General features: G+C 69.2%; 45 protein-coding genes (1 of these 45 only partly in view). 29 read left to right on the forward strand and 16 right to left on the reverse strand.

The features are described from left to right. Positions 1–306 precede the first annotated feature (306 nt). Entirely contained in the window at positions 307–663 is a 357-nt protein-coding gene (locus tag ABDW59_RS16850; RefSeq protein ID WP_343631134.1) for a DUF4148 domain-containing protein, read from the reverse strand. A gap of 529 nt (positions 664–1,192) precedes the next feature. Between ABDW59_RS16850 and ABDW59_RS16855 the strand changes: the two genes are divergently transcribed. The 4 genes from ABDW59_RS16855 (at position 1,193) to fdhD (ending at position 6,585) form a co-directional block, all read left to right on the forward strand. Then, complete coding sequence (locus ABDW59_RS16855; RefSeq protein WP_343631136.1) at positions 1,193–2,863, forward strand: OFA family MFS transporter; 1,671 nt, start codon at positions 1,193–1,195, stop codon at positions 2,861–2,863. 149 nt (positions 2,864–3,012) lie between these two features. Then, positions 3,013–5,370, forward strand: coding sequence for an FdhF/YdeP family oxidoreductase (locus ABDW59_RS16860; RefSeq protein ID WP_343631138.1), 2,358 nt, complete (start codon positions 3,013–3,015; stop codon positions 5,368–5,370). 46 nt (positions 5,371–5,416) lie between these two features. Then, positions 5,417–5,734: a hypothetical protein gene (locus ABDW59_RS16865; protein ID WP_343631140.1), complete on the forward strand. Its 318-nt coding sequence runs from the start codon at positions 5,417–5,419 to the stop codon at positions 5,732–5,734. Beyond that, complete coding sequence (gene fdhD, locus ABDW59_RS16870) at positions 5,731–6,585, forward strand: formate dehydrogenase accessory sulfurtransferase FdhD (protein ID WP_343631142.1); 855 nt, start codon at positions 5,731–5,733, stop codon at positions 6,583–6,585. Before ABDW59_RS16865 ends, fdhD begins: the two co-directional genes overlap by 4 nt. Before the next feature lie 15 nt (positions 6,586–6,600). Here fdhD and ABDW59_RS16875 read toward each other — a convergent pair whose 3' ends face one another. The 4 genes from ABDW59_RS16875 to ABDW59_RS16890 all read right to left on the reverse strand — a co-directional run bounded on the left by ABDW59_RS16875 (position 6,601) and on the right by ABDW59_RS16890 (position 10,617). Further along, complete coding sequence (locus tag ABDW59_RS16875; RefSeq protein ID WP_343631144.1) at positions 6,601–7,155, reverse strand: hypothetical protein; 555 nt, start codon at positions 7,153–7,155, stop codon at positions 6,601–6,603. Positions 7,156–7,474: 319 nt separating this feature from the next. Beyond that, on the reverse strand, positions 7,475–8,803 hold the full coding sequence (locus tag ABDW59_RS16880; RefSeq protein WP_343631146.1) for a TRAP transporter large permease subunit: 1,329 nt from the start codon (positions 8,801–8,803) through the stop codon (positions 7,475–7,477). After that, positions 8,800–9,459, reverse strand: a complete 660-nt coding sequence (locus ABDW59_RS16885; RefSeq protein WP_343631256.1) for a TRAP transporter small permease — start codon at positions 9,457–9,459, stop codon at positions 8,800–8,802. Before ABDW59_RS16885 ends, ABDW59_RS16880 begins: the two co-directional genes overlap by 4 nt. A 123-nt stretch (positions 9,460–9,582) precedes the next feature. Continuing rightward, on the reverse strand, positions 9,583–10,617 hold the full coding sequence (locus tag ABDW59_RS16890; protein ID WP_343631148.1) for a TRAP transporter substrate-binding protein: 1,035 nt from the start codon (positions 10,615–10,617) through the stop codon (positions 9,583–9,585). Positions 10,618–10,791: 174 nt separating this feature from the next. On the opposite strand from ABDW59_RS16890, the gene ABDW59_RS16895 reads away from it, so the two are divergent. After that, on the forward strand, positions 10,792–12,783 hold the full coding sequence (locus ABDW59_RS16895) for a PAS domain S-box protein (protein WP_343631150.1): 1,992 nt from the start codon (positions 10,792–10,794) through the stop codon (positions 12,781–12,783). Next, on the forward strand, positions 12,780–13,418 hold the full coding sequence (locus tag ABDW59_RS16900) for a response regulator (RefSeq protein WP_343631152.1): 639 nt from the start codon (positions 12,780–12,782) through the stop codon (positions 13,416–13,418). The genes ABDW59_RS16895 and ABDW59_RS16900 overlap by 4 nt, the downstream gene beginning before the upstream one ends. Before the next feature lie 68 nt (positions 13,419–13,486). On the opposite strand, the gene ABDW59_RS16905 is transcribed toward ABDW59_RS16900, so the two are convergent. Genes ABDW59_RS16905 through ABDW59_RS16915 form a run of 3 tightly spaced genes read right to left on the reverse strand, consistent with a single transcriptional unit; the run spans position 13,487 to position 15,924 of the window. Continuing rightward, positions 13,487–14,725: a beta-ketoacyl-[acyl-carrier-protein] synthase family protein gene (locus ABDW59_RS16905; RefSeq protein ID WP_343631154.1), complete on the reverse strand. Its 1,239-nt coding sequence runs from the start codon at positions 14,723–14,725 to the stop codon at positions 13,487–13,489. Between the two features lie 13 nt (positions 14,726–14,738). Next, complete coding sequence (locus ABDW59_RS16910; RefSeq protein WP_343631156.1) at positions 14,739–15,029, reverse strand: acyl carrier protein; 291 nt, start codon at positions 15,027–15,029, stop codon at positions 14,739–14,741. Continuing rightward, a complete protein-coding gene (locus ABDW59_RS16915; protein WP_343631158.1) occupies positions 15,013–15,924 on the reverse strand; it encodes an alpha/beta fold hydrolase in 912 nt (303 codons plus the stop codon). The genes ABDW59_RS16910 and ABDW59_RS16915 overlap by 17 nt, the downstream gene beginning before the upstream one ends. 135 nt (positions 15,925–16,059) lie before the next feature. Between ABDW59_RS16915 and ABDW59_RS16920 the strand changes: the two genes are divergently transcribed. Together ABDW59_RS16920 and ABDW59_RS16925 are read left to right on the forward strand one after the other, a co-directional pair. After that, positions 16,060–16,740, forward strand: coding sequence for a response regulator transcription factor (locus tag ABDW59_RS16920; RefSeq protein WP_343631160.1), 681 nt, complete (start codon positions 16,060–16,062; stop codon positions 16,738–16,740). Positions 16,741–16,761: 21 nt separating this feature from the next. Beyond that, positions 16,762–18,147: a sensor histidine kinase gene (locus tag ABDW59_RS16925; protein ID WP_343631162.1), complete on the forward strand. Its 1,386-nt coding sequence runs from the start codon at positions 16,762–16,764 to the stop codon at positions 18,145–18,147. A 37-nt stretch (positions 18,148–18,184) separates the two neighbouring features. On the opposite strand, the gene ABDW59_RS16930 is transcribed toward ABDW59_RS16925, so the two are convergent. Further along, a complete protein-coding gene (locus ABDW59_RS16930) occupies positions 18,185–19,555 on the reverse strand; it encodes a reverse transcriptase family protein (RefSeq protein ID WP_343631164.1) in 1,371 nt (456 codons plus the stop codon). A gap of 293 nt (positions 19,556–19,848) precedes the next feature. Between ABDW59_RS16930 and ABDW59_RS16935 the strand changes: the two genes are divergently transcribed. Then, positions 19,849–20,904 carry a hypothetical protein gene (locus ABDW59_RS16935; protein ID WP_343631165.1) on the forward strand — a complete coding sequence of 352 codons (1,056 nt, stop codon included), beginning with the start codon at positions 19,849–19,851 and terminating at the stop codon, positions 20,902–20,904. Between the two features lie 37 nt (positions 20,905–20,941). On the opposite strand, the gene ABDW59_RS16940 is transcribed toward ABDW59_RS16935, so the two are convergent. Beyond that, positions 20,942–21,937 carry a LysR family transcriptional regulator gene (locus ABDW59_RS16940; protein ID WP_337958216.1) on the reverse strand — a complete coding sequence of 332 codons (996 nt, stop codon included), beginning with the start codon at positions 21,935–21,937 and terminating at the stop codon, positions 20,942–20,944. Between the two features lie 196 nt (positions 21,938–22,133). On the opposite strand from ABDW59_RS16940, the gene ABDW59_RS16945 reads away from it, so the two are divergent. From ABDW59_RS16945 to ABDW59_RS16970, 6 genes are all read left to right on the forward strand, one after another. Further along, a complete protein-coding gene (locus ABDW59_RS16945; protein ID WP_343631170.1) occupies positions 22,134–23,024 on the forward strand; it encodes an alpha/beta hydrolase fold domain-containing protein in 891 nt (296 codons plus the stop codon). A gap of 139 nt (positions 23,025–23,163) precedes the next feature. Continuing rightward, a complete protein-coding gene (locus ABDW59_RS16950) occupies positions 23,164–24,366 on the forward strand; it encodes an efflux RND transporter periplasmic adaptor subunit (RefSeq protein ID WP_343631172.1) in 1,203 nt (400 codons plus the stop codon). A gap of 125 nt (positions 24,367–24,491) precedes the next feature. After that, entirely contained in the window at positions 24,492–27,767 is a 3,276-nt protein-coding gene (locus ABDW59_RS16955) for an efflux RND transporter permease subunit (RefSeq protein WP_343631174.1), read from the forward strand. A gap of 82 nt (positions 27,768–27,849) precedes the next feature. Next, positions 27,850–29,262 (forward strand): efflux transporter outer membrane subunit, encoded by a 1,413-nt coding sequence (locus tag ABDW59_RS16960; RefSeq protein ID WP_343631176.1) that lies wholly within the window; start codon positions 27,850–27,852, stop codon positions 29,260–29,262. Between the two features lie 297 nt (positions 29,263–29,559). Then, the gene (locus tag ABDW59_RS16965; RefSeq protein ID WP_343631178.1) at positions 29,560–30,297 is read left to right on the forward strand and encodes a type IV toxin-antitoxin system AbiEi family antitoxin domain-containing protein; all 738 of its coding nucleotides are present in this window, start codon (positions 29,560–29,562) and stop codon (positions 30,295–30,297) included. Beyond that, on the forward strand, positions 30,294–31,217 hold the full coding sequence (locus ABDW59_RS16970; protein ID WP_343631180.1) for a nucleotidyl transferase AbiEii/AbiGii toxin family protein: 924 nt from the start codon (positions 30,294–30,296) through the stop codon (positions 31,215–31,217). The genes ABDW59_RS16965 and ABDW59_RS16970 overlap by 4 nt, the downstream gene beginning before the upstream one ends. A 6-nt stretch (positions 31,218–31,223) precedes the next feature. Here the strand turns inward: ABDW59_RS16970 and ABDW59_RS16975 are convergent, their stop codons facing one another. The 3 genes from ABDW59_RS16975 to ABDW59_RS16985 all read right to left on the reverse strand — a co-directional run bounded on the left by ABDW59_RS16975 (position 31,224) and on the right by ABDW59_RS16985 (position 33,742). Then, positions 31,224–31,457, reverse strand: a complete 234-nt coding sequence (locus tag ABDW59_RS16975) for a hypothetical protein (RefSeq protein WP_343631182.1) — start codon at positions 31,455–31,457, stop codon at positions 31,224–31,226. Positions 31,458–31,523: 66 nt separating this feature from the next. Continuing rightward, the gene (locus ABDW59_RS16980) at positions 31,524–32,495 is read right to left on the reverse strand and encodes an alpha/beta hydrolase (RefSeq protein ID WP_343631184.1); all 972 of its coding nucleotides are present in this window, start codon (positions 32,493–32,495) and stop codon (positions 31,524–31,526) included. Next, positions 32,492–33,742, reverse strand: coding sequence for a low temperature requirement protein A (locus ABDW59_RS16985; protein ID WP_343631186.1), 1,251 nt, complete (start codon positions 33,740–33,742; stop codon positions 32,492–32,494). Before ABDW59_RS16985 ends, ABDW59_RS16980 begins: the two co-directional genes overlap by 4 nt. A gap of 158 nt (positions 33,743–33,900) precedes the next feature. Here ABDW59_RS16985 and ABDW59_RS16990 point away from each other — a divergent pair, with 158 nt between their 5' ends. The 5 genes from ABDW59_RS16990 to ABDW59_RS17010 all read left to right on the forward strand — a co-directional run bounded on the left by ABDW59_RS16990 (position 33,901) and on the right by ABDW59_RS17010 (position 39,146). Continuing rightward, the gene (locus tag ABDW59_RS16990) at positions 33,901–35,829 is read left to right on the forward strand and encodes a diguanylate cyclase (protein WP_343631188.1); all 1,929 of its coding nucleotides are present in this window, start codon (positions 33,901–33,903) and stop codon (positions 35,827–35,829) included. Between the two features lie 118 nt (positions 35,830–35,947). After that, complete coding sequence (locus ABDW59_RS16995; protein ID WP_343631190.1) at positions 35,948–36,688, forward strand: c-type cytochrome; 741 nt, start codon at positions 35,948–35,950, stop codon at positions 36,686–36,688. After that, positions 36,685–38,022: a c-type cytochrome gene (locus ABDW59_RS17000; protein WP_343631192.1), complete on the forward strand. Its 1,338-nt coding sequence runs from the start codon at positions 36,685–36,687 to the stop codon at positions 38,020–38,022. Before ABDW59_RS16995 ends, ABDW59_RS17000 begins: the two co-directional genes overlap by 4 nt. A gap of 179 nt (positions 38,023–38,201) precedes the next feature. Further along, complete coding sequence (locus ABDW59_RS17005; RefSeq protein ID WP_343631194.1) at positions 38,202–38,669, forward strand: Hsp20/alpha crystallin family protein; 468 nt, start codon at positions 38,202–38,204, stop codon at positions 38,667–38,669. A gap of 78 nt (positions 38,670–38,747) precedes the next feature. Further along, complete coding sequence (locus tag ABDW59_RS17010; protein WP_343631196.1) at positions 38,748–39,146, forward strand: Hsp20/alpha crystallin family protein; 399 nt, start codon at positions 38,748–38,750, stop codon at positions 39,144–39,146. Between the two features lie 105 nt (positions 39,147–39,251). On the opposite strand, the gene ABDW59_RS17015 is transcribed toward ABDW59_RS17010, so the two are convergent. From ABDW59_RS17015 to cphA (ABDW59_RS17025), 3 genes are all read right to left on the reverse strand, one after another. Next, positions 39,252–41,459: an FUSC family protein gene (locus tag ABDW59_RS17015; protein ID WP_343631198.1), complete on the reverse strand. Its 2,208-nt coding sequence runs from the start codon at positions 41,457–41,459 to the stop codon at positions 39,252–39,254. After that, entirely contained in the window at positions 41,459–44,053 is a 2,595-nt protein-coding gene (cphA, locus tag ABDW59_RS17020; RefSeq protein WP_343631200.1) for a cyanophycin synthetase, read from the reverse strand. Before cphA (ABDW59_RS17020) ends, ABDW59_RS17015 begins: the two co-directional genes overlap by 1 nt. A 77-nt stretch (positions 44,054–44,130) precedes the next feature. Continuing rightward, positions 44,131–46,308 carry a cyanophycin synthetase gene (cphA, locus tag ABDW59_RS17025; protein WP_343631202.1) on the reverse strand — a complete coding sequence of 726 codons (2,178 nt, stop codon included), beginning with the start codon at positions 46,306–46,308 and terminating at the stop codon, positions 44,131–44,133. A 112-nt stretch (positions 46,309–46,420) separates the two neighbouring features. Here cphA (ABDW59_RS17025) and ABDW59_RS17030 point away from each other — a divergent pair, with 112 nt between their 5' ends. The 9 genes from ABDW59_RS17030 to ABDW59_RS17070 form a co-directional block, all read left to right on the forward strand. Then, complete coding sequence (locus ABDW59_RS17030; protein ID WP_343631203.1) at positions 46,421–48,754, forward strand: ABC transporter ATP-binding protein; 2,334 nt, start codon at positions 46,421–46,423, stop codon at positions 48,752–48,754. A gap of 18 nt (positions 48,755–48,772) precedes the next feature. Continuing rightward, the gene (locus ABDW59_RS17035; RefSeq protein ID WP_343631205.1) at positions 48,773–49,240 is read left to right on the forward strand and encodes a DUF1854 domain-containing protein; all 468 of its coding nucleotides are present in this window, start codon (positions 48,773–48,775) and stop codon (positions 49,238–49,240) included. Between the two features lie 261 nt (positions 49,241–49,501). After that, positions 49,502–50,680, forward strand: a complete 1,179-nt coding sequence (locus ABDW59_RS17040) for an isovaleryl-CoA dehydrogenase (RefSeq protein ID WP_343631207.1) — start codon at positions 49,502–49,504, stop codon at positions 50,678–50,680. Positions 50,681–50,747: 67 nt separating this feature from the next. Beyond that, a complete protein-coding gene (can, locus tag ABDW59_RS17045) occupies positions 50,748–51,422 on the forward strand; it encodes a carbonate dehydratase (RefSeq protein ID WP_343631209.1) in 675 nt (224 codons plus the stop codon). A 26-nt stretch (positions 51,423–51,448) separates the two neighbouring features. After that, the gene (gene aceK, locus ABDW59_RS17050; RefSeq protein WP_343631211.1) at positions 51,449–53,293 is read left to right on the forward strand and encodes a bifunctional isocitrate dehydrogenase kinase/phosphatase; all 1,845 of its coding nucleotides are present in this window, start codon (positions 51,449–51,451) and stop codon (positions 53,291–53,293) included. A gap of 79 nt (positions 53,294–53,372) precedes the next feature. Continuing rightward, positions 53,373–54,551 (forward strand): acetyl-CoA C-acyltransferase, encoded by a 1,179-nt coding sequence (locus ABDW59_RS17055; RefSeq protein ID WP_343631212.1) that lies wholly within the window; start codon positions 53,373–53,375, stop codon positions 54,549–54,551. Between the two features lie 13 nt (positions 54,552–54,564). Further along, the gene (locus ABDW59_RS17060) at positions 54,565–55,233 is read left to right on the forward strand and encodes an SDR family oxidoreductase (protein WP_343631213.1); all 669 of its coding nucleotides are present in this window, start codon (positions 54,565–54,567) and stop codon (positions 55,231–55,233) included. 136 nt (positions 55,234–55,369) lie between these two features. Continuing rightward, positions 55,370–56,794: a hypothetical protein gene (locus tag ABDW59_RS17065; protein ID WP_343631214.1), complete on the forward strand. Its 1,425-nt coding sequence runs from the start codon at positions 55,370–55,372 to the stop codon at positions 56,792–56,794. 2 nt (positions 56,795–56,796) lie between these two features. Continuing rightward, on the forward strand, positions 56,797–57,024 hold the 5' portion of the coding sequence (locus tag ABDW59_RS17070; protein ID WP_343631216.1) for an acyl-CoA dehydrogenase family protein. Its footprint extends 903 nt past the window's final position; only the first 228 of its 1,131 coding nucleotides appear in the window; it begins with the start codon at positions 56,797–56,799; its stop codon lies beyond the right edge, outside the window.

Consider the following 57,024-nt stretch of genomic DNA (forward strand, 5'->3'; position numbering starts at 1 on the left):
CGAAGACCCTCTCCCCCGCCCTCTCCCGCAAGCGGGCGAGGGAGTAAAGGCGACCCAGGTCATCGAGCGCATCAAGCGCATCAAGCGCATCGAGCATCGAGCATCGAGCATCGAGGACATCGAGGACGTCGAGGACATCGAGAACATCCCCGGATAACAAAAAGCCGGACGACCCCGAGGGGCGGTCCGGCAAACGAAGACGCTGATGGACGCCTTCGGAGACTTCAGGAGAGACGAGAGATCGAGGGATCGGGAAGATCCAGGAAATCGATGAAGTGGAGATCGGGGCCGGTGCGCCCCGGTGGCTCAGCGGGCCGAGACGGCGGCCGCGTCGGCTTCGCCGGCGGTGGCCTTGGCGGTCTTGGCGGCTTCCTGCGCGGCGAAGCGCTGGATCAGGGCCGCGTACTTGGGCGAGGCCTTCAGCTCCGCGTAGCGGGCTTCGGCCTTGGCGCGCTGGTTGGCGTTCAGCGAGAAGTCCTCGGTGCGGTCCACCGCAGCCAAGCCCGATTCGCGATAGATCTCCAGATCGGCCAGCACTTCGGCGCGGGTCTTCTGGCTGGCGGTGATCGGGTCGAGGTGGCTGTAGCTCTGAGCGAAGGCCGGGGCCGCGACAGCGGTCAGGGCAACCAGGGCGGAGGCGATCAGGGTCTTGGCGGTGTTCATGGCATGTCCTTTCAGCGGTGCGAGCGTTCCGGCTCGGAGGATTCGTGGGGCGGCGTTGCGTTTGCCGATGGCTGAACAATAGGCATTGACCCGAATCACATAAATGGTTCGATCCGGAACGCATCGTTGTCGGCTTCGCAACAATCGCGCCCCTCGCCCTGAACCCCCGCGCGTGCGGGGTCTTAGTCCGTCAATCGCACAAACCCGAGGTGTTGTGCCGCCAGCCGCCCGGCCCGGCATGACGACCGGCTGTCGGTTCCGTGCGAATGACGTCCGTTTTCCCAGCAGGTTTGTCAGGAAACGTCTTTGACATGCGTCAAGATCGCGCCCGCCGAAAGCCTCCCGATCCATTTCTTGCGCCGCGTAACGAGTGAGCAAGCCCTCACGGCTTGTTGACTGGTCGCGCTACCAGAGGGACAGGGCGAGGGGACGGACGGCCGATCGCGAAACGGGAGGAGGGTTCCGTCCCGCGATCGAAGGACACCGGGCCGCCCCATGGCGGCCCGTTCAAATTCTTCTGGAGGACTGAATGTCTACTGTGCTGACCGACCCCAGCGTCGGATCCGCCGGCTCGAGCTGGCTGGACAAGGAGCGCACCATCGCCGCTCCCGGCTTCAACCGCTGGCTCGTGCCGCCGAGCGCGCTCGCCATCCACCTGTGCATCGGCATGGCCTACGGCTTCTCGGTGTTCTGGCTGCCGCTGTCCAAGATGCTGCAAAGCGCCGGCACCGGCGCCGCCTGCGGCAAGGACGTGGGCTTCTTCGAGCAGCTCACCACCACCAGCTGCGACTGGACCGTGCTGACGCTGGGCACGATCTACATGCTGTTCTTCCTGTTCCTGGGCTGCTCCGCCGCCATCTGGGGCGGTTGGCTGGAACGCGCCGGCCCCCGCAAGGCGGGTCTCGTGTCGGCCGTGTGCTGGTGCGGCGGCATGCTGATCTCGGCCTTCGGCATCCATACCCACCAGTTCTGGATGATGGTGCTGGGTTCCGGCGTCATTGGCGGCATCGGTCTGGGCCTGGGCTACATCTCGCCCGTGTCGACCCTGATCAAGTGGTTCCCCGACCGGCGCGGCATGGCCACCGGCATGGCCATCATGGGCTTCGGCGGCGGCGCGATGATCGGCTCGCCCCTGGCGGTGGAGCTGATGAAGCGCTTCGCCACCCCGACCGACCCGGGCGTGATGCAGACCTTCGTCGTGATGGCGCTGATCTACTTCGTGTTCATGGTCGCCGGCGCGTTGGGCTACCGCGTGCCCCCGACCGGCTGGAAGCCGGAAGGCTGGACGCCGCCCGTGGCGCAAGCCGCCAACGCCATGATCACGAAGCGCCACGTGCACGTGAAGAAGGTCTGGGGCATTCCCCAGTTCTGGCTGGTGTGGGTCGTCCTGTGCATGAACGTGACCGCCGGCATCGGTGTGATCGGCATGGCCAGCCCGATGCTGCAGGAGATCTTCGGCGGCACGCTGATCGGCGTGCAGGCCAAGTACGCCGAGCTGGACAAGACCCAACTGGCCGCGATCGCCGCGATCGCTGGCGGCTTCACCGCGCTGCTGAGCCTGTTCAACATCGGCGGCCGCTTCGTGTGGGCCTCGCTGTCGGACAAGCTGGGTCGCAAGCTGACCTACACCGTGTTCTTCGTGCTGGGCGGCCTGCTGTACGCCTCGCTGCCGAGCAGCGCGGCCGCGGGTCACAAGCTGGCCTTCGTCGGCGCGGTCTGCGTGATCCTGTCGATGTACGGCGGCGGCTTCGCCACCGTGCCGGCCTATCTGGGCGACCTCTTCGGCACGCAGTTCGTGGGCGCCATCCACGGCCGTCTGCTGACTGCCTGGGCGACCGCCGGCATCCTGGGCCCGTTCATCGTGAACGGCATGCGCGACTACCAGCTGGGCATGGGCATCCCCCGTGAGCAGGTCTACAACCAGACCATGTACATCCTGGTGGGCATGCTGGCCGTGGGCCTGCTGGCCAACCTGCTGGTGCGTCCGGTGGCCGACAAGCACTTCATGACCGACGCCGAACTGGCGGTCGAGAAGCAGCTGGCCCACGAGAAGGCCGCCGCCTCCGAAGTCGGCAGCGGCCCGGGCGCCGGCAAGGCGACCCCGGCGGCGCTGGTCTTCGTGGCCTGGCTGGCCGTGGGCCTGCCGCTGGCCTGGGGTATCTACAAGACGATGCTGAGCGTGGCCAAGTTCTTCAACTGAGCTTGACCGCAGGCCCCTGGCCGGCGCCCTCGGGCGCGGCCGGGTAGCATTCCCCTCGCCCCGGCGGCCGTCGAGCTTCGGCGACCACGGGGCGACTCCGTTTCCGGGCATGTCGTGCCGGGGCGGAACTCAAGAATTCAGAGGACTCGATGAGCGAGCAGAAGATCCACTTCTACAAGGGCCCGGCGGGCGGTTGGGGCGCGCTGAAGAGCGTCGCCAAGACGCTGCAAGCGCAAGGCATCGCGGTCAAGGGCGCCAAGACGCTGCTGTCGGCCAACCAGCCGGACGGCTTCGACTGCCCCGGCTGCGCCTGGCCGGACCGGGATCACCGCTCGACCTTCGAGTTCTGCGAGAACGGCGCCAAGGCCATCGCCGCGGAAGCGACCTCGCATCGCGCCACGGCCGACGTGCTGGGCGGCCACACCGTGACCGAGCTGGCCGGCTGGTCCGATTTCGACCTCGAGAACCTGGGCCGCATCACCGAGCCGCTGGTCTATGACCCCGCCAGCGACCGCTACGTGCCCATCGCCTGGGACGACGCCTTCGAGCTGATCGCCGCGCGCCTGAACGCGCTGAAGGATCCCAACGAGGCGATGTTCTACACCTCCGGCCGCGCGAGCAACGAAGCCGCCTTCCTCTATCAGCTGTTCGTGCGCGAGTTCGGGACCAACAACTTCCCCGACTGCTCCAACATGTGCCACGAGCCCAGCGGCCAGGGCCTGAAGCCGACCATCGGCATCGGCAAGGGCACGGTGACGCTGCACGACTTCGAGCGGGCGGACGCGATCTTCATCTTCGGCCAGAACCCGGGCACGAATCACCCGCGCATGCTGGGCGAGCTGCGCGAGGCCTCCAAGCGCGGCTGCAAGATCGTCAGCTTCAACCCGCTGCGCGAGCGCGGTCTGGAGCGCTTCGCCGATCCGCAGGACAAGCTGGAGATGGCGACGATGGGCAGCACGCCGATCTCGACCAACTACTTCCAGCTGCGCATCGGCGGCGACATGGCCGTCATGAAGGCGCTGTGCAAGCGCGTCTTCGAGCTGGACGACGCGGCCGTCGCCGTGGGCGGCGAGCGCGTGCTGGACTTGGACTTCATCGCCGAGCACACGAGCGGCTTCGATGACTTCGAGGCCAGCATCCGCGCCGAGTCCTGGGACGCGCTGCAAGCCGAGTCCGGCCTGTCGCGCGAGCAGCTCAACGCGGCCGGCGACCTGTACGCCCAGGCCAAGCGCGTGATCATCTGCTGGGGCATGGGCATCACCCAGCACCAGCATTCGGTGGCGACCATCCAGCACATCGCGGCGCTGCTGATGCTGCGCGGCAACCTGGGCCGCGAAGGCGCCGGCGCCTGCCCGGTGCGCGGCCACTCCAACGTGCAGGGCGACCGCACGATGGGCATCTACGAGAAGCCGCCCAAGGCGCTGCTGGACCGGCTGGGCCAGGTCTTCGGTTTCGAGCCGCCGCGCGAGAACGGCTACGGCACGGTCGAGTCCATCCAGGCGATGCTGGAGGGCAAGGGCAAGGTCTTCTTCGCGCTGGGCGGCAACTTCGCCGCGGCGACGCCCGACACGGTGGCGACCTGGAAGGCGCTGCGCTCGACCGACCTGACGGTCCACGTGACCACCAAGTTCAACCGCAGCCACACCATCCATGGGAAGGAAGCGCTGGTGCTGCCCTGCCTGGGCCGCACCGAGATCGACATGCAGGCCACGGGCCCGCAGGGCGTGACGGTGGAGGACTCGATGAGCATGGTGCACATCTCCAGCGGCATGAATGCGCCGGCCTCGGAGCACCTGCTGTCCGAGCCCATGATCGTGGCGCGCCTGGCGGCGGCGACGCTCAAGGGTCGTTCCAAGACGCCGTGGCTGTGGCTGGTCGAGGACTACGCCCGCATCCGCGACAAGATCGAGGAGGTCTTCGACGACTTCAAGGGCTTCAACGAGAAGATCAAGCAGCCGGGCGGTTTCCGCCTGCGCAACACGGCATCGGAGCGGGTCTGGAACACGCCCACCGGCAAGGCCAACTTCATCACCCACGCGCTGCCCACCGACACCCCCTTCCACCTGGCGCAGGCTCGCGCGCAGGAGCACAAGACGGTGGTGTTCAACTTGGCGACGGTGCGCTCGCACGACCAGTACAACACGACGATCTACGGCATGGACGACCGCTACCGCGGCGTCTGGGGCCATCGCCGCGTGGTCTTCATCCACAAGGACGACCTGCGCCAGATCGGCATGAAGGCCGGCCAGTGGGTGGACATCACCAGCGTCTATCCGGACGGCGACACGCGTCGCGCCGAGAAGTTCGTGCTGATCGAATACGACATCCCGCGCGGATGCATGGCCAGCTACTTCCCGGAGACGAATTCGCTGGTGCCGCTGAGCAGCGTGTCCATCGGCGCCGGCACGCCGACGTCCAAGTCCATCCCGGTGGTGCTGACCCTGCGTCCGCAGGACGCGCCGCTGCCGCAGGAGCAGGCGCGTTCGGTCGCGGGCGCGAACGCCTGAGATCGGACCTGACGCAGAGACCGAGGCCGAGACAGGGACCGACCCCATGAGCCGCGACGACGTGCCCGATTCCGCGATCGACGACGACGTAGCGATGGACGACGGCGACGTCGCGGCGCAGGCGCGCGTCGCGCTGGAGACGCTGGCGGAGCTGGACGCGGGCAACGGCGTCTCGCTGCCGCGTCTGGCCAAGCGAACGGGGACGCGGGTGAGCGTGCTGCTGCGGCTCTACACGCTGATGAGCGACGCCCGCGTCGGCGCGGAGCAGGGACCCGGCTGGGTCCGGCTGCAGCTCGACGAGGACGGGCGCTGGATCGCGCACATCACGCCGGCCGGTCGCGGCGACGAGGAGCCTTCCGCATGACGAGCTGCCCGCTGCCCGGTCCCGAGGACCTGCGTCCCGACGAGGGCGATGCGCCGCTGCCTGCCGCGCTGATCGCGGTACGGCCGCGGCGGCTGGGCGCCGCGCGTGCCGCCGACGAGGAGTTCGTCGCCGAGGAGGTGCCGATCGCGCTGGAGTACAACGGCCTGTCGCATGCGGTGATGCTGGCCACGCCGCTGGACCTGGAGGACTTCGCGCTGGGCTTCTCGCTCACGGAAGGGCTGCTGGCCACGCCGGCTGATCTGCTGGATGTGGAGCTGCGCACGCGGGCCAACGGCATCGCCTTGCAGCTCACCGTCACCGCGCGTTGCGAGGCGCTGCTCAAGGAGCGTCGTCGCAGCATGGCGGGCCGCACGGGGTGCGGGCTCTGCGGCACGGACAACCTGGACCAGGTGTTCCGTGTGCCGGAGCGCGCGGTGCCGCCCTTGCCGTCGGCGCTCGCCGCGCCCGAGGCGCTGGTGCCGGCGCTGTCGCGCGCGATGCGCGAGCTGGCCGAGGCTCAGCCGCTGCAGCAGCGTACCGGAGGCATCCACGCCGCCGCCTGGTGCGAGCCGGATGGCGGCGTCACCCTGGTGCGCGAGGACGTGGGGCGCCACAACGCCCTGGACAAACTGATCGGCGCCATGGCGCGTGCCGGTATCGATCCGTCGACGGGCTTCGCCGCCGTCACCAGCCGTGCCAGCTTCGAGATGGTGCAAAAGGCCGCGATCGCGGGCATGCCGATGCTCGCGGCGGTTTCCGCGCCGACCCACCTGGCGATCCGCACGGCGCAGTCCTGCGGACTGCGTCTGGCCGGCTTCGTCCGAGAAGGCCGAGCGACCCTCTACGCCTGACGCCGCGCCGAGGGCTCAGAACTTGCAGGCCATCCCGAGCTGGGCCGAGATGTCGACCGAGGTCGACCCGTCGCCCTTGCGGTTGAGCTTGGAGGGCATGCGGAAACGGCCGGCACACTCGGTGGCGTCCAGTCCCAGGCCGCGGAGCATCTGCTTGGGGCCGTCCATGCCGATGCTGAGCGCGTGATGGGCGCGCTTGGGGGGCGGGCCGAGGGGCGCGCCTTCGCGGGGGAGCTCGATCACGCGGATGTCGAGGCCGGAGCGCAGCGCGGGGCTGTCGCGGTCGCTGCTGTTGGGGCCGTTGCGCCAGGGTTGCAGGCGGGCGCATAGCTCGGCGAGGGTGGGCGGCTTGATGGCGGTGACGGTGGGGCGCGGCGGGGGAGGGGGCGATTCGGGGTCGGGCGCCGAGGCGGCGGCGACCGCGGCCACGAGAGACGCATCGACCGCGGCGAGGTCGGGCGCGGGCGGGCCGTCGCGCGCGACGGCGGTCGCGGCGCTCATGCTCATCAGCAAGAGCGCGGCGCCGTGGCGCCAGATCCGTGGAATCAGGTCCCGGTGATCGCCTTGCATGCTGTCCTCCAACTCCTGCGCTCGGAGACCCAAGATGCGCGTCGGGGCTGAAGGGTGGCTGAAGTCGGGGTCAGGGCTTTCCCCCGTAGTCCTGGGGGATTCCGGGCGGCTGGGGGCGCTGGCGTGCCACGGCCCCGGAAGACCCTCTCCCCCGCCCTCTCCCGCAAGCGGGAGAGGGGGTTGGCAGCGCGCCCGCTTGCGAGAGAGCGAACCTTCTTTCTCCCTCGCCCGCTTGCGGGAGAGCGAACCTTCTTTCTCCCTCGCCCGCTTGCGGGAGAGGGCAGGGGAGAGGGTCTTTCCCGGCCGCGGCCCGCCGCCGTCAGACCACCAATCCCAGCAACCTCGGCAGCGCCAGCGACAGCGCCGGCCAGTAGGTCACCACCAGCAGGAAGCCCAGCATGGTCAGCAGCCACGGCCACACCGCGACGGTGAGCTCGGTGATCCCCATCTTCGTGATCCCGGAGGCCACGTACAGGTTCAGCCCCACCGGCGGATGGCACAGGCCGACCTCCATGTTCACCGCCATCAGAATGCCCAGGTGCACCGGATCCACGCCCAGCTTGGCGGCGACCGGGAACAGGATGGGCGCCATGATCAGCACGATCGCGGCCGGGTCCATGAAGTTGCCCGCGCCCAGCAGGATCAGGTTGACCAGCAGCAGGAAGACGATCAGTCCGAAGCCCTGCGCCGACATCCAGGCCGCCATCGTCTGCGGGATCTGCTCCGAGGCCATCAGGAAGCTGAACAGCACCGCGTTGGTGATGATGTACAGCAGCATCGAGCTCATCGCCGCCGCCTTCAGCAGCACCTTGGGCACGTCCTTCAGGCGCATGTCCTTGTAGACGAAGACCGAGATGATGAAGGCGTAGACCGCGGCCACGGCGGCCGCTTCCGTCGGCGTGAACTTGCCGCTGTAGATGCCGCCGATCACGACGACGATCAGCATCAGGCCCCAGAAACTGTCGCGGAAGGCCTTGAAGCGCTCCCCCCAGGTGGCCTTGACCATGCGCGGGTAGTCGTACTTCTTGGCGCGGTACCAGGTCGTCAGACCCAGCAGCAGCGACAGGCATACGCCCGGCACCACGCCGGCCATGAACAGCTGACCCACCGAGGCCGTACCCACGACTTCGCCGTGCGGACCGGTGGCCGACATGCCGGCCGTGGCGATCGAGAACATCACCAGGTTGATCGACGGCGGGAACAGGATGCCCAGCGCGCCCGAGGTCGTGATCACGCCAGCCCCGAACTGCTTCGGATAGCCCTGCTTGGTCATCGCCGGCAGGATGATGGAGCCGACCGCCACCACCGTCGCCACCGACGATCCCGAGATCGCCGCGAACATCGCGCAGGCCAGCACGCCGGCCAGACCGAGACCGCCGTACCAGTGGCCGATCATGGTCGTGGCGAAGTGGATGATCCGTCTGGCTACTCCGCCATGCGTTAGGAAGTTCCCCGCCAGGATGAAGAACGGGACGGCCATGATCTCGAACTTCTCGATGCCGGTGAACAGCTTGAGCGCGACCGATTCGATCGGCACGTTCGTCATCGTGAAGAGATAGGTCAGGACCGTCAGGCCCAGCGAGATCGAGATCGGCATGCCGGTGAGCATGAGCACCACCAGCAGCGAGAAGATGATCAGGGTGTTCATGCGCGATCTCCCTTCGAGCCCGCCGCGGTCTTCGCGGCTTCCTCGGCGGTCTTGGCCGAGCCGATCGCCGCGGCGTCGTCCTCGATGCCTTCCACGTGGCCGTGGTCCGCGTGCGGCGCTTCACCGGTGCGGATGAAGTGCCAGCACACCTGCAGGAAGCGCAAGCACATCAGGTAGGAGCCCAGCGGCACGCAGGAGTAGGCGATCCAGGTCGGGATCTCCAGGTCGGGCGAGGTGGGGCCTTCGAAGAGGTCGGGGTTGTCGATGCCGAAGGCGTGCGTGAACGCATAGTGGGCGCCGTTCTCCCAGACGAAGGTCGCGCCCAGCGTGCCGATGGTGGCGGTGAAGACCGCGCCCGCGAGCAGGCTGAAGATCACCAGGTATTTCGCATGCTGCGGCTTGAGCTTGCGCACCAGCACGTCCACGCCGACGTGGGTGCCGGCGCGCACGCCGTAGGCGGCGCCGAACTTGGCCATCCACACGAACATGTAGATGCACAGCTCCTGCGCCCAGCTCACGTCGATGCGGATGATCAGGTCCTGCAGGTGCGGGACGCCTGCCAGAAAGCGGTGCAGCACGGCGATCGCGATCACCAGCGTCGCGGCGCCCATGAGGAAAGCGATCAGGCTCTCCTCCAATCGATCGAGCCATCTCAGGGACATGGCGATCTCCTTCGGACAAAGAAAAGCCGCGCCGCCGGAGGACAGCGCGGCTTGGAAGGTCGCCGGGAACGGCGACGGTTCAGAAAGGCGGGCCGGCGACGCCGGCGGCCGACGGGCTTACTTGGTCGGCGGGACGAAGCCGGCGGCCTTGTAGGCGGCCTCGACCGTGCTCTTGCCCACGCGGCCTTCCATCTCCTTGTGGACCGGCATCAGCGCCAGCTTCCACTCGTTCACTTCCGCCGGGGTCAGCGTGTAGATGGTGGTCTTGCCGCTGGCCTTGATCTTCTCCAGCGCCTGCTGGTTCTCGGTCTGCGCGATCGCGTTGGCGTAGGTGGTGGCGTCCTTGACGCTGCTGTCCACCACGGCCTTCAGGTCGGCGGGCAGGCCGTCATAGAACTTCTTGTTGATGATCAGCGCGTAGGCCAGGTGGCCGTGGTTGCTGATGGTGGTGTGCTTCTGCACCTCATAGGTCTTCTGGGTGTAGAAGTTGGAGGGCACGCCCTCGGTCCCGTCCACCACGCCCGACTGCAGCGCCTGGTACAGCTCCGAGAAGGCCATCACCTGCGGGATCGCGCCCAGCGCGCGCATCTGTGCGTCCAGCACCTTGGAGGACTGGATGCGCATCTTCAGGCCCTTGAAGTCCGCCACGTGGTGCAGCGGCTTGTTGGCGCTCATGATGTGGAAGCCGTTGTCCCAGAAGGCCAGGCCCTTGATGCCCTTGGGCTCGAGCTTCTTGAACAGCTCCATGCCCAGGGTGTTGGTCGTGTTGCGGAAGGAGGCGTCGTCCTTGAACAGGAAGGGCAGGTCGAAGACCTCGAACTCCTTCACGCCCAGCGGGCCGAACTTGGCCAGCGACGGCGCCAGCATCTGCACCGAGCCCAGCTGCAGCGCCTCCAACTCTTCCTTGTCCTTGTAGAGCTGGCTGTTGGGATAGACCTCGACCTTCAGCCGGCCCTTGCTGCGCTCCTCGGCCAGTTCCTTGAAGCGCTGCGCGCCCTTGCCCTTGGGCGTGTCGGGGGCGACCACGTGGCTGAGCTTGATGACGATGGGCGCTTGGGCGAACGAGGCGCCGGCGGCGCTCAGGCCGGCGACGGCCAGCGCGGCGGACAGCAGCAGGCGGCGGGGGACGCTGCGGGAGAAGAGAACGGACATGGGGGAGGTCTCCTGGTGTTCTTGGCTGCGCCGGGACTCGGGGCATCCTGGGATGGGGCGGATTGTGGAAATCGGCCCCGCGCACGGCCAGTTGTGGACTTCCACATTGGGGAAATGCGAAACGCCCGCCTCCGCGCCGCGCGTGCGAGAGGCGCAGCGCCTAGACTGCCGGCCATGGCCGCCGCGCGACGACTCCCCCACCTGCTCAAGCGCGCCAGCTGGGCTTTGCCGCTGCTGCTGGCGCTGGCCTTCGCCGCGTCGGTGGGCGTGTGGCTGCGGTTGACCGATCAGGCCGATCTGGAGGAGGAGCGGCTGACGCTGATCGCGGACTCGCTCTCGCTGGAGGCGCGCATCAGCGACTGGCTCAATGCGGAGCATGCGGCGGTGGACCGCCTCGCGCAGCAGCTGCCGGCCAAGGTCGACGACAGCACGCTGCTGCGGCAGCAGGCGGTGACCGAGGGGTTGCGGCGACTGTGGGTCAGCGTGACCGTGCTGGACGCCAACAACCGCGTGCTGGCCCATGTGCCGCAGCAGACGCCGCACACGCTGGCGCCGGTGCGCGAGCGCAGCGGCGTGAGCCTGGACGAGGGCGGCGTGACCGCGCACTGGAGCGCGCCGCGGCCGCAGGGCGGGCGGCTGGTGGTGCGCTTCGCGCCGAGCGCGCTGCTGCGCCAGACCTTGCCCTGGTGGCTGGCGCAGAAGTACGACGTGCGCCTGGTCGATGCGCTCGGCCAGCGGCTGGCGCAGAACGGCGAGCCGCTGCAGCAGCCGGGCACGCAGAGCTATCGGGTCAGCGTCGATCCGGCGATGCGCGAGACCTGGCTGGAGCTCAACACCCGCAATCGGCACACGCCGTGGTGGCACACGCTGGCGGCGGCGCTGATGGGCGTGTTCATCCTGCTGTCGGCGCTGGCCAGCGGCATGCTGCGCCGGCAGATGCGCGAGGTGCGCCGCGCCGAGAACGAGGCCCGCACCGAGGCCGCCTGGCGCCGCGCGGTGGAGGACTCGCTGACGGTGGGCCTGCGGGGGCGCGATCTGGACGGGCGGCTCACCCATGTGAATCGCGCCTTCTGCGATCTGGTGGGCTACAGCGCGGAGGAGCTGCTCGGCCGCCTGCCGCCCATGCCCTACTGGCTCCCCGACGAGATGGAGGACAGCCTGCGCCGGCACCGCCGCAACATGGCCGGGGGCGCGCCGCGCGACGGCTATGAGGCGCGCTGGATGCACCGCGACGGGCATGCCATCGACGTGATGATCCTGGAGGCGCCGCTGGTGGATGCGTCGGGCCATCAGATCGGATGGATGGGGTCCATCGTGGACATCAGCGCGCGCAAGCAGGCCGAGGAACGCGAACGCCGCCGCACCGAGGCGCTCGCCCATCAGGCGCGGCTGAGCACGCTGGGCGAGGTGGCCTCGGCGCTGGCGCATCAGTTGAATCAGCCGCTGGCGGCGATCGCCGGCTATAACGCGGGCGCGATCCGCTCGCTGGAGCGCAGCGGGCAGACCGACGAGATCGTGATGGGGGCGCTCAAGCGCCTGGGCGAGCAAGCGATGGAGGCGGGCCGCATCGTGCAGCGCATCCGCGCCTTCCTGACGCGGCGCGCGCCGCAGCCCGAGCGCTGCGCGGTGCCGGAGTTGGTGTCGCGGGTGCTGGCGCTGCTCAAGCGGGATCTGAGCGGCGTGCCGGTGGAGGTGCTGATGCCGCCGGACCTGCCGGCGGTGCAGGCCGATGCGGTGCTGATCGAGCAGGTGCTGATCAACCTGATCCGCAACGCGCTGGACGAGCTACACGGGCGTTCGGATGCGCGGCTGCGGATCGCGGCGCTGCGCGTGGGCGAGCGCTTCGTGCGCGTGGACGTCGACGACAACGGACCGGGCCTGCAGGGGCGCGGCATCGATCAGCTGACGACGGCCTTCTATTCGACCAAGGCCGAGGGCATGGGGATGGGACTGGCGATCTGCCGGTCGGTGGTGGAGGCGCACCACGGCGGCATGGAGGCCGGCGTCGGCGCGCTGGGCGGCGCGAGGGTGAGCTTCACGCTGCCGCTGTGCGCGACGCAGGCGCCGTGTCCCGATGAGCCGGCGACGTCGATGGCGCCGATGGTGTCGACGATGTCGACCACGTCGGCGCCGCGGATGACGGGGAACAAGGAGAGCGAACGATGAGCGACCCTCAGGCGACGGTCCACCTGGTGGACGACGAGGCGGCGGTGCTGGATGCGCTGGCCTTCCTGATGCGCTCGCACGGGCTGCGGGTGGAGACGCACGCGAGCGGGCCGGCCTTGCTGGAGGCGATCGAGCAGGCTTTCGAGCCGCATGGCTGCATCGTGCTGGACGTGCGGATGGAGCCGCTGTCGGGCTTGCAAGTGCATGACGAGCTGATCGCGCGCGGCATCCCGATGCCGGTGATCTTCCTGAGCGGGCACGGCGACATCCCGATGGCGGTGGACGCGATGCAGAAGGGCGCGATCGACTTCGTGGAGAAGCCGTTCAACGATCAGGCGCTGGTGAACAAGGTGCAGCGCGCGCTGGCGCTGGACGTGCATCGTCAGCGCGAGGCGCGCGCGCATGCGGATGCCTCGGGCAAGCTGGCGACCTTGACGGACCGGGAGCGCGAGGTCGCGCTGCTGGTCGCTGCGGGCAAGCTGAACAAGCAGGTCGCGGACGAGCTCGGCATCGCGATCCGCACGGTGGAAGTCCACCGCGCACGGGCGTTCACGAAGCTGGGTCTGCGCTCCGCGGCGGAACTGGCGACCCTGCTGGAACGCTTCGAGCTGAAAAGGGAGAAGGGCGCTCAGTGAGCGCCCCTCCAAGTTTCCCCAGCCGCCATCGTCGATGACGGCGCCTACTGTGAATCGCGAACGAGGCCTCAGGCCGCGTTGATCACCAGCGACACATTGCTCCCGCCGAAGGCGAAAGAGTTGCTGACGATCGCCTTCGATCGGTCGAAGTCGCGCGTCTCGCGGATCACATCGGCGATCTCCTCGAGCACGCTGCTGCGGACATTGGCGCTCGCCGGCAGCTTGCCGCGGCGCAGCGCCTGCACGCAGGCGACCAGCTCCAGCGCGCCGCCCGCGCCGATCAGGTGACCGTGCAGCGCCTTGGTCGCGCTCACCGGCACGCCGCGCTGGCCGAAGACCCGCATCAGCGATTCGCACTCGACCGTGTCGCCGACATCCGTCGCCGTGCCGTGCGCGTTCACGTAGCCCACTTGCCCCGGCTCGATGCCCGCGTCCTTGAGCGCCGCCCGCAGCGCGCGCTCCTGACCGTCGGCGTCGGGACGCGACAGATGCACCGCGTCGACGCTATGTCCGTAACCGGCCAGCACGGCAAGCGCCGAAGCGCCGCGTGCGCGGGCGTGGGAGGCCGTCTCCAGCACCAGTGCCGCCGAGCCCTCGCCCAGCACCAGGCCCTTGCGCGCGTCGTCGAAGGGCCGGCAGCTGCGCGACGGGTCTTCCGCGTCCGCCGCGGCCATCACGCCCATGGCCTGCCACGCCGCCACCGAGCCCGGATTCAGCATCGCCTCCGAGCCGCCCACCAGGGCCACGTCCGCCCGGCCCTGACGCATCAGCATCAGCGCCTCGCCGATCGCCTGCGCCGAGGAGGCGCACGCGTTCGAGATCGTCAGCATCGCCGCCTTGAGCCCGTACTTCATCGCCAGATGCGACGCCGCCGAGTTGGCCATCACCCGCACCACCGTGTACGGATGGATGCGCGGCACCTCCTTCACCAGGTGCTCCGTGTAGGACTGCTGCAGCGCGTTCGAGCCGCCCAGCCCGGTGCCCCAGGCCACGGCCGAGCGCTCCGGCGCGGCCGCCGTCGCCGGCAGGCCCGCATGGGCCCAGGCCTCGCGCGCGGCATGCAGCGCCATCAGGCTGTGCCGGTCGTGCAGGTTGCGCTGCGCCGGCGGCATGTCCTGCCCCAGCGCCAGCGTCACCGCCGCCGCCGCGAAGGGCGGCACGCCGCGGGCCGGTTCGCCCGGCTGCAGCGCCACGCCCGAGCGGCCCTGCTCCAGCGCGTCCGCCAGCGCGTCCGCGTCCGGGCCGAGCGCGCTGCACGCGCCGATGCCGGTGATCCATATGGCTTCCGATCGTGCGTCCGCGCTCATCGGCCGCTCGTCCTCAGGCGGCGGCCGCCGCCGTGTCGGCGGCTGGCGCCTTGGCCTGACCGCCGCTGGACTCGGCCAGCAGGCCGTCCACGATCGAGGACAGACCGGCGATCGTCGGCTGCTTCATCGCGATGTCGTGGTCGATCTGGACATGGAAGTGATCCTCGACCGCGAACATGAAGTCGACCAGCATCAGCGAGTCCAGACCCAGTTCGGAGAAGGCGACGTCGTTCTTCAGTTCATCGTCGGACATGCCCAGCTCGTGGCAGGCAAGGCGACGCAGTTGTTCAAGCGTGTTGCTCATGGCGGAGATCCTCGGTCGCGGTCAAAGGTTGGAGACGCTCGGCCAGGTCCGCGACGGGCACCTGACGCAGCAGGAATTGGCGGGCGGTCTGCGTGACCGCGCCGCGCTCGTTGTCCAGGGTCAGCATGTGATAGCTGTGGTGGAACCAGTGCACCTCGGGCGTCGTGCCCAGCCGGCGCTGCAGCTCCAGCACCGAGCGCGGGCCGCTGACGTCGTCCTCGCTGGCGTGCAGCACCACGGTGGGCGCATCGATCTCGTGCAAACGCGCGCGCACATGGCGGATCAGGCGCGAGGCCTGATGCAGCGAGGCGGCCGGCAGGCGGTCGGCACCGGCCGCCGAGACGTGGCTGGAGTTCATGGCCTGGGCGACCCACTCGCGCAGGCGTTCGTTCTTGATGCCGTAGGGCGGGGCTTCACGGAAGGCCAGCCACTGTCGCAGCGGCGGCACGTAGGCCAGCGGCAGCAGACGGCGCCAGGGCGAGACGTTCCAGCCGTCGAAATGCAGGCTGGTGGACAGCAGCATCAGCGCCGCGGCCGGGCGCTTGAGCGCCAGGGCCAGGGTCAGCACCGAGCCCATCGACAGGCCGCCGATGGCGACCCGCGCGTGTTTCGCGGCCAGCGCGTCGTAATGCGCGGCGGCCATGTCGACCCATTCCTCGAAGCGCGGCACCGGGCGGCGGCGGGCGCCGTCGGTGGCCGACACGCCGTAGCCGTCCAGCGCGGGGGCTTCCACGACGTAGCCGGCGTCGCGCAGCGAGCGCGCCAGCGGCATCATCTCCAGCGGATTGGCGCACAGCCCGTGCAGCAGCAACACCGCGGGCCGCGGGTCGAGCGCCGGTTGCGCCAGGCCGGTGGCCGACGGCGACGTGGTGAAAGAGTGGATTTGGTTCGGCATGTCCGGCATGTTGGCGGCGGTCGCTGTTGCGGACTTGACGCAAAGCTGTCAGAAAGCTGTCGACGCCGTTGCGCTCAGGTTTCTGCAAGGAGCCCGATGGGCCGGCGCAAGGCACACCGCTTAGGATCCTTCACCATGCGAATCCTTCTGGTCGAAGACGATGATTTCCTGGCGGAATCCACCGCCCGGGCGCTGCGCTCGCAGTCCTGGGTCGTGGACGTCAGCGCCCGTGGCGAGCCCGTTCCGCTGTCGCTGCGGGAGGATCGTTACGACCTGCTGATCCTGGACATCGGTCTGGCCGGCATCGACGGCTTCGAGACCCTGCGCCGCGTCCGCGCCCAGGGCAGCCAGGTCCCCGTGTTGCTGCTGACAGCTCGTGACGCGGTCGAGGACCGTGTGCGGGGACTGGAGGGCGGCGCCGACGACTATCTGGTCAAGCCCTTCGCGCTGAGCGAGCTGATCGCCCGGGCCCGCGCGCTGGTGCGCCGCAGCCAGGCGCGCAGCGGCAACGAGCTGCAGTTGGCCGCGCTGCGCATGGACCTGGAAGCGCGTCGCGCCTTCGTCGGCGAGGAGCCGCTGGCGCTGTCGGCGCGCGAATGGGACGTGCTGGGCTTCCTGCTGGCGCGCGCCGGCAAGGTGGTGGCCAAGGAGCAGATCGCCTCGGCCAGCAACGGCTGGGAGCAGGGCGTCAGCGACAACGCGATCGAGGTCTGCGTGTCGCGGCTGCGGGCCAAGATCGAGCCCGCCGGCCTGCAGCTGCGCACCGTGCGCGGCCTGGGCTATCTGCTGGAAGAGGCGCCGCCGGCCAAGGCCTGAGGGTGGGGTAGGCTCGCCCGCATGACCGACTCCCAGCTCCGCCGCGCCACCTACAGCCTCAAGCAACGCCTGCTGATCTGGCTGATGCTTCCCGTGCTGGTGGCGGTGCCGGTGGCCGGGCTGGTGCTCTACCAGGTCATGCACGACACGGCCATCAGCTGGCTGGACCAGGCGCTGGGCGACACCGCGCTGGCCGTGGCCAGCCTGCTGCGGGAGCGCGACGGCCAGGTCTTCGTCGACGTGTCCGGCCCGACCGACCGGGCGCTGCGCTTCGACCGCACCGACCGCATCTACTACCTGGTCCTCGATCCGGCCGGCAATGTGCTGCACGGGGACCAGCAGCTCGCGCGCATCCAGCTGCCCTGGCGCAAGCCCAACGAGTGGATCTTCACCGTCGCCAACCTGAACGGCGAGACGCTGCGCGCCGCCGCGCTGGGCGCGACCTGCGGCAACGGCCGCGTCTGCCAGATCCTGGTGGCGGAGACCCTGAACAAGCGCGACGCGCTGCAACAGCAGCTGGTGCTGGTGGTGGGGCTGATCATCGGCGGCATGGCGGTGTTGCTGGCGGCGGCGGGCTGGTGGGCGACCTATCGAGGCCTGCGCCCGCTGGCGCGGCTCAGCGCCGAGCTGGAACAGCGCGACCTCACCCGCCTGGAGCCGCTGCAGGCCAACGTGCCCGGCGAGCTGCGACCGCTGATCGCCGCCTTCAACCGCCTGTTCGAGCGCCTGCGGCGCGCGTCCTCGGCGCAGCAGGACTTCCTGGCCAACGCCGCGCATCAGCTGCGCACGCCGCTGACCTCGCTGCGGACCGAGATCGACCTGGCCTTGCTGGAGCCGCACGATCCGCAGGTGGAGCCGCTGCTCAAGCGCTTGCAGCACCAGGTGGATCGCAGCGCGCGGTTGGCGACGCAGATGCTGTCCATCGCGCGCGCCGAGGCGGACACCGCCATCAACGACCAGCCGCTGGACCTGCGCGACATCGCCGCCCAGGTGGCCGAGGACTGGGTGCCGCGCGCGCTGGAGTCGGGCGTGGACCTGGGCTTCGAGCTGGAGGGCGCTCCCACGCTGGGGCAGGGCTTCCTGCTGCGGGAGCTGCTTGAGAACCTGCTGCACAACAGCGTGAATTACGCCGGCTCGAACGCCAGCATCACGGTGAGCACCGGCTGCTCGGGCGAGTGGGCCTGGCTGGAGGTCGCGGACAACGGCCCCGGCATCCCGCCCGAGGACCGCGCGCGCGCGCTGCGCCGCTTCGAGCGCGGCGGCGAATCCAAGGTCACCGGCAGCGGGCTGGGGCTGGCGATCGCGTTGGACATCGCGCAGCGGCATCGCGGCCGGCTGGAGCTGCTGGACGCCGTGTCCGGTCCCGGACTGCGCGTGCGCTTGAGCGTGCCCAAGCGGGCCGGCTGAGCCGGCTGCCGATTCGCGCCGCGTGACCTCGCTCCGCTCAGGCGGAGGCGAACACGATCGCGCGGAACATCCGATCCAGCTTCTCCACCCGCGACGGCGCCAGGAACTGCCGCGCCCAGGCGAGCCGCCCCATCAGCGGCTCCCTCAAGGCGGCATCGGCCTGCGGCATCGAGGCCAGCCGGTGGAGCTCGGCCCTGAGCCGGTCATAGTCCTCGCGCGTCAGATTGGGCTGCGCGTTCACGACGACGCCGGTCACCTGCTGACGGCCGCCAGCGGGCATCGCGCGGGTCTTGTCGGGGCGCAGCCGGAAGCCCTCGTCTTCGACGATCGCCCGAACCCAGGCGCGCAGCCGTCCCTGGTCGCGGCGCAGCGTCGCCGGACCGGAGATCACCAGATCGTCCGCATAGCGCGAGTACGTCCCGCCGAAGCGCTCGGCCAGACCCGCCAGCCGCAGGTCCATCCCAAACAGGCTGAGGTTGGCCAGCGCCGGCGAGGTCGGCGCGCCCTGCGGCAGATGCGGCGAGGCGAGCCGCTTCGCGCCGTCGAAGTCGACGGCGCCGTCCTCCCGCAAACGCTCACGCACCATGGCCGGCGTGCGCGCGGTGCAGAGCGTGGTGAGCCGATTCACCACGCCGTCCGAGTAGCCCAGCGTGCGGAAGATCGCCGCTACACGCGCACGGCCCACGCTCGGGAAGAAGTCCCGCAGGTCGAAACGGATGACCATGCTCCGACCCGCATGACAGGCCGCGTGGCTGGCCACGTTGCGGCCGGCGACGAAGCCATGCGCCGCCTCGTGGCAGGGCAGCGCCTGCAACAGGCCGTCGAGCACGTGACGCTGCAGCGCGCGCAGCCGTGGCATCGGGGCTTCGATCAGGCGCATACCGCCGCGGCGCTTGGGGATCAACAGGCAGCGGTAATGGCGGGTGGCCTCGGCATACGGATGTGCGGGCGCGGCGATCGCGTCCCGATAACGCTGCGACGGGCCGGCGAAGTGGTCGAGCTCCTCCGGCGTCAGCCCCAGCCACCGGGCCAGATCGGCTTCGGTCTGCCAGTCGGGCAAGGCCACATGCGCGAGCGCGAAAGGGACCGGCCGCATGCGCGCGGGTCGCAGCAAGATGCGGTGGACGCGCGGCCGAGGGAAGCGCTCCGGATCGAAACCGTCGAGAAAGGCCTCGGCCGTTTGCAGCTCGTCGGCGAGTGACCGCACCGAATGCGCTCGCCAGACCGGATCGGGCCAGCGCGCGAGCGCGGCGCACAGCGGTCGCAGCCAGACGCGCGCCTCCGCGCCCAGGCACTGCTCCGCACGGGCCTGCAAGGCATTGGCGTCACGACCGCGAGGCGGCTCGTCGTCCGTCTGCAACGCGCGAGCCAGGGCCAACGCGATCCAGCGCGGATAGGTCAGGGGCACGGGATGGGTCATGGTGCAACAGGTGACCCCGTCGGTCGCCAACTCACCGGTCTCGCGGCTTCAGCTCCGCGCGGCAGCGCGGCGGCGAATCCGCGCCGGATGTCTGTCCATGGAGAGCGCCGCGGGGATGCCCCGCAGCCGGAGGCGCAGGCGCTTCCGAAAGCTTGGCGGCGTCAGGGGTCGCGGCGATTATGGGCGCGGCCTTGGCCGGCGCGCTATTTTTACTGGAGTAGGTCAGTGACGACGGAGGCCGCGATCCCTAGCCTGAGCGATTTTTTCCAAGGGGATCCCGAATGTCCGTTCTGCACCTGCCTCGATGGGTCTTCCCATCGCTGCTCGCCTCGCTGCTCCTCTCGCTGATGCTCTCGCTCGCCGCCTGCGGAGGCGGGGGGAGCGATTCGCCGTCCTCCGCCGTGAAGGTCACGTCAAGCGAGCCGCCGCCCGATGACGGGCCCGTCACCGCGATGCCGGCCGAGGTGACCGCGCTGTATCGCAGCGGCGGCAACACCGCCTCGACCGACGTCGTGCTGTTCCTGCAAGGCGGACCGATCGACACGCTGTTGTCCGAGGACCAGCTCGACGGCTTGGGCCTTGCGCTGGCGGACACGCATCTGGTCTTCGTCCATCAGGCCAGCACGCTCAACCCCGCGATCGTCGCGAATGCGGACCTCTCGCCGGCGCGCGCGCAGCGCGAGAACGCGCTGTCCGTCGCCGTGATCGACCGGTTGATCCGCCACTTCCACGCGCAGGGCAAGCGGGTCCATGCGCTCACGCATTCCTTCGGCTCCTTCCTGCTGATGCGTGCCTGGGTGGAGCACCCGGACCTGGCCGCGCTCGTCACGCGCGCCGTGGTCATGAACGGACGTCTGGACATCCCGGACGAGGTCTGGCGCGGCATGCGGACCGGCAGCCAATGGACCTTCCCTGGCGGCGGATCGCCTCAACTGGCCAAGCGCCAGCCGACGCGCGACACCTTGGAGGGCGATGACGACCGCGCGCCGGGCGAGCCGCCGTTGACCCGCACCGTGGTGTTGTCGCAGCTCCAGCTGCTGGCGGCGATCGGCGAGCCGCGGATGACGCAGCGGCTCGCGGGCCGGCGTCTGGATCAGATGGTCTACGTCACAGCGGACAGCGATGAGGCCGTCGGCCGTCTCAGCGCGGCGGAAACGCGCTTCCTGCGGCAAGCCGGGGCGACGCTCTACTGCATCGCGGGCGGCTCGCACGATGCGGGCTTCGAGGCGCCGCATGCCGAGGCGCTGGCGCAGCTGCTGCTCGGTCGTCCGGCCGAGACATCGCATTGCGAGCGGCCCACCCCGAACTGGCGACCCGGACCTCAGCTCGAGCTCTGAACCCGAGCCCGGGCCTGAGCGCGCTACCGGGCGCGGCTCAGGCCGCGCTCAGCACCGCCTGCTTGGCCGCGTTGGGCTCCAGCGGGATGTAGGCCTCGTCGGTCTCGGAGCGCTTGGCCTCGCAGCTGGCGACCAGCTGCTTCTGCCATTGGCCGTGGCGGTCGAAGAGCTCCGCCACCCAGTCCACGAAGACGCGCAGCTTGGTGCTCAGGTGCCGGTTGGGCGGGTACACCACGTACAGCGGCAGCGGGTCCGACTCCCAGTCGCAGAGGAAGGGCACCAACTCGCCCGCGTCGATGTGCGGCTTGATCATGAAGTAGGGCGCCTGGATCACGCCCAGCCCCGTCAGGCCCGCCGTCATGTAGGCGTTGCCGTCGTTCACCGACACCTTGTAGCTGCCGTAGATCTCGTAGCGCTGGCCGTTCTTGCTGTAGTCGAAGGGGAAGCGCTTGCCCGTGCGGGTCGAGAAATAGCTGACCACGTGATGCTGGTCCGACTCCAGGTCCAGCGGATGCTGCGGCATTCCGTGACGTTGGATGTACTCGGGCGAGGCGCAGCAGCCGTAGCCCCAGTCGCCGATGCGGCGCGCCACCAGCGATTGATCGGTGATCTCGCCGCCGCGCACGACGCAGTCGACGTTGTCGCCGATCAGGTCCACCGGCCGGTCCGACACGCCCAGGTCGATCTGAATGTCCGGATGCCTTGCATAGAACTCCGGAAGTGCCGGAATCAGCAGCAAGCGCGCCACGCTCGACGCGACGTCCACGCGGATGCGGCCCTTCGGCGCGGCGCGCGCGTGCGAGACCGATCCTTCGAGTTCCTCGATGTCCGAGAGCAGCCGCGTGACCCGCTCGTAATAGGCGGCGCCGTCGGGCGTGACGCTGACGCGCCGCGTCGTGCGGTTCAGCAGCTTGACCTTGAGGTGGTCCTCCAGCGATTGAATCAATCGCGTGACCGCCGTCTTGGGCAGGTCCAGCGATTCCGCCGCCCGTGTGAACGTCCCCGCTTCCACGACGCGCGCGAAAGCTTGCATGGCATTGAGCTTGTCCATCCGAACACCCCTGACCTGAACTTGAGCTGAGAGAAGAGCGCCGCGCTTGACCGGAAGCTCCGCGTGCGCGTGAGGTCGCCATCCTGCCCGATCGATTGTTTCTTCCGCGAAACGGTGATTCGCGTTGCGCGCTGTTTATCGGACGACGTCCGGCGTCTAAATTTCGCTGCATTGCAACATGAACGCCTGCCCCTTCGCCGAGCAGGCCTTTGGTGCCGCCATGGACGCGCTGCTGCTGACCTCCTGCCAAGACGATCTCCTGCCCGCCGGCGACGGCGTGCTGCCGGTGCGCGTCTACAAGGGAGCCGCTCGCCGCAAGGATGCGCCGGTGGTCATGCATTTGCATGGCGGCGCGTTCACCGAGGGCAATCTGGACAGCGGTGAGCTGGTTTCGCGCCTGCTGGCCGACGCGGGCGCCGTGGTCGTCGACGTCGATTACCCGACGGGCCTGAACCATGTCTTCCCGACCGCGCTCAAGGCGCTGGACGCGTTGCTGCAGGGCCTGCACAAGGTGCGCGCCAAGCTGTCGGGCAAGCATGCGCCGGTGATCGTCGCGGGCGAGGAGGCCGGCGGCAACCTGGCCGCCGCGCTGGCGCTGATGGCACGCGACCAGGGTCACCGCAAGCTCGACGGGCAAATCCTCATCGGACCGATGCTCAACCCCTGCCTGGCCACGGCCTCGCTGCGCCAGGCCGAGGCCGGCTACGGCGAATGCCGCTGGATGCACGGCTGGCGTGCCTATCTCGGCCAGTGCGAGACCGGCGACCACCCGTACGCCGCGCCGGCCAACACCAGCCGGCTCGCCGGACTGGTGCCCGCGCTGGTGCTGAGCAGCGACGACGACCCGATGCGCGACGAGGCCCTGGCCTACGCCCGCGCGATGAAGCGGGCCGGCGTCCAGGTGCACCAGTCCCTGATCCCCGGCCCCAGCGGATGGCCGCTGAGCCTGATGAAGCTGCCGGCCCTGGCCGTGCTGCAAGCCCCCTGGGCCCGCGCGCTGCGCGAGCGTCTGGCGGAGTTCCTCGCCCTGTTCCCGCCCGCCGGCGGGCCCCGTCCACAACCAGCCTGAGCCCCGGCGGTCTCAGCCCCGCGTCTTGCGTCTGCCTTCTTGGCCCGCCGGCATCGAACCGGGGGCCGGTCGCGGCGTCCCCGTCGTCCTCGTTTTTCCCGTCACTCCCCACGTCTATCACCGTCCCCGGAGCACCACCATGAACAAGAAAGTCTTCGCCACCTCGCTGACCGCCGTCGCCGCGGTCGTCGCGGCCGCGGTCGTCGGCCTGCACAGCCAACAGGCCGAGGCCAACCAGCCCGCCGGCGCGCCCCAGGCCATCCCGGTCTCCGTCGCCACCGTGGCGAGCCAGGACGTTGCCGCCTGGGAGGAGTTCTCCGGCCGCCTCGAAGCGGTCGAGCGGGTCGACGTGCGCGCCCGCGTGTCCGGCGCCGTGCTGTCGGCGCATTTCCGTGAAGGCGCGCTGGTCAAGGCCGGCGATCTGTTGATCACCATCGACCCGGCCCCGTATCAGGCCGAGGTCGATCGCGCCGAGGCGCAGGTGCTGGCCGCGCAGGCCCGCGTGACCTACACGAAGAGCGAGCTGGACCGCTCCACCCGCCTGTGGAGCGAGCACGCCATCGCGCAGCGCGAACTCGACGAGCGCAGCAACGCGTCCAACGAGGCCGCCGCGAACCTGCGCGCCGCGCAGGCCGCGCTGCAGTCGGCCAAGCTGAACCTGGGCTACACGCAGGTGCGCGCGCCGGTGTCGGGCCGCGTCGGCAAGCTGGAAGTCACGCAGGGCAACCTGGTGGCCGCCGGTCCCGGCGCGCCGGTGCTGACGACGCTGGTCTCGGTCAGCCCGATCTACGCCAGCTTCGACGCCGACGAGCGCACCGTCGCCCGCGCGCTGTCCGAGCTGCCCGACGGCGCCCGCAACCAGCTCGACAAGATCCCGGTGCAGATCGGCACGGCCGCCACGACCGACACGCCGTTCAACGGCCGCTTGCAGCTGATCGACAACCAGGTCGACGCCAAGAGCGGCACGGTGCGGGTGCGCGCGGTGCTGGACAACAAGGACGGCGCGCTGATCCCGGGCCAGTTCGCCCGCATCCGCCTGGGTCAGGCCAAGTCGCGCCCGGCGGTGCTCGTCAATGAGCGTGCGGTGGGGACCGACCAGAGCAAGCGCTTCGTGATGGTGGTCGGCGCGGACAACACGCTGAGCTATCGCGAGGTCCAGCTCGGCGCCAACGTCGACGGCCTGCGCGTCGTCACCGCGGGCCTGAAGGCCAATGAGCGCGTGGTCGTCAACGGCCTGCAGCGCGTGCGACCGGGCGCGCTGGTCGCGCCCACCATCGTGCCGATGAACGCCAAGGCGGAAATCCAGGCCAAGGAAGGCGCGGCGAAGGCGGACAAGTCCTGATCCGACACGTCCGCTGACCGGGTCATACCCGGTCGGCGGCCACGCTGGACAGCCCTTGGGGCGGCGATTCGGGCCGCCTCGCGGGGGACCTTTGCCTGTATCTCCAGTCGAATCGAAAGACTGACATGAATCTCTCCAAATTCTTCATCGACCGCCCGATCTTCGCGGGCGTGCTGTCGGTGCTGATCTTCGTCGCGGGCCTGCTCGCGGTGCGCGTGCTGCCGATCTCGGAATACCCCGAGGTCGTGCCGCCGCAGGTGGTGGTCCGCGCGCAGTACCCCGGCGCCAACCCCAAGGTCATCGCCGAAGCCGTCGCCACGCCGCTCGAGGAATCGATCAACGGCGTCGAAGGCATGCTCTACATGGGCAGCCAGGCGACCACCGACGGCCTCATGACGCTGACGGTCACCTTCAAGCTGGGCACCGACCCGGACAAGGCCCAGCAGCTGGTGCAGAACCGCGTCTCGCAAGCCGAGCCGCGCCTGCCCGAGGAGGTGCGCCGACTCGGTCTGACCACGGTCAAGAGCAGCCCCGACCTGACCATGGTCGTGCACTTGCTGTCGCCCAACGACCGCTACGACATGACCTACCTGCGCAATTACGCGGTGCTCAACGTCAAGGACCGCCTGGCGCGGATCGGCGGCGTGGGCCAGGTGCAGTTGTTCGGCTCGGGCGACTACTCGATGCGCGTGTGGCTGGACCCGCAGAAGGTGGCCGAGCACGGTCTGTCCGCCGCGGACGTGGTGCAAGCCATCCGTGAGCAGAACGTGCAGGCCGCGGCCGGCGTGGTCGGCGCGTCCCCCGGCCTGCAGGGCATCGACCTGCAGCTGCCGATCAACGCGCAGGGCCGCCTGAACAACGAGCAGGAATTCGGCGACATCATCGTCAAGACCGGCGCGAACGGTCAGGTCACGCGTCTGCGCGATCTGGGCCGCATCGAGCTGGGCGCCGCCGAGTACGCGCTGCGCTCGCTGCTGGACAACAAGTCCGCGGTGGCGATCCCGATCTTCCAGGCTCCGGGCTCCAATGCGATCGAGATCTCCAACAACGTGCGCGCCACGATGGCGGAGCTCAAGAAGTCCATGCCCGAGGGCGTCGACTACTCGATCGTCTATGACCCGACGCAGTTCGTGCGCGCCTCCATCGAGTCGGTGATCCACACCCTGCTCGAGGCCGTGGCGCTGGTCGTGCTGGTCGTGATCCTGTTCCTGCAGACCTGGCGCGCGTCCATCATTCCGCTGCTGGCCGTCCCGGTCTCCATCATCGGCACCTTCGCGGTGATGCATCTCTTCGGCTTTTCGATCAACGCGCTGTCGCTGTTCGGCCTGGTGCTGGCCATCGGCATCGTGGTCGACGACGCGATCGTGGTGGTCGAGAACGTGGAGCGCAACATCGAGGCGGGGCTGAGCCCGCGCGACGCGACCTACCGCGCGATGCGCGAGGTGTCCGGTCCCATCATCGCGATCGCGCTGGTGCTGGTGGCGGTGTTCGTGCCGCTGGCCTTCATCACCGGTCTGACGGGGCAGTTCTACAAGCAGTTCGCGCTGACGATCGCGATGTCGACGGTGATCTCGGCGGTCAACTCGCTGACGCTGTCGCCCGCGCTGGCCGCGATGCTGCTCAAGGGCCACGACGCACCCAAGGACTGGCTGACCCGCGCGATGGACAAGGTGCTCGGCCGCTTCTTCGGCGGCTTCAACAAGCTGTTCAACCGCGGCGCCAAGGCCTACAGCGGCGGCGTGACCAAGGCGATCTCGCGCAAGATCATCATGCTGGTGGTCTACGCCGGTCTGCTGGGTCTGACGGTGGGTCTGTTCAAGGCGGTCCCGAGCGGCTTCGTGCCGGCGCAGGACAAGCAATACCTGATCGGCTTCGCGCAGCTGCCCGACGGCGCCACGCTGGACCGGACGGAGGACGTGATCCGCCGCATGAGCGAGATCGCGATGAAGACGCCGGGCGTGGAGCACGCCATCTCCTTCCCGGGCCTGTCGATCAACGGGTTCACCAACAGCTCGAACTCGGGCATCGTCTTCGCGTCGCTGAAGTCCTTCGACGAACGCACCGGCAAGGGGCTGTCCGCGGGAGAGATCGCCGCCAAGATGAATGCGGACTTCGGTCAGCTGCAGGACGCCTTCGTCGTGATGTTCCCGCCCCCGCCGGTGCAGGGCCTGGGCACGACGGGCGGCTTCAAGTTCCAGCTGGAGGACCGCGGCGGCCTGGGCTACGAGGCGCTGGACCAGGCGGTCAAGGCCTTCATGGCCAAGGCCCAGAAGGCGCCGGAGCTGGCGGGACTGTTCAGCAGCTATCAGGTCAACGTGCCGCAGCTGTACGCGAACCTGGACCGCACCAAGGCGCGCCAATTGGGCGTGGCGGTGACGGACGTGTTCGACACCATGCAGATCTATCTGGGCTCGCTCTACGTCAACGACTTCAACAAGTTCGGCCGCACCTACACGGTCCGGGTGCAGGCGGACGCCGCCTACCGCGCTCGCGCCGAGGACGTCGGTCTGCTGAAGGTGCGCTCGGCCTCGGGCGAGATGGTGCCGCTGTCGGCGCTGATGAAGATCGAGCCGAGCTTCGGTCCGGAACGCGCGATGCGCTACAACGGCTTCCTGTCCGCCGACATCAACGGCGGTGCGGCCCCCGGTTACTCGACCGGCCAGGCGCAGGACGCGGTCGCCCGCATCGCCGCCGAGACGCTGCCCCCGGGCATCAGCTACGAGTGGACGGAGCTGACCTACCAGGAGATCCTGGCCGGCAATTCGGGCGTGTGGGTCTTCCCGCTGGCCATCCTGCTGGTGTTCCTGGTGCTGGCCGCGCAGTACGAGAGCCTGGCGCTGCCGGTGGCGATCATCCTGATCGTGCCCATGGGTCTGCTGGCGGCGATCACCGGCGTGTGGCTGAGCCATGGGGACAACAACGTCTTCACGCAGATCGGATTGATCGTGCTGGTGGGCTTGTCGGCGAAGAACGCGATCCTGATCGTGGAGTTCGCCCGGGAGCTGGAGTTCTCCGGCAGAAGCCCGCTGCAAGCGGCGATCGAGGCCTCGCGTCTGCGCCTGCGTCCGATCCTGATGACCTCGATGGCCTTCGTGATGGGCGTGCTGCCCCTGGTGCTGGCGCACGGCGCCGGCGCCGAGATGCGCAACGCGATGGGCGTGGCGGTGTTCGCCGGGATGATCGGCGTGACGGCTTTCGGCCTGTTCCTGACGCCGGTGTTCTACGTCGTCGTGCGTCGCCTGTCGGGCAACAAGCCGCTCAAGCAGCACGGCGAGGTGCCGCATGACGTCGAGGCCTTCGTGCAGCCGGAGCAGGGCGCCGGTCACGACTTCGGCGACCACGCGGGTCCCGGTGGCAACGCCCGTCCGCATCCGGCCGCGCCGCGTCACGAGCACGAGTGAATCTGATCTCAGGCCCCCGGTGCTCGCTGTGAAGCGGGTGCCGGGGCCGGCGGAGCCGACGAGGCTCCAAGGAGTCCAAGCCATGAAAACGAAACTGATGATGACGACGCTGCTGGCCGCCCTGGTGCTGGCCGGCTGCGCGACGCCGCCTCCGATCGACGAGTCGCGCCTGCCGCCGACGCCGACGGCCTACAAGTCGACCGCCACGGTCGGCGAGGCCCGCTGGGCGGTGGTGCCGCCGGCCGATGCCGAGCCGCGCGGCGATTGGTGGACCGCGTTCGGCGACGCGACGCTGAACGATCTGGTCAAGCGCTCGCTGGTCGGCAACACCGATCTGCAAGGCGCGGCGGCGCGACTGGCGCAAGCCCGCGCCCTGCTGCGCAGCGCCAACGCGGACCGCATGCCGCAGGTTGGCGTGAACGCCGGCGCCGCGCGCGGCACGGTGGCGGGCCAAGGCCCGGCAGCGACGACGCTTTACAACGCGGGTGTCGCGGCGAGCTGGGAAGTGGACGTGTCGGGTCGCCTGTCGCAGGCCAGCCGCGCGGCCTCGCTGGACGCGCAATCGCGCGAGTCGCTGCTGCAGAGCACGCGCCTGATCGTTCAAGCCGATGTCGCGCAGACCTATCTGGCGCTGCGCTTCACCGACCTTGAACGCCGCCTGGTGCGCGACACGGTGAGCGCCTATCGCGAGACCCTCGCCCTCACGCAGCGCCGCTATCAAGCGGGCGACGTGGCGGAGCTGGACCTGGCGCGCGTGCAGACGGAGGTCGCTTCGACCGAAGCCGACGCGATCAGCCTGGACCGCCGCCGCGCGGAGCTGGTGAACGCGCTGGCCGTGCTGCTGGGCGAGCCGGCGTCGGGCTTCTCGGTGCCCGAGGATGCGGCGCTCTCTTCGCTGCCTGCGATCCCCGCGGGTCTGCCGAGCGCGATGCTGGCGCGCCGCCCCGACGTGGCTGCGGCGCAGCGAAGTCTGCTGGCCGCGCAGGCGCGGGTGGGCGTGGCGCAGGCCGCGTGGTTCCCGAGCCTGTCGCTGACGGCGAACGGCGGCTATGCCTCGCCGGAGCTGAGCGACGTCTTCAAGTGGTCGGCGCGCGCGTGGTCCGTGGATGCGCTGCTGTCGCTGCCGATCTTCGACGGCGGCCGCCGCAAGGCGGGCGTGGAATCGGCGACGGCGGGCCTGGACCTGGCGATGTCCTCGTATCGCCAGCAGCTGTTGCAGGCGCTGCGCGAGGTCGAGGACTCGCTGAGCGGTCTGCGGACCTTGGCGCAGCAATCGGAGGTGCAGGCGTTGGCGGTGCAATCGGCTTCGCGGGCGACGGCGCTGTCGGACTCGCGCTACCGCAACGGTCTGGTGAGCCAGCTGGATCTGCTGGACGCCCGCCGCAGCGAGCTGCGCAACCGCCGCGCGGCGCTGCAGGTGCAGGCCGCGCAGTACCAAGCGACGGTGGGTCTGATCCGCGCCCTGGGCGGCGGCTGGGACGCGCCGCAAGCCTGAGCGTCACTCGACCTCAAGACCGGGATCTTTACCGGTGCCCCTTTGGCGTGCAGAGATGCACGCTTCTTTTTTTGGCCGGCGGATTCCAGTCGGTCCCCTGACGTTCATCAGTCTGCGAATCGCCGATGCGCACGAATGTGGGTCATGGTCCCGAGCGCCTCGTTTCCCTAAGGTTCATGGCTGTCAACCAGACCAGGGGAACGACATGGACATGAGGTCATCCGAGCGCTCTTGGCGGGCGAGGCCGTTGGACGCTGTGGCATTGAAATTGAATGAAACGGTGTCTACAGTTCACGAATGCCGACAACTATCGACAGCAGATCATTCAAAGACGTGCTTCGCGGGCATCCGCGCGGCGAACCCTTGGACATGCAGATCCTGCATCGCAAGGGCGTCCCCGCGCAGCGCGCGTCCGCCTGGGCGCGCAGCGGGTGGCTGGACCACCTGGGGCGCGGCGTGTATGCCATCGGAGGCGACGAGCCGACCCGCGATGGGACGCTCGCCTACTTGGCACGCAACGTGGCCGGCTTTCATGTGGGAGGCAAGACGGCGCTTGCATGGCATGGACTGGAGCACGACATCGCATTCGATGAGGTGCTCAGCCTTTGGGGCGATCGGGCGAGGGCGATCCCGTCATGGGTCGCCGAGCGGTTTCCCCTCCGGTATCAGACGGCCAGGATCCTGGATTCGGTAGCCCATGCCTCGATGGGTCTGAAGCCCTTGCTCGCAGGCGATCCGCGCATTCCCGTTTCCGTGCCGGAGCGGGCCATGCTCGAGATGCTGAGCGATCTGGGGAAGACGCAGAGCCTCGCCGATGCCCGTCGCCTCATGGAGGGGCTTGGCGGCCTGCGGGTGAAGGTGCTGGATCAACTGCTCGCACGAACACAGCGCATCAAGGTGGTTCGTGCGGCCGCACACCTGGCTGCGGACCTGGACCTCCCCTGGGCGTCCACCGCGCGCAAGCACAGCGACCGTCTCGGCGGCTCACGCTGGATCGCCGTCTCCAAGGCCGGGGAGAGATTGGATTTCCGATGAGCTTCAATGTGAGGTATGTCGACACCGTCCGGCTGTTGCTCGACATCCTGCCGAAGGTGTTTGCCTCGGGCCGATTCGCGATGAAGGGAGGAACGGCCATCAACCTGTTCGTGCAGGACATGCCCAGACTCTCGGTCGACATCGATCTAGTCTGGTTGGATCCGACGGCGAGCCGCGAGGCCGACCTCGCTGCGATTGCGGCCGAACTGGCGCGCCTGTCGCAGGACCTGCAAGCGCGGGGCTTGCAGGTCCAGTGGTCGACACGGCTCGATGGCGAGGAGGTGAGACTGTTGGCTGCTCGACATTCGACGCGCGTGAAGGTCGAGGTGAACGCCGTCTTTCGTGGGACGCTGCTCCCCGTCCGGCCCCAGCCCCTGACCGTCATGGCGCAGGAGGCATTCGATCGGGAGGTCTCGATCCCATGCCTGGCCGAAGAAGAGCTCTACGGCAGCAAGCTCGTCGCGGCCATGGACCGGCAACATCCCCGCGATCTCTTTGACGTCATGGGCATGTGGGAGCGCATGGGCTGGAACCCGATCGTGATCGATTGCTTCGTGGGGTATCTCGCCGGCCACAACCGCCCGGTGCACGAAGTGCTGTTCCCGACGGCGCGATCGCTTCAGCTCACCTATGGCAACGAGTTCCAGGGCATGACGCGGAGACCTGTTCCGCAAGCGGACCTTGTGGCGGTCCAATGCCGATTGCTGGAGGAGCTGCCCCGTCAGCTCACGGCACACCATCGCTCGTTCTTGACGTCGCTCGCGATGGCCGAGCCGGACTGGACCCTGATGCCGTTCTCGCATCTGCGCGAGCTTCCCGCCATTCGTTGGAAGCTGGAAAACTTGAGCGTCCTGCGTCGCCGGCATCCTGCGAAGTTCAATGAGCAGCATCGCCGACTGGCGAGCAGGTTGGAACGGTGAGCGAGCTCAGCAATGCCCCCTCGCCCTCACCCGCAACCTCCGCCATCCCGCCCGCATCAACCACGTCCCGACGCCGGCCAGCAGCGCCACGACGACGAACGCGCCGCCCGCGCCCGCCGGGGCGCCCGCGCCATCCTCCGCGCCGATCAGCGGCTTGAGCGCCGAGTAGCCAGCGACCACCGCCGCGATCCACAGCACCGCTCCCCCCACCAGCTGTCCGAGGGCGACCAACTTGTCCATCAACGCGCTCCGAGTCCTGATTACGCAGAAGCGGCCTAGCCTAACCGCGCCGACTCGCGGCGTCGCTCAATGGCCCTCGGTCAGGAACGGCATCACTGCGGCGAGCAGCTCATCCGGCGCTTCCTCCGGGATGTAATGCCCGCTGGGCAGCGGCCCCCCGTCGACGTCGGACGCCACCCGCCGCCATTCGGCCAGCGGGTCGAAACACTTGGCCACCACGCCGTCCGCGCCCCAGTACACGCGCAGCGGCATGGGCAACCAGCGGCCCGCCTCGCGATCCGCGCGGTCGTGGTCCAGGTCGATGCCGGCTGCGGCGCGGTAGTCCTCGCACATGCCGTGCGCCGCGCCGGGCAGGCACAGCGCGCGTTGGTACTCGATGAAGGCGCGCGGGTCGAAGGCTGACAGGCCCGCATGACGACGCCCCATCACGTCCAGCGCGTAAGCCGGTGGATCCGCTTCGATCAGTCGCTCCGGCAGCGGCGAGGGCTGGATCAGGAAGAACCAGTGCCAGTAGGCGCGGGCGAAGGCCTCGGAGGTCTGCTCGTACATCGCCAGCGTCGGCGCGATGTCCAGCAGCGCCAGCCGCTCGACGCGATCCGGATGATCCGCCGCCATGCGATGCGCCACCCGCGCGCCGCGGTCATGCGCCAGCACGCGGAAGCGCTCATGACCCAGCGAGCGCATCACCGCGACCAGGTCCAGCGCCATGCGGCGCTTGCTGTAGTTGCCGTGGTCCGCGTCGCCGCGCGGCTTCGAGGAGTCGCCGTAGCCGCGCAGATCCGGCATCACCACGCTGAAGCGCGCCGCCAGCGCCGGCAGCACGCGGTGCCAGATCGCGAGCGTCTGCGGATGACCGTGGATCAGCAGCAGCGGCGGGCCCTCGCCGCAGACACGGGCGTGGATGCGAACGCCCGGCTCGACGTCGACGAAAAGCCGCCGCGAGCTCGCGGGGAACAAGGCATCGGCGGGATGCGGTTCGGTCGTGAATCGAGCGACAGGCGCGACGGCAGATGCGGACGAGGCGACGGAGGAGTTCATGGGCCGATGCTAGGTTCGTCGTTCTGCTCCGCGCTGTCGGGCGGGAGACACATCGCGCGGGAGCGACGCTCCCACCAGGCCAGCGCCACGATGACGCCGCAGGCGAAGGCGCTCGTGGCCACCGGCGGCCAGGACGACACGACCAAGCCCGCCAGCCCCAGCACCACCGCGGCCACCAGGTGCGACCACGGCCAGCGGCCGATCACCGCGCGCTTGAACAGCCCCACGCCCACCGCGTACAGCCCGACGCCGCCGAGCAGGCACACCGCCGTCTTCAGATCGGTGTGGCCCTCGGGATGCGCGAGCACGAACTCGTCCGCGGCCGCGTTGACGATGATGCCGGCCACGATGGGCAGATGCATGTAGGTGTAGGCCAGCCGCGCCAGCCGGCCCGGGTCCTGGCTGTGAGCGATGCGGCCCGAGGCGAATTCATTCGTGGTGTCGAAGTACAGCCACCACATCGCCAGGCTGCCGCCGAAGGAGACGAGGAAGGCCAGCAGCCCGATGGCCGACAGCGGCTCGGCGGCGAAGGTCGCCCCGGTGACCAGCAGCGACTCGCCCAGCGCGATGATCACGAACAGTGCGCAGCGCTCGGCCAAGTGGCCGCCCGACACGTTCCAGTCCGTCGTCGCCGAGCGGCCCAGCCCTGGCACATGGAAGCCGGCCGACGGGCCGACGTACTCGATGGCCAGCGCGGCGATCCACAGCGGCACGCGCAGCGTCGGATCCATCGCGCCGGCGATCCACAGCACGGCCGAGACGCTCAGCCACACGCCGATGCGCTGGAAGTTGCGGGTCAGCGTGTCGTCGGCGCCGCGCACGGCCCAGAGCACGAACAGCGTGCGTCCGACCTGGATCGCGGCGAAGGAGCCGGCGAACATCAATGCCCGCTCGCCGAAAGCTTGCGGCAGCGAGGCCGACATCAGCAGCCCCAGCAACATGATCGCGAACAGCCCCACGCGCACCGGCATCCGTTCTGGGTCCAGCCAGTTGGTGACCCAGGAGGTGAAGATCCAGACCCACCACACGGCCAGCATCAGGAAGCCGGTCTGCAGCACGCCGTGCAGCGAGAAATGGCCAATCAGCGTGTGCGACAGCTGCGTGACGGCGAAAACGAAGACCAGGTCAAAGAAGAGCTCGGCGAAGCTGACCTTGGCGTGACCGTCGGGATCGGGCGCGCGCAGCAACGGATGGCGGTGGCGGCCGGCCGGCGGCGGCGCCGGACGGGCATGGGCGGGGACATTCATCCCCGAACTGTCGCATGCTCCGGTGACCTGTCCGCCGGTAGGGATGCCGGGTTGACGGACGGTGACGGGCGGCGCCCATAATCCGCCGACCGGCCCGTGCGGCGTACGCCCCGAGGCCCTCATCCACCGATCGACGACCGCCCCGCCCGAGACGACGCATGCGTCCGCCGCCCGTGCCGTTCCATCGCAGCAGCCTGGGTCGCGGCGTGGGCCTGCTGATGCTGGCGTTGGCGGCGATGGCGGTGCTGGTCACGCTGCTGGCGCTGCGCGCACGCGACACGCTGGCCGACCTGCGCCGCTTCGACCAGATCAATCAGGTCCTGCCGTCGATGACGCTGCTGATGGAAGGCCTGCTCAACGCCGAGACCGGCCAGCGCGGCTATCTGCTGACGCAGAAGAACAGCTATCTGCAGCCCTACCGCGACGCGGCGCGCGACCTGGATCGGCGTGTCGACGAGCTCGTCGAACGTGATCAGGATTCGGCCCACGTGGCCAAGCTGGCGCGCGTGCGCGAGCTGGTGCAGCTCAAGACCGGCGAGCTGGCGCAGACGGTGCGGCTGCACGAGTCGGGTCAGCATGACGAGGCGCTGGAGCTGGTGCTCAGCGATCAGGGCCAGCACCACATGAACGAGCTGCGCGATCTGCTGGGCGAGTTGACCTCGTCGCTGCGGGCGGAGCGCGCCGTGATCAGCGAACGCCTGGCGAGCAACACCAGCCGCACCGAACTGCTGTTGCTGGCGGCGCTGGCGATGCTGGGCCTCTTCACCGTGTTGGCGACGATGCAGGTGCTGGTGCGCACGCGGGCGTTGACGCGCGCGCAGAAGCGCCTGCGCGGGATCGCCGACAACGTGCCGGCCTTGATCACCCATCACGACCGCACCGGCGCGCTGCGCTTTGCCAACGCCGAGGTGGGCCGGGTGCATCACGCCGATCCGGCGACGCTGCTGGGCAAGCGCATCGAGCAGCTCAGCGGCGCCCATCACGCCGCCTTGGTGGAGCCCTTCATCGCACGCGTACTCGCGGGCGAGGCCGTGGAGTTCGATGCGCCGCAGACCGTGGACGGCGAGACGCTGCACTTCCATCAGCGCTTCGTGCCGGACATGCATGGGGACCAGGTGGAGGGGTTCTACGCGGTGTCGCTGGACATCACCGAGCGCAAGCGCGCAGAGGCACGCATGGCCGCCAGCGAGCGCCGCATGAAGGCCATCACCGACAACCTGCCCATTTTCCTGACCTACATCGACCGCGAGATGCGGCTGCGCTTCGCCAACGAGACGCTGCGGGGCTGGTTCGGGCTGGACCCGGATCTGGTGATGGGCCTGCACCTGCGCGACGGCTTCGGCGACGCGTTCTTCGAGCAGCGCCGTGTGCAGCTGGAGCTGGCGATGCAGGGCGAGCGGGTGGAGTTCCAGCTGAGCTCGGTGCTGCAGGGCAAGTTGCGGCATCTGCGCACGATCTACGTGCCGGACCGCGGCCCCGACGGCGAGGTGCAGGGCGTGTTCACCTTGGCGACGGACGTCACCGCGATGAAGCAGGCGGAGGCGCAGCTCGCGCGGCTGGCCAGCTCCGACGCGCTCACCGGTCTGCCCAATCGGCGCGAGCTGGATCCGGCGCTCACGCGCGCGCTGGCGCGGCAGCGGCGGCATGCGCATGAGGGCGGCGCGATGGCGCTGCTCTTCCTGGACGTCGACCGCTTCAAGTCCATCAACGACACGCATGGACACGGCGTCGGCGACACGGTGTTGCGCGAGTTTGCGCAATGTCTGCGGCGCACGGTGCGAGCCAGCGACATGGTGGCGCGCATCGCCGGCGACGAGTTCGTCGCGGTGCTGGAGGGGCTGAATCATCCCGACGAGGCGGCGCAGGTGGCGGCCAAGGTCGTCGAGGCGGTGGCGGCCGCCAAGCCGGGTGGGCTGGAAATCACCGCCAGCGTCGGCGTCGCGACCGTGACTGGCGGCGAGGTACCGGCGGCCGAGCTGGTGGCGCTCGCGGATCGGGCGCTGTATCAGGCCAAGCGCGAGGGGCGCGACGGCTTCGCGGTGATCGCCTGGCCGGGGCCGGGCACTGCCGTCGAGCAACGACGTTGAGCCGTCGCGTCGAGCCGCTGCTCGGCGTCATCCGCCCGCGGCGGGGATCGCACAGCCGGCGGGGGAGGGCAGGGTGAGTCCGAGCCGACACGCGCGCGGCTTCGGCGATGATGGTCCGATGAAGATCCTGTGTCCGATTCCGGGCGTCCTCATCGCCGCAGTGCTGGGCCTGGGACTGTCCACCGCCATCGCGCAAAGCGCCGCCGCGCCGCTCGAGCCGGCCGCGCGACCGCTGCGCGCGCTGACCAACGACACCGGCGAGCGCATCCAGGCCTGCACCTTGTGCCACGGTCCGCAGGGCCGCGCGACGCCGCAGGGCTACTTCCCGCGCCTGGCGGGCAAGCCGGCGGGCTATCTCTTCAACCAGCTGCAGAGCTTCCGCGACGGGCGGCGCCATCACGCGCTGATGGCCGGGCTGCTGCGCAACATGAGCGACGACTATCTGCGCGAGATCGCCGGCTACTTCGCCGCGCTGGACGTGCCGTATCCGTCGCCTGCGCCGCAGCCGCTGAGCGAGCCGCAACGCCAGCGCGCCGAGCAGCTCGTCACCCGCGGCGACGCGGCCTTGCGCGTGCCGGCCTGCACCGCCTGCCACGGCCCGGCCATGGCGGGCCGTCAGCCGGCGATTCCCGGGCTGCTGGGGCTGCCGCGGGATTACCTGGTCGGGCAGCTCGGCGCGTGGCGGACCGGCCATCGCCGCGCTCACGCTCCCGACTGCATGGCCGATGTGGCCCAGGCGCTCTCGCCCGACGACATCGCCGCCGTCGCCACCTGGCTGGCCTTGCGGCCGGCCGGCGCGCATCCGGAGCCGGCGTCGCCGGAGCCGCTGCCCGTGGTGTGCGGAGGGCTCGCGCCATGACGGACCAGCGGGACTCGGGCGCGTCGATGCGGACGCTCAAGCGCGTGCTGATCGGGCTGATCGTCGTGGTGCCGGTGATGGCGACGCTCGTCGTCGCCGGGGCCTGGGGCCGCGAGGCGTGGCTTGCCGCCAGACCGATCGCGGCGGGCTCTCAGGAAACGCAGCCCGCGCTCATCGCGCGCGGTGCCTATCTCGCCCGCGTCGGCAACTGCGCGGGATGCCACAGCGCGCGCGGAGGGGCGCCGCTGGCCGGCGGGATGCCCTTGCCGACGCCGTTCGGTACGCTGTTCAGCAGCAACCTCACGCCCGATGCGCAGACCGGTCTGGGCGCCTGGTCCAACGACGATTTCTGGCGCGCGATGCATCACGGACGCAGCCGCGACGGGCGTCTGCTCTATCCGGCCTTCCCGTACACGAGCTACACCGCGATGACGCGCGAGGACGCCGATGCGATCTTCGCGTGGCTGCGGCAGCAGCCGGCGGTGAAGCAGGCCGCGCCGGCGCATCAGCTGGGATGGCCGTATCGATGGCAGTCGGCCTTGGCGGTGTGGCGGCTGATGTATTTCTCGCCCGGGGACGAGCCGGTGCGCGGTGAGTCGCTGGAGGCGCGCGACGACCGGCAGGCGCCGCTGGCGCGCGGTCGCTACTTGGTGCAGGCGCTCGGGCACTGCGCCGAATGTCATGCGCCGCGCAATCGGCTCGGCGCGCTGGAGAACGCGGCCGGGCTGCGGGGCGGATGGGTTGGCGTGCAGGGATGGATCGCGCCCTCGCTCGCGGATCCAAAGGCGGCGGGGGTGCAGGACTGGAGCGAGCAGGAGGTCGCCGGCTGGCTGCGGGCGGGATGGTCGCCGCGGGCCTCGGCGGTGGGGCCGATGGCCGACGTGATCGCCGACAGCCTGCAGCATCTGAGCGAGGCCGACGCCCGGGCCATGGCGGTCTACCTGCGCGGGTTGCCGCGCGAGGGTTCGCTGGCGGAGGCCTTCGAGCCTGCATCGCCGGCGCAGATGGATCTTGGTCGGCAGGTCTATGCGCGTTACTGCGTCGATTGCCACGGGGATCGCGGGCAGGGGCGCCGCATCGACGGGCAGGCGGCGTATCCGCCGCTGGCGGGCAATCGCGCCGTGACGCTGGCGGCGCCGGAGAACGTCGTGCAGATGCTGGCCAACGGCGGTTACGCGCCGTCGACGGCCGCGCATCCTCGGCCCTTCGGCATGCCGCCGCTGCGGCAGGTGCTGACCGCGGCCGAGATGGCTGCCGTGGCGACGATGATCCGGCAGAGCTGGGGAAATCAGGCGCCGGCGGTGACGGAGCAGGAGGTGTTGCGGCTCAAGTAGAAGGGGGCGCCTGCTGGATAGCGGGAAGGCCCTATCCATGCGGGCAGCAGCGGCATATGGGGACGCGGCACACGCGATTTCAAGACCTTGAAGCGCGGCAAGGCGATCCCAGTTTGGGAGTCATGGCGGACACGCAGCCGCCGGATTCACTCTTACAGCAGGATGCCAAGGAGCCCCGCATGTACCAACGTCTGTTTGCCCGTGAACTGTTCAACGAGTTCGACCGCGTCCAGCGGGAAATGAGCGGCCGGCTCGATGCCCAGCGCGGGACCACCACGCGCGGCGGCTTCCCGGCCCTGAACGTCGGCCTGTCCGACGAGGCCGTCGAGGTCTACGCCTTCGCGCCCGGACTCGATCCGGCGAGCATCGCGGTCGATCTGGATCGCGGCGTGTTGACCCTCTCCGGCGAACGCGTGTCGGCGCTGACGCCCAAGGTCGACGCTGCTGTCGAAGGCGAGGTCGCCAAGCCCGCCGAGAAGCGCATCGTTCATCAGCGCGAACGCTTCGCCGGCAAGTTCCGCCGCGCGGTCAACCTGCCCGACGACATCGATCCGGACCAGGTCTCGGCGTCCTATCGCGACGGCGTGCTGCGCGTCACCGTGAAGCGCCAGCCGACGCCGCAGCCGCGCCGCATCGACATCCATTGAGTCGGTCCCGGTTCGGCCCATTCGGCACGAGCCGGCACGACACGAATCGACAAGCCCCATTCGCGACGAGATCACATCATGAGCAACTCCGCCGTTCATTCTTCTTCCTCGGACACCGCCGCCCAGACCGCCCGTCGGCGCGATGACTTCGCCATCCAGCCCGCCGTCGACATCGTCGAGGACGCGCAGGGTATTTCCTTGTTCGCCGACCTGCCCGGCGTGCCGCGCGAGCAGCTCCATCTGCGCGTCGATGGCGACCGGCTGATCGTCGAGGCGGACATGCAGCTGGATCTGCCAGAGGGGCTGAAGGCCGGGCATGTCGAGGTCTCGCGGCAGCATTACCGCCGGGTGTTCACATTGAGCAAGGCGCTCGATGCGAATGCCGTTTCGGCTGAACTGGCGCAGGGTGTGCTGCAGGTGCGGATCGCCAAGGCGGCTCATGCGCAGCCGCGGAAGATCGAAGTGAAACTGTCCTGAGCGCCTTCGCCACGCCGAACCTGACACAGGCGCCTGAGCGCTGGCGGCTCCCTGGCCCGCTTGCGGGAGAGGGCGGGGGAGAGGGTCTTCTTGGCGCCCTACGGATCAGCTCAGGCGGGACGCGGCCGCATCCGCGTCAGGCGGCGCGGACATCGCTTCGAGCGCGGCCTCGGCCGCTTGCCCGGCGCGGGCCGCGTCATCCAGACTGACCTGCAGGCGTCGCCGCATCCACGGCCGCAGATCCTCCAAGGGGCCGACCTCGGGCAACAGGCTCCAGTCCTGCAGCGCCTGCACCGCATGCGGCACCGGCTCCTTGCCCGCCAGCGCGCGCTGAAGTCGCTTCGCCGCCTCCGGCATTTCCTCGATGGTGTCGCCGACCAGGTCCTGCGCTCGGCGCAGCAGGCTCTGCCGCATCATCGACAGGTGGGCCATCAGCCGATAGCCGTGATCGAGCATCGCCAGCAACTCCTGCAGCGGCGGCCGCACGCGACGAGGCTCCGCCGCGCTGCGCTGAATCGCAGCGGACAACGCCGCCAACGCGTCGTACGCCTGCCGTCGCGCCATGCGCTGCGCGAGCGCGCCTGCCGGCGTCATCTCCGCCGTCATCGCCTGCATCGCATACTGCTGCAGCGCGCCGCGCGCTCGCTTCACCGCACGCGGCAGGTTCCGCCGCTCCCAGGCCGGCAGCACATAGCTGAAAGCCCAGGCCAGCACCGCGCCGAGCACCGTATCCGCCAGCCGCTCCGAGATCGCCATCGCATGCGTCGGATCCGCCAGGTGGGATTGCAGCAGCGCCAGCACCGTCGCCGCGATCGCGGTGATCAGATAGCGCCGGGTCACGAAGGCATGCGCGATGCCGACCGCCAGTTGCAGGGCGATGATGGTCACCACCAGGCTCTGGAACTGCGTCAGCAGCACCAGCAAGCCGCAGCCGATCACCGTCCCCAGCACCCGCATGTTGCGGCGCTCGAGCGTCTGATCGAGGCTCCCCCGCAGCACCACCGCGACGGACAGCACCAGCCAGTGCGGATGCGAGGCCCACGGCAGCGCCAGCGCGATGTAATAGGCCGCCGACAGCGCCAGGGCGCTGCGCAGCGCGTGCCGCAGCACCGGCGAGTCCAGATGCAGCTGCGCCTTGAGCAGCCCCATGGGCCAGCCCTCCGGCGTCACGAAATGCTGGAGCTGCTTGGGATCGAGCGCCATCGCCGGCAAGGGATGCGAGTCGTCGAGCGCGCGACCGATGGCCAGCACCTCGCCATCCAGATGCGACAGCCGATCCTGCAGCACCAGCTGCAAGCGTCGGCGCGGATCCTGCGCCGAGAGATCCTCCCACTCGATCGACGGCACGCCGTGCGACGCCGGCGCACGCTCGTCGAGCACCGCGTTCCGGTACTCCTCCAGCAGCCCGGCCAGCGACTTCAGCCGTTCGACCAAGGCCGCGCGCATGCGCTGCCCCACCGGGTCCTCGCCCAGCAGCTCCAGATCCAGCCGGCTCGCGAGCATCAGATCCCGCAGTTCGACCACATGCAGCAGCACCGCGGCGCTGCGCGGGTCCTGCTCCGCGTGCGGGAACAGCTGATCCCGCGCCGTCTGCAGCATCTCCGCGAGCTGGGCTTCGTTGCCCAGCCAGTCCTTCATCGCGTGCGCCGCGCCGCCGCTGCCGAGCAGCTCGGCCCGCGCGCTCAGCAGCTGTGCCAGCCCACGCAAGGCCTCGGCCAGCGACAGCCGACGGAAGCGCTGCTGCAGCAGGGCGCTGCTCAGCAGGCTCCACAGAAGATAGAGCACGATGCCGGAGGCGCCGCTCGCCAGCACGACCAGCAGCGGCTGCTGCGGCCAAGCCAGCGCGAACACCATCGCCAGGATGGGCGCGAAGGACACCGGTCCCGCCCGCAGGCCCCAGCTCAGCAGCATCGCGCCGCCGAAGGCGAGGACGGCCACCAGCAGCCCGATCGCCGGCCGATAGGGATGCAGCACCGCCACCGCCGCGACGGCGAGCAGCGACATCGCACCGCCTGTGGCGACGCGCTTGCGATTGCGGCTGATGACGCCGGGCAGATCCGCCAAGCTGGCGCAGATGGCGCAGGCCATCGCCAGCTGCGAGGCGATGTGCTCGTAGCCCGCCGGCGCGAGGCAGGAGACGATCACCTGCACCAGCATCACCCCGATGGCGACGGTCAGCCCGTTCCACCAGTGCGCCGGCCAATGCCGCCACTGGCGGAAGAAGCCGAGCACCGTACGGGGTTCGCGTCGGGGCAGCGGGCCGGCGTCGCCGCCGGTGCGCGCGGGCGGTCCGCCGTTCTGGCCCGCCGACATCAGGCTTCTTGGATGCGCTGGTTCAGATGCGCCAGCGCTTCCTCGACCTGGTCGACCAGCACCAGGCACAGGTCGCCCGGCTGCAGGCGCTCCAGCGCGCGATCGATGGCGACGAACTCGCCGCGGATCTCCTCGATGTGCTTGGTCCGCGTCGCGCCCTTCAGGCCCTGTTGCAGCAGCGCCAGGACCTCGCCGTCCTCACGCCCGCGTTGACAGGCGTCCTGGAACAGGATGGCCTCGTCGAAAGCCTCGCCCAGGATCTGCGTCTGCACGCGGATGTCCTCGTCACGGCGGTCGCCGGCGCCCGAGATGACCACCGAGCGCTTGTTGGCCGGCAGCGCCTGCACCGCCTGCACCAGCGCGCGCATCGCGTCGCCGTTGTGGCCGTAGTCGGCGATGACCGTCGCGCCGCGATAGTCCATCACGTTGAAGCGGCCCGGCACGCTGTCCGCGTCGCTCATGAAGCTGGCCAGACCGCGACGGATCGTGTCCCAGTCCAGGCCGACGCCCCAGGCCGCGGCCACCGCCGCCATCGCGTTCTCGTTCTGGAACGGGATCGCGCCGCCGCGGGTGAAGGGAATGTCGCGCAGCGGAATCGACTCGCGCCACGCGCCCTGGGCCGCGACCAGCGCGTCGCCGTCCACGTAGACGCAGCGCTTGCCCTGCGCGCGATGCGTCGCCATCAGCGGGTGATGACGGTCGCTGGCGAAGAAGATCACCTGGCCCGGGCAGACCTCGGCCATCCTGGCCACCACCGGATCGGCGGCGTTCAGCACCGCGTAGCCGTTGGGCGCCACGTTCTGCACGATCACGCGCTTGACCAGGGCCAGCTCGTCCACCGTGTTCAGGAAGTTCATGCCCAGGTGGTCGCCTTCGCCCAGGTTGGTCACCACCGCCACCTGGCAGCGGTCGAAGCCCAGGCCCTCGCGCAGCACGCCGCCGCGCGCGGTCTCGAAGACCGCTGCTTCCACGTCCGGATGCATCAGCACGTTGCGGGCGCTCTTGGGGCCCGAGCAGTCGCCGCTGTCGGTCTGACGGCCGTCGACGTAGACGCCGTCGGTGTTGGTCATGCCCACGCGCAAGCCCTGCGTCGCGAACATGTGCGCCACCAGGCGCGACGTGGTCGTCTTGCCGTTGGTGCCGGTGACCGCCACGATGGGGATGCGGCCGTCGTCGCCGCCGCGGCCGCTCTGGCCGTGCGCATGGCCGTAGAGACTGGAGATGATGGCCTCGCCCACGTCGCGGCCCTTGCCGTAGGACGGGCTCAGATGCATGCGCAGGCCGGGGGCGGCGTTCACCTCGACGATGCCGCCGCTCTGCTCCTCGAGCGGGCGCAGCACGCTTTCGGCCACCACGTCCACGCCGCAGACGTGCAGCCCCACGACCGTGGCCGCCGCGATCGCGCGGGCGGCGACTTCCGGATGCACGTCGTCCGTGACGTCGGTGGCGGTGCCGCCGGTCGACAGATTGGCGTTGTTGCGCAGGATCACGCGGCGGCCCTTCTCGGGCACCGACTCGGGGGTCAGGCCTTGCAGGTCCAGGCGCGCGATGGCGATGTCGTCCAGACGGATCTTGGTCAGCGAGGTCGCATGACCGTCGCCGCGGCGCGGGTCCTCATTGACCTTTTCCACCAGCTGGCGCACCGTGTGCGCGCCGTCGCCGATGACGTTGGGCGGATCACGGCGCGCGGCGGCGACCAGCTTGTCGCCGACCACCAGCAGGCGGTAATCGCTGCCGGGCAGGAACTTCTCGACCATCACGGTGCCGATGTCCTCGGCGGCCTTGTAGGCCATCTCCATGTGCTCGCGGCTGGCGACGTTGACCGTCACGCCCTTGCCCTGGTTGCCGTCGAGCGGCTTGACCACCACCGGCAGGCCGATCTCCTGCGCCAGCGCCCAGGCTTCCTCGACGGATTCCACCGGGGCGCCGATGGGCACCGGCACGCCGGCCGACTGCAGCAGGCGCTTGGACAGGTCCTTGTCCTGCGCGATCGATTCCGAGACCGCGCTGGTGGCGTCCACCTCGGCGGCCCAGATGCGGCGCTGCTTCACGCCCCAGCCCAGCTGCACCAGCGAGCCCTGCGTCAAGCGGCGGAAGGGGATGCCGCGCTTGCAGGCGGCGTCGACGATGGAGCCGGTCGAGGGGCCGAGGCGGATGTCCTCGTCGGTCTCGCGCAGCGCCTTGACGGCGGCGTCGGCGTCGAACGAAGCGCCGCTCTGCGCGGCGGCGATCAGCTCGACCGCCTTGTCGAAGGCGGCCCGGCCGACGTCCTCTTCGCTGTACTCCACGATGACCTGGAACGTGCCTTCCTCGGACGTCGCATGCGTGTGGCTGAAGGTCACCGGGCAGCCGGCCTGCGCCTGCAGCGCCAGCGCGGCCTGCTCCAGCACATGCGCCAGCGAGATCGGCGTCTTCTGGCTGCTGGCCGGCCTCAGCGGGCCGATGCCGGGGAAGCGCTCGCGCAGGCGGGCCTCGAAGCCGGCCATGTCGGCGAGCGCGCGTTCAGTCTCGCCGCAGTGCACGACCGCCTCGATGGCGGTGTGGCGGCTCCACATGTTGGGGCCGCGCAGGGCCCGGGTACGAGAGACTTCCATCTGACGTCTTCCGATTCGAGTGTTCTTGTGATGACGGGGAGGATGAGGGGCGTCGCGGTCGGTGGCTCAGCGCGAGCTCACTGCGGCAGCTCCGGCACGAAGGTGTCCAGGCCGGCCGAGATCAGCTCGGGAGAGATGCCGATCGCCCAGGCCGTGGCCACGGCGGCCAGCACGGACTGGCTGGAGATCTCCTGGCCGGCAGTCTCGAAGCGCTTGCGCAGCGACTCGACGTTGGCGGCCGAGGTCTCGGCGCTGCCGTGCGCCAGCACCGCCGCGCCGCCGCGCAGGAACACGCCGCGGCCTTCCTTGCCGCGGTGCTCGCTCAGCGCGGCGTTCGAGGACTCGAGCGCGTAGAAGATGACCTCGCCGTCGGACAGCGGCGCCATCTCGGCGATCTTGGCGTCGTCGGCGTTGAGCACCGCCACGCCGTCGGACAGCACCACGTCGACTTGCGTGCGCAGCACCTTGAACAGCTGGTCCTCGGTCTGGATGTCGTGCTTGTCCAGATCGCTCACGCGGCCGGAGTCGGTCACCAGACCGACCTGGCAGCGGTCGTAGGCCAGACCGTCGCCCAGGATCACGCCGGCGCCGTTCTCGACCACGATCGCGTCGACCGCGCGATTCATCAGCAGGCGGTGGCCGGCGGCCCAGGTCGCGCTGGGCTTGCGCTCCACGCGGCGGGTGCCCAGGAAGAGGCCGTCGCCGCAGGCCAGGCCGACATGGCGGCCGTTCAGGTGCAGCAGCCAGCCCACCAGACGCGCGATCTGCGCGGTGCCCTGCGAGCCCGACACGCCCACGATGGGGATGCGGCCGTTCTCGTCCTCGGCGAAGAGGTGGTCGATGATGGCCTGACCGACCGGCTGGGGCATGCCCTCGGCTGGCTTCAGATGCATCAGCAGGCCGGGACCGGCGTTGACCTCGACGATGGCGCCGCCGGTCTCGGACAGCGGCCGGGAGATGTCGCTGCAGACCAGGTCGACGCCGGCGATGTCCAGGCCGACGGTGCGCACCGCCAGCGAGACCGCATGCGCCACTTCCGGATGGATCTGCGCGGTGCAGTCGATCGCGACGTTGCCGTTGCGCTGGATCAGCACGCGGCGGCCGGCCTCGGGGACGCCGTCGCCCGACAGGCCCTGGCGCTGCAGGTCCAGCAGCACGACCGGGTCGTCGCGAATGTCGATGCGGTTGAGCGGGAAGTCCTCGGTCGTGCCGCGGCGCGGATCGGTGTTGATCTGCAGGTCGATCAACTGGATCACGCTGTGGACCCCGTCGCCGGTGATCCAGGCCTCCTCGCCGCGCGCGGCCGCCACGACCTGGCCGCCGACCACCAGCAGGCGGTGCTCCATGCCGGGGATGTAGCGCTCGACCAGGACTTCCGAGCCTTCCTTGTCGGCCAGGTGGAAGGCGGCCTCGATGTCGGCCTGCTGGCGCAGGTCCAGCGTGACGCCGCGACCGTGGTTGCCGTCGGAGGGCTTGACCACGACCGGCAGGCCCAGGTCCTGGGCGACCTCCCAGGCCTCGGCGGCGGTCTTCACGGCCTGACCGGCGGGGACCGGGACGCCCACGGCCTTCAGCAGGTCCTTGGTCAGGTCCTTGTCGCGCGCGATGCCCTCGGCGATCGCGCTGGTCATGTCGGTCTCCGCCGTCCAGATGCGGCGCTGGCGCGCGCCGTAGCCCAGCTGCACCAGGTTGCCGTCGTTCAGGCGGATGTGGGGGATGCGGCGGTCGGTGGCCGCGGCGACGATCGCGGCGGTCGACGGGCCGAGGTAGCAGTCGTCCAGCTTGTCGCGGATCGCCTCGACCGCGGCGTCCACGTTGAAGTCGTCGCCGTTGATCGTCGCCATGAGCAACGCGTGACCCTGCTCCAGCGCGCAGCGGGCGACCTGCTCGTCACGGGCCCGGAAGACCATCCGGTACACGCCATGCTGCGAGGTCGAGCGCGTCTGGCCGAAGCCGGTGGGCATGCCCGCCAGATTCAGCAGCTCGATGACGATGTGCTCCAGCACATGGCCCATCCAGGTGCCTTCGGTCAGGCGCTGCAGGAAGCCGCCGCGCTCGCCGACGCCGCAATGGTGCTCCACCAGCGCGGGCAGACGCGCGCACAGCCGGTCGGTGAAACCGGGCAGCAGGTTGGACGGGTGTTCCTCCAGACCTCCGAGGTCGAGCCAGGTTTCCAGCACCGGCCGGTAGGTCCACATGTTGGGGCCACGCAAGTAGTTGATGCGCAGGAGCTTGATGTCGTCGTGTCGGCTCATGGGAGGAGGGGGCGAGGTCTATCGGCCCGGGGGGCGGCTACTGGATTGGGAAGCGAAGCACAATTGTGCGCTTAAGAGAAAATCCGGCGAAACATCGCCAGAAGAATCACGCATGCAGCATCAACATCCTGTTTCGCCAGTTCCGGCCGGGTCGGCCGCCGAGGCCTTCGAATCACGCCATCGGCGTGGCGAGAACGTCCGGGCGACGCTGGAGGTTGACCTCGACACCCAACTCCGCTTCCGCGCGGGCGCTCTGCAACTCACCGACCAGCGCCTGCTGGCCTGGAGCCCGGCCGGCAACGCCGGTGCCCACGGCCGGGATGACGGGGCCGCCGGCGCCGCCGAGACGGATTTCCAGGAATGGCCGCTCTCTCCGGATCTGCGGCTGGAGCTCTCCGACCACGCCGGCCTGGGCCTGCTGGAGCTGGTGAATGCCTCGGGCCGGCTGGCCCGGTGGCGCTTCACGATGAAGGCCAATCTGCAGGCGCAGCGCTTCCAGGACGCCTTCAACACCCGCAACGAGGCGGCCCGCGACCAGGAGGCCGAGCCCGAGCTCTGCCCCAGCTGCCAGGCCGTGCTGCCCGAGGACAGCGAGGAGTGCCCCAGCTGCGCCCGCGAGCTGCACACCCCGCCGTCGACCTGGGTGCTGCTGCGCCTGTGGCGCTTCGCCGGTCCCTACAAGGGTCAGTTGTTGCTCGGCTTCCTGTTGATGCTGGGGGCGACCGGCGCCACGCTGGTCTCGCCCTACCTGACCATGCCGCTGATGGACAAGGTCCTGATCCCCTTCCAGCAGGGGCAGCAGATCGACACCGGCCTGGTGCTGCTCTACCTGAGCGGGCTGCTGGGCGCGGCGCTGGTGTCCTGGGTCCTGGGCTGGGCCAAGACCTACATCCTGGCACTGGTGTCGGAGCGCATCGCCGCGGACCTGCGGACCGCGACCTTCGATCACCTGCTGGGCCTGTCGCTGGAGTACTTCGGCTCCAAGCGCACCGGCGACCTGATGAGCCGCATCGGCTCGGAGACCGACCGCATCAGCGTTTTCCTGTCGCTGCACGCGCTGGACTTCATCACCGATTGCCTGATGCTGCTGATGATCACGGTGATCCTGTTCTCCAACAACGCCTGGCTGGCCCTGGCGACGCTGGTGCCGCTGCCCTTCATCGCCTGGCTGATCCATCTGGTGCGCGACAAGCTGCGCACCGGTTTCGAGAAGATCGACCGCGTCTGGGGTGAGGTCACGTCGGTGCTGGCCGACACCATCCCCGGTATCCGCGTGGTCAAGGCCTTCGCCCAGGAGCGCCGCGAGGCCGAGCGCTTCCGCAGCGCCAACAAGCACAACCTGGTCGTCAACGACCGGCTCAACAAGACCTGGAGCTTGTTCACGCCCAGCGTCTCGCTGCTGACCGAGATCGGGCTGCTGGTCGTGTGGGCCTTCGGCATCTGGCTGATCGCGCATTCGGAGATCACCGTCGGGACGCTGACCGCCTTCCTGGCCTACATCGGCCGCTTCTACGGCCGGCTGGATTCGATGAGCCGCATCGTGTCGGTGACGCAGAAGGCCGCCTCCGGCGCCAAGCGCATCTTCGACATCCTGGACCATCACTCCAACGTGCCCGAGCCGGCGCAGCCGGTGACGCTGGACAAGGTCCAGGGCGGGCTGTCGCTGCAGGACATCGGCTTCCGCTATGGCAACCGGACGGTGATCCGCGACCTGAATCTGGAGATCAAGCCGGGCGAGATGATCGGCCTGGTCGGCCACAGCGGCTCGGGCAAGAGCACCATGGTCAACCTGATCTGCCGCTTCTACGACGTGACCGAGGGCGCGATCAAGCTGGACGGCGTGGACCTGCGCCGCTTCAAGCTGGCCGACTACCGCCGCCACATCGGGCTGGTGCTGCAGGAGCCCTTCCTCTTCTTCGGCACGATCGCGGAGAACATCGCCTACGGCAAGCCCGAGGCGACCCGTGAGGAGATCGTCGCCGCGGCCCGCGCCGCGCACGCGCATGAATTCATCCTGCGGCTGCCGCAGGGCTATGACTCGCTGGTGGGCGAGCGCGGCCAGGGCCTGTCCGGCGGCGAGCGCCAGCGGATCTCCATCGCCCGCGCGCTGCTGATCGACCCGCGCATCCTGATCATGGACGAGGCCACTTCGGCCGTGGACACCGAGACCGAAAAGGAAATCCAGAAGGCGCTGGACAACCTGGTCCGCGGCCGCACGACGATCGCGATCGCCCACCGCCTGTCGACGCTGCGCAAGGCGGATCGGCTGGTCGTGATGGATCGCGGCGAGGTGGTCGAGGTCGGCCCGCACGATGAGCTGATCGCCAAGCAGGGTGCCTACTGGCGCTTGTGGGAGGCGCAGGCCCGCCGCGTCGATGCCGAGGAGCAGGACAACGTGGTCGTGGTCGCCCCCAACGTCAACGTCCACACGGCCACGCAGGCCTGATCGCGCCGAGGTTTCGACATGAGCAACATCCATTCCCTCGCGCGCAACGCCTTCGGCCGGCTGATGCTGGTCGACGCGCAAGGCCACACCCATGAGAACGTCAGCGCCGTGCGCGCGCATCCGCTGACGGCGCCGGACGAGGGGATCTCCATCATCGGTACCGACGGGCATGAGATCGCCTGGATCGATCGGCTGAGCGATCTGCCTGAGGAGCAGCGCGCGCTTCTGGGCGAGGAGCTCGCCCATCGGGAGATGACGCCGACGGTGCTGAAGCTGCTGTCGGTGTCGACGTTCTCGACGCCCTCGCAGTGGACGGTCGAGACCGATCGAGGTGCGACCAGCTTCATCCTCAAGAGCGAGGAAGATATTCGGCGGATCGGGGAGGGGCGACTGCTGATCGCCAGCAGCCATGGGCTCCACTTCCTGGTGCCGGATCGGTTCGGGTTGGATCGGGGGTCGAAGAAGCTGTTGGAGCGGTTCCTCTGAGCCCGAAGACCCTCTCCCCCGCCCTCTCCCGCAAGCGGGCGAGGGAGTCCGGCCGAGCCCGCCCGCCGGGGCGAGCCCCTTTCTAGGGCATTCATTTCTCAAGGGCGCGCATCCCTGTGGCGCCCTGTCTTTCCCTTAAGCAGTTTTGCGATGGTGGGACCGGAGCGGTTCTGCTCTACACTTGACGTTTACGTAAACGTAAGACGAATCATCCCGACGGCGTGCGCAGACGCGCCGAGGAGGTGGTCGAGGAGACATCCCATGAGCCTGCCCGGTCTGAATTTCCATCTCGGCGAGGACATCGATGCGCTGCGTGACGCGGTGCGCGAGTTCGCCCAAGCCGAGATCGCCCCCCGAGCCGCGGAGATCGACCGCAGCGACCAGTTCCCCATGGACCTGTGGCGCAAGATGGGCGATCTGGGCGTGCTCGGCATCACCGTCCCCGAGGAATTCGGCGGCGCCAACATGGGCTACCTGGCCCACATGGTGGCGATGGAGGAGATCAGCCGCGCGAGCGCCTCGGTGGGCCTGAGCTACGGCGCGCACAGCAACCTGTGCGTCAACCAGATCAAGCGCAACGGCTCCGACGCCCAGCGCAAGAAGTACCTGCCCAAGCTGATCAGCGGCGAGCACGTCGGCGCACTGGCCATGAGCGAGCCGGGCGCCGGCTCCGACGTGGTCTCGATGAAGCTGCGGGCCGAGGACAAGGGCGGCTACTACGTCCTCAACGGCACCAAGATGTGGATCACCAACGGTCCCGACGCGGACACGCTGGTCGTCTACGCCAAGACCGAACCCGAACTCGGCGCCCGCGGCATGACCGCGTTCCTGATCGAGAAGGGCATGAAGGGCTTCTCGATCGCGCAAAAGCTGGACAAGCTGGGCATGCGCGGCAGCCACACCGGCGAGCTGGTGTTCCAGGACGTCGAGGTCCCGGCCGAGAACGTGCTGGGCACGGTCGGCGGCGGGACCAAGGTCCTGATGTCGGGCCTGGACTACGAGCGCGCCGTGCTGGCCGCCGGTCCGATCGGGATCATGCAGGCGGTGATGGACAACGTCGTCCCCTATATCCATGACCGCAAGCAGTTCGGCCAGTCCATCGGCGAATTCCAGCTCATCCAGGGCAAGGTCGCCGACATGTACACGGTGCTGCAGGCCGCCCGCGCGTTCTGCTACACGGTGGGCAAGAACCTGGACGCGATGGACGGCGCGCATGTGCGTCAGGTGCGCAAGGACTGCGCCTCGGTGATCCTGTGGTGCGCCGAGAAGGCCACCTGGATGGCCGGCGAGGGCATCCAGATCTTCGGCGGCAACGGCTACATCAACGAGTACCCGCTGGGGCGCCTGTGGCGTGACGCGAAGCTCTACGAAATCGGCGCGGGCACGTCCGAGATCCGGCGCATGCTGATCGGCCGGGAGCTCTTCGCGGAGACGATGTAATCCTTTCGTCCCTGGGAAAGACCGGCGACATGCACCTGAGACCCGTCAGCCGCGACAATGCCACCCCATGAGCACGAACGAACTGCAAGACCTGCTGGACAACAACAAGCGCTGGGCCGCGGAGACTGAACAGCAGTCCCCCGGCTTCTTCTCGCGCCTGCTGAAGCAGCAGACCCCGCAATACCTGTGGATCGGCTGCGCCGACAGCCGGGTTCCCGCCAACGAGCTGGTGGACCTGCTTCCGGGCGAGCTCTTCGTCCACCGCAACGTCGCCAACGTCGTCGTCCATTCCGACCTGAACTGCCTGTCCGTCATGCAGTTCGCGGTGGACCAGCTGCAAGTGCGCCACATCATCATCGTGGGTCACAGCAACTGCGGCGGCGTGCGCGCCGCGCTGGAGGACTCGCGCGTCGGTCTGGTCGACAACTGGCTGCGCCACGTTCAGGACGTGCGCAACCATCACCACGACTGGCTGGAGACGGTGGCCGCCGACCAGCGCGTCAACGCGCTGTGCGAGCTCAACGTGCTGGAGCAAGCCCGCAACGCCTGCCAGACGACGGTGGTCCAGGACGCCTGGTCGCGCGGCCAGTCGGTTGCCGTGCACGGCTGGGTCTACGGCCTGCACAACGGCCTGCTCAAGGACCTGAGCGTCACCGCGTCGGGCCCCGACGACGTCGGTCCGGCCTATCGCCGCGCGCTGGACGCGCTGCACCGCCGCTACGAGGCGGCCAAGGGCGGCTGAGCCCCCGCACCGGAACGGCGGCCGCGATGTTCCCCCACGAGCTCAACGATCCCCGCGCGTTCGAGATCGCGCAGGCCATGCTCGAGGGCTTCGACAAGCATTACCGCCTGTTCCGCGCCGCCTCGGCCACCGCCAAGCAGCGCTTCGAGCGCGCCGATTGGCACGGCCAGCAGCGCGCCCAGCGCGAGCGCATCGAGTTCTACGACCTGCGCGTGGACGAGGCGGTCGCTCAGCTGGAGCAGCGCTACAAGACCAGCGAGCTGCCGACCGAGGTCTGGCAGCAGGTCAAGCTGCATTACATCGGGCTGCTGACCAGTCATCTGCGGCCGGAGCTCGCCGAGACCTTCTTCAATTCGGTCACGACGCGCATCCTGCATCACAGCTACTTCCACAACGACTTCATCTTCGTGCGGCCGGCCATCTCGACTGAGTTCATCGAGAACGACGAGCCCGCCGCCCAGCCCACCTACCGCTGCTACTACCCCTCGCAAGACACGCTGCGCGACACGCTGATGCGCATCGTCTGGAACTTCCAGCTGTCGCTGGAGTTCGAGGACCTGCAGCGCGACGTGGACAAGGTGTTGGAAGCCATCGGCGCGGAACTGGGCTCTTTCCGCTGGCGGACGAATTTCCAGGTACAGGTGCTGTCCTCGCTGTTCTTCCGGAACAAGGGCGCCTACATCGTCGGCAAGATCATCAACGGCTTCACCGAGACCCCGTTCGCGCTGCCCATCCTCCACAAGGAAGCGCCGGTGATCGACAACAGCGCCCCGCCCGCGAAGCCGCCGGGCCGGCTGTTCATCGACGCCGCGCTGTTCGGCGAGGACGACCTGCTGATGCTGTTCAGCTTCGCCCGGGCCTACTTCCTGGTCGACATGGAGGTGCCCAGCGCCTACGTGCAGTTCCTGCGCTCGCTGATGCCGCGCAAGCCGCGCTCGGAGATCTACTCGGCGCTGGGCCTGCAGAAGCAAGGCAAGAACCTCTTCTATCGGGACTTCCTCAACCACCTGCGCCACAGCAGCGACAAGTTCCGCATCGCGCCCGGCATCAAGGGCATGGTGATGCTGGTCTTCGACCTCCCGTCCTACCCCTTCGTCTTCAAGGTCATCAAGGATTTCTATCCGCCGCAGAAGGACACCTCGCGCGAGCAGATCCAGTCCAAGTACCTGCTGGTGAAGCAGCACGACCGCGTCGGCCGCATGGCCGACACGCTGGAGTACACCCAGGTCGCCTTCCCGCGTCATCGCTTCGAGGAGGAGCTGATCGCCGAGCTGCGCCACTTCTGCCCCTCGCTGCTGGAGGAGAACGGCGACGACCTGATCATCAAGCATCTGTACATCGAGCGCCGCATGGTGCCGCTCAACATCTACCTGCAGGAGGCGTCTCCGGCGCAGGTGGCGCATGCGGTGGTGGAGTACGGGAACGCGATCAAGGACCTGGTGGCGGCCAACATCTTCCCGGGCGACATGCTGTGGAAGAACTTCGGCGTGACGCGCCATGGCAAGGTCGTGTTCTACGACTACGACGAGATCGAGTACCTGACCGACTGCAACTTCCGCGCGGTGCCGGAGCCCCGGAACGAGGAGGACGAGCTCTCCGGCGAGGTCTGGTATCCGGTGGGCAAGCACGACGTCTTCCCGGAGACCTTCGGCCCATTTCTTCTCGGCCATCCCGGCGTGCGGGACGTCTTCATGGCGCACCACGCGGACCTGCTGGATCCGGCCTTCTGGCAAGGCCACAAGCAGCGCATCCAGGCCGGTCACGTGGAGGACGTCTTCCCCTACGACCCGCACAAGCGCTTCCATGTGCGCGACCCGGTGCCCGCGCTGAAACCGCCCGAGCCCCAGGATCGCGAGCTCCCCATCCATTGAGGCCGTCATTCGCCGCGGCGATCACGACCCCGCTTCCGACCTCACACGAGATCCCACGACTTCATTGAAGGAGAACCCCATGTCCGACTCCATCGTCATCGTCTCCGCCGCGCGCACGCCGATCGGCGGCCTGCTGGGCGACTTCGCCGGCCTCGCCGCCTGGGAACTGGGCGCCATCGCGATCAAGGCCGCCGTCGAGCGCGCCGGCATCCCGACCGACTCGATCAACGAAGCTTTCATGGGCAACTGCCTGATGGCGGGCCAGGGTCAGGCCCCCGCGCGTCAGGCTGTGCTCAAGGCCGGCCTGCCGCAATCGGTGGGCGCGGTGACGCTGTCCAAGATGTGCGGCGCCGGCATGCGCGCGACCATGTTCGCGCACGACACGCTGAAGGCCGAGAGCGCCGACATCCTGCTGGCCGGCGGCATGGAGTCCATGACCAACGCCCCCCACCTGATGTTCGCGCGCAAGGGCGTGAAGTACGGCGTCGCGCAGATGTATGACCACATGGCGCTGGACGGCCTGGAAGACGCCTACGAGCGCGGCAAGGCCATGGGCGTCTTCGCCGAGCAGTGCGTCGACAAGTACGCCTTCACGCGCGAGGCGCAGGACCAGTTCGCCATCTCGTCGACCGAGCGCAGCAAGCGCGCCAACGAGGACGGCAGCTTCTCATGGGAAATCGCGCCGGTGACCATCGCCGGCAAGGGCGGCGACACGGTGATCTCGCGCGACGAGCAGCCCTTCAAGGCCAAGCTGGACAAGATCCCGACGCTCAAGCCCGCGTTCAAGAAGGACGGCTCGATCACGGCGGCGACCTCGTCGTCGATCTCCGACGGTGCCGCCGCGATGGTGCTGATGCGCGAGTCCACCGCCAACAAGCTGGGCGTCAAGCCGGTCGCCCGCATCGTCGGCACGGCGGTGCACGCCAATGCGCCCGAGTGGTTCACGACCGCGCCGGTCGGTGCCATCCAGAAGCTGCTGGCCAAGAACAATTGGGACGCGAAGAGCGTCGACCTGTGGGAGGTCAACGAGGCCTTCGCCGCGGTGACCATGGCCGCGATGGCCGAGTTCAAGCTGCCGCACGAGATCGTCAACGTCAACGGCGGCGCCGTGGCGCTGGGCCATCCGATCGGCGCCTCGGGCGCGCGCATCATCGTCACGCTGCTGGGCGCGCTCAAGCATCGCGGCCTGAAGCGCGGCGTCGCGGCGCTGTGCATCGGCGGCGGCGAAGCCACCGCTGTCGGCGTCGAACTGATCTGAGGAACGAGAGCAGATGACGCAAGTCCTCATCATCGGTGCCTCGCGCGGCATCGGCCTGGAGCTGGTCAAGCAGCATCGCGAGCGCGGCGACACGGTGGTCGCCACCGCGCGCGACGAGACCTCGCTGGAGAAGCTGCGCGCGCTGGGTGCGACGGCGATCAAGCTGGACGTGTCCGACATGATCAGCATCGCCGGCCTGGCCTGGCAGCTGGACGGTTTCCAGTTCAACCGCGTCATGTACGTGGCCGGTCTCTACGGTCCCAAGACCATCGGTCTGCAGCCCCCGAGCGCCGCCGACTTCGACGCGGTCATGCACACCAACGTGCTGGGCCCGATGCGGGTTCTGCCGCAGCTGCTGGACGCGCTCGCGCCGGATGCGCGCATCGGCATCCTGTCCTCGCGGATGGGCTCGCTGACGCTGCGGGCCAACTCGGCGGGCTGGGTCTACCGCGCGTCCAAGGCGGCCGTGAACTCGGTCATGAAGGACGTTGCGCTGACGCTGGACGGCCGCGCGATCTGTGTCAGCCTGCACCCGGGCTGGGTCAAGACCGACATGGGCGGCCAGGAAGCCGACATCGACGTCGCGACCAGCGCCTCCAGCCTGCGCGGCGTGCTGGACGGGTTGAAGGCCGGCGACAACGGCGGCTTCTTCAACTACGACGGGCAGCCGCTGCCCTGGTGAGCGATCAGGACCCGCCGCGTCAGACGGCGGGCCGATCGCCCGGTGACGACCGCGGAGGCGGGTGCGCCGCCAGGAGACAAGGCACGAGCTCAAGACGATGAACGAGGCCGCTCAAGCGGTACAGGGAGAGGGAACGATGAATCGATGGGCACGGGTCTCGCTGAAGATCCTGGGCGGATTGGTACTGGGCGGCGGGGCGCTCTGGGCGTCCTGGGCCGCCTTCAACAACCGGTTCGTGGACGATGCGCCGCGGCCGGTGCCCGAGGCGCTGCGCGTGCCGCCGGCCACGCTGTCGGCCGAGCGCAACGCGATGTATGCGCTGTTGGGGATGAGCGCGGGCGGCGTTGATCCGCAGACTGCCGGACTGAGCCGCTGGGCGCTGATCGCGTCCGGTCCGAGCAAGCCGGAGGAACCGGCCTCGACGCTCAGCTGGCCCGGCTCCGGCGCCAATGGTGTCGCCAAAGCCTGGAATTGCGACGCGCAGACGGAAGATTGCATCGCCGTGTGGTCCCGCGAGGCGGAGGGCCTGCGCTCGCTGCTGAAAGCCCATGCCGAGATCGGCCAGCGTTGCGAGGCCATTGCGCAGACCGGCATGGCGATCGAGGAACCTTTGATCGAGCCGGTCGCCGAGCCCAAGACGCGTGGCGACCTGATGGTCGTGCGCGGCTTCAACTTCGCCTGGCGTCCGGCCTTCAACTGCCTGCGCTGGCTGCAGGTGCGATCGGTGCTGGCGTCCCAGGCGGGCGACCGCGCCGCGATGCTGGGCCTGGTCAAGCAGACGGACGCGCTGACGGTGGCGATGCTGGAGGGGACGCGCAGTCTCACCGGCGTGACGGTCGCAGGATCGATGGCGCGACGTCACTGGCATCTGGTGACCGAGCTGGCCGCGCATGACCCGAAGGCCGCGCCTGAACTGCGCGCAATGCTGCGCCCGATGTCGCCGCGTGCGACCGATGTCACCCGCTGGATCCAGACGGAGTCGCGCTTCAACCGCCGGGTGATGAAGGAACTGTCCTGCGAGGACCCGAACGCCGACCTCAAGACGCTCACGCTGGACTCCCCGGTCCGCTGCGAGTCACGCTTCTGGGCCATGCCCAACGCCACGCAACATCTCTTCGACGAGCAATGGCTGCAAGCCAGCGCGTTGGGCGCCGAGGGACCGCTGGGCCTGGTGGACTGGAAGCCGAACTTGGAGTCCAAGATGCCGCTGGGCCTGCCGAGGTGGCGCAACTCCACCGGCTACTTCATCGCCGCCGTCGGCATGCCGGGCTATGTGACCTACGTCCGCAAACAGGCCTCGGTGCTGCTGGTCAACGAAGCGGCCCGCGTCGCGCTGGCCGCCGCCGACATCGCGCCCGCGCAGCGCGCCGACTGGCTCAAGACCCAAGCCATGGACGCCCGCCTGCGCGAGCGCCTGTCCATTGTCGACGGCCAGGTCGTCGCGCGTCCCTGGGACCCGATCGAGGGCCGGACCGAGCTGCGCTATGCCATTCCTTCCGGCGTCACGAGCGCCGGCAACCTCACGGGATCCCGCACGGATTCCTCTCCGCCCCGAAGCTGACCATGCTGCTCTCCGAAGACCACCGCGCCATCCAGGACGCCATCCGCGCTTATGTGCAAGACCGCATCGCGCCCAAGGCGGCCGAGTGGGACAAGTCCCACTGCTTCCCCGCCGAGGAGCTCAAGGGCCTGGCGGCGCTGGGCTGCTACGGGGTGGCCGTGCCCACCGAGTACGACGGCGCGGGCCTGGACTACCTGTCGCTGGCGCTGATCCTGGAGGAGATCGCCGCC

This window comes from Roseateles sp., assembly GCF_039595295.1.
GTDB lineage: Bacteria > Pseudomonadota > Gammaproteobacteria > Burkholderiales > Burkholderiaceae_C > Roseateles.

What these genes read in the sequence shown, in the direction of transcription:
- ABDW59_RS16850 (WP_343631134.1), bottom strand. Translation starts at nt 663, where the DNA reads ATGAACACCGCCAAGACCCTGATCGCCTCCGCCCTGGTTGCCCTGACC.
- ABDW59_RS16855 (WP_343631136.1), top strand. Translation starts at nt 1,193, where the DNA reads ATGTCTACTGTGCTGACCGACCCCAGCGTCGGATCCGCCGGCTCGAGC.
- ABDW59_RS16860 (WP_343631138.1), top strand. Translation starts at nt 3,013, where the DNA reads ATGAGCGAGCAGAAGATCCACTTCTACAAGGGCCCGGCGGGCGGTTGG.
- ABDW59_RS16865 (WP_343631140.1), top strand. Translation starts at nt 5,417, where the DNA reads ATGAGCCGCGACGACGTGCCCGATTCCGCGATCGACGACGACGTAGCG.
- fdhD (WP_343631142.1), top strand. Translation starts at nt 5,731, where the DNA reads ATGACGAGCTGCCCGCTGCCCGGTCCCGAGGACCTGCGTCCCGACGAG.
- ABDW59_RS16875 (WP_343631144.1), bottom strand. Translation starts at nt 7,155, where the DNA reads ATGCAAGGCGATCACCGGGACCTGATTCCACGGATCTGGCGCCACGGC.
- ABDW59_RS16880 (WP_343631146.1), bottom strand. Translation starts at nt 8,803, where the DNA reads ATGAACACCCTGATCATCTTCTCGCTGCTGGTGGTGCTCATGCTCACC.
- ABDW59_RS16890 (WP_343631148.1), bottom strand. Translation starts at nt 10,617, where the DNA reads ATGTCCGTTCTCTTCTCCCGCAGCGTCCCCCGCCGCCTGCTGCTGTCC.
- ABDW59_RS16895 (WP_343631150.1), top strand. Translation starts at nt 10,792, where the DNA reads ATGGCCGCCGCGCGACGACTCCCCCACCTGCTCAAGCGCGCCAGCTGG.
- ABDW59_RS16900 (WP_343631152.1), top strand. Translation starts at nt 12,780, where the DNA reads ATGAGCGACCCTCAGGCGACGGTCCACCTGGTGGACGACGAGGCGGCG.
- ABDW59_RS16905 (WP_343631154.1), bottom strand. Translation starts at nt 14,725, where the DNA reads ATGAGCGCGGACGCACGATCGGAAGCCATATGGATCACCGGCATCGGC.
- ABDW59_RS16910 (WP_343631156.1), bottom strand. Translation starts at nt 15,029, where the DNA reads ATGAGCAACACGCTTGAACAACTGCGTCGCCTTGCCTGCCACGAGCTG.
- ABDW59_RS16915 (WP_343631158.1), bottom strand. Translation starts at nt 15,924, where the DNA reads ATGCCGAACCAAATCCACTCTTTCACCACGTCGCCGTCGGCCACCGGC.
- ABDW59_RS16920 (WP_343631160.1), top strand. Translation starts at nt 16,060, where the DNA reads ATGCGAATCCTTCTGGTCGAAGACGATGATTTCCTGGCGGAATCCACC.
- ABDW59_RS16925 (WP_343631162.1), top strand. Translation starts at nt 16,762, where the DNA reads ATGACCGACTCCCAGCTCCGCCGCGCCACCTACAGCCTCAAGCAACGC.
- ABDW59_RS16935 (WP_343631165.1), top strand. Translation starts at nt 19,849, where the DNA reads ATGTCCGTTCTGCACCTGCCTCGATGGGTCTTCCCATCGCTGCTCGCC.
- ABDW59_RS16940 (WP_337958216.1), bottom strand. Translation starts at nt 21,937, where the DNA reads ATGCAAGCTTTCGCGCGCGTCGTGGAAGCGGGGACGTTCACACGGGCG.
- ABDW59_RS16945 (WP_343631170.1), top strand. Translation starts at nt 22,134, where the DNA reads ATGAACGCCTGCCCCTTCGCCGAGCAGGCCTTTGGTGCCGCCATGGAC.
- ABDW59_RS16950 (WP_343631172.1), top strand. Translation starts at nt 23,164, where the DNA reads ATGAACAAGAAAGTCTTCGCCACCTCGCTGACCGCCGTCGCCGCGGTC.
- ABDW59_RS16955 (WP_343631174.1), top strand. Translation starts at nt 24,492, where the DNA reads ATGAATCTCTCCAAATTCTTCATCGACCGCCCGATCTTCGCGGGCGTG.
- ABDW59_RS16960 (WP_343631176.1), top strand. Translation starts at nt 27,850, where the DNA reads ATGAAAACGAAACTGATGATGACGACGCTGCTGGCCGCCCTGGTGCTG.
- ABDW59_RS16965 (WP_343631178.1), top strand. Translation starts at nt 29,560, where the DNA reads ATGCCGACAACTATCGACAGCAGATCATTCAAAGACGTGCTTCGCGGG.
- ABDW59_RS16970 (WP_343631180.1), top strand. Translation starts at nt 30,294, where the DNA reads ATGAGCTTCAATGTGAGGTATGTCGACACCGTCCGGCTGTTGCTCGAC.
- ABDW59_RS16975 (WP_343631182.1), bottom strand. Translation starts at nt 31,457, where the DNA reads ATGGACAAGTTGGTCGCCCTCGGACAGCTGGTGGGGGGAGCGGTGCTG.
- ABDW59_RS16980 (WP_343631184.1), bottom strand. Translation starts at nt 32,495, where the DNA reads ATGAACTCCTCCGTCGCCTCGTCCGCATCTGCCGTCGCGCCTGTCGCT.
- ABDW59_RS16985 (WP_343631186.1), bottom strand. Translation starts at nt 33,742, where the DNA reads ATGAATGTCCCCGCCCATGCCCGTCCGGCGCCGCCGCCGGCCGGCCGC.
- ABDW59_RS16990 (WP_343631188.1), top strand. Translation starts at nt 33,901, where the DNA reads ATGCGTCCGCCGCCCGTGCCGTTCCATCGCAGCAGCCTGGGTCGCGGC.
- ABDW59_RS16995 (WP_343631190.1), top strand. Translation starts at nt 35,948, where the DNA reads ATGAAGATCCTGTGTCCGATTCCGGGCGTCCTCATCGCCGCAGTGCTG.
- ABDW59_RS17000 (WP_343631192.1), top strand. Translation starts at nt 36,685, where the DNA reads ATGACGGACCAGCGGGACTCGGGCGCGTCGATGCGGACGCTCAAGCGC.
- ABDW59_RS17005 (WP_343631194.1), top strand. Translation starts at nt 38,202, where the DNA reads ATGTACCAACGTCTGTTTGCCCGTGAACTGTTCAACGAGTTCGACCGC.
- ABDW59_RS17010 (WP_343631196.1), top strand. Translation starts at nt 38,748, where the DNA reads ATGAGCAACTCCGCCGTTCATTCTTCTTCCTCGGACACCGCCGCCCAG.
- ABDW59_RS17015 (WP_343631198.1), bottom strand. Translation starts at nt 41,459, where the DNA reads ATGTCGGCGGGCCAGAACGGCGGACCGCCCGCGCGCACCGGCGGCGAC.
- cphA (WP_343631200.1), bottom strand. Translation starts at nt 44,053, where the DNA reads ATGGAAGTCTCTCGTACCCGGGCCCTGCGCGGCCCCAACATGTGGAGC.
- cphA (WP_343631202.1), bottom strand. Translation starts at nt 46,308, where the DNA reads ATGAGCCGACACGACGACATCAAGCTCCTGCGCATCAACTACTTGCGT.
- ABDW59_RS17030 (WP_343631203.1), top strand. Translation starts at nt 46,421, where the DNA reads ATGCAGCATCAACATCCTGTTTCGCCAGTTCCGGCCGGGTCGGCCGCC.
- ABDW59_RS17035 (WP_343631205.1), top strand. Translation starts at nt 48,773, where the DNA reads ATGAGCAACATCCATTCCCTCGCGCGCAACGCCTTCGGCCGGCTGATG.
- ABDW59_RS17040 (WP_343631207.1), top strand. Translation starts at nt 49,502, where the DNA reads ATGAGCCTGCCCGGTCTGAATTTCCATCTCGGCGAGGACATCGATGCG.
- can (WP_343631209.1), top strand. Translation starts at nt 50,748, where the DNA reads ATGAGCACGAACGAACTGCAAGACCTGCTGGACAACAACAAGCGCTGG.
- aceK (WP_343631211.1), top strand. Translation starts at nt 51,449, where the DNA reads ATGTTCCCCCACGAGCTCAACGATCCCCGCGCGTTCGAGATCGCGCAG.
- ABDW59_RS17055 (WP_343631212.1), top strand. Translation starts at nt 53,373, where the DNA reads ATGTCCGACTCCATCGTCATCGTCTCCGCCGCGCGCACGCCGATCGGC.
- ABDW59_RS17060 (WP_343631213.1), top strand. Translation starts at nt 54,565, where the DNA reads ATGACGCAAGTCCTCATCATCGGTGCCTCGCGCGGCATCGGCCTGGAG.
- ABDW59_RS17065 (WP_343631214.1), top strand. Translation starts at nt 55,370, where the DNA reads ATGAATCGATGGGCACGGGTCTCGCTGAAGATCCTGGGCGGATTGGTA.